This window comes from Streptomyces sp. JLBJ103 (assembly GCF_058215575.1).
This window is the reverse complement of record NZ_CM177089.1, coordinates 5,723,497-5,781,167: the sequence shown is the minus strand read 5'-3', so window position 1 is coordinate 5,781,167 and position 57,671 is coordinate 5,723,497. Positions and strand designations below refer to the sequence as shown.

Here is a 57,671-nt window from a genome sequence, read left to right as displayed (position 1 = left end):
GCTACGCCGGTGTCATGTCCGGCCCCCTCGTCCGCTCGTCGTACCGCGCGGGGCGCCTCTACCAGCAGGCGATCGAGAAGCGTAACGTCGCAGTGGCCTCACAGGCCGTTTGAACCACACAGCACGCATACGGCTCACCCAACACCCCTTGTGTGAGCAGCAACACGCTGTGTGAGTACCGGCACACCCACGCACACCGGCCCGCGCCCTTCCGCAGGTCAGAGGACGGGTACGGGCCATATCCAGGCTTCATCGGTGTTTGACCGCCTGGTCACGCACTGGTAACACCATTGGGTAACGATTGAGCCACGCACTGCTTATCAGTAGTGCATGCGTCGTGATCATCCGCTGCTTCGAGGGGATCCCATGCCGGCTGCGCCCGTACGCCCGTCCGTCACCGACGCACTGCTCGCTCTGGAGGGTCTGCTGCTGCGCGGCGGGCAACGCACCGCCCGCCGCAACGCCTGGACCGCGGTACTGGAAGACCGGCGCCGTGCCAAGGACCGGCACGAGGCCGAGCATGTACTGGAGGCCGTGTCCGCCGGGGCTTCTCAGGCCACGTAAACTTCGCTGTATGGCGAGGAAGGAAACATCCGAGAACCCCGGGCGGCTGAAGCAGATCGCCCTGACCTACAAGATGACCAAGCGGGTCGACTCGAAGGTCGGCCTTGTCGTCGCTGGCGTGGGGATCGTCACCTTCGGTGTCCTCCTCGCGATCGGCTTCTGGATCGGCCACCCGATCTTCCTGGGCATCCTTGGCTTCGTCCTGGCCTTCCTCGCGATGGCGATCGTTTTCGGCCGCCGGGCCGAGCGGGCGGCCTTCGGACAGATGGAGGGCCAGCCCGGCGCCGCGGCCGCCGTCCTGGAGAACGTGGGACGCGGCTGGTCGGTGACGCCCGCCGTGGCCATGAACCGCAGCCAGGACGTCATCCACCGCGCCGTGGGCAAGGCGGGCATCGTGCTGGTCGGCGAGGGCAACCCGAACCGGCTCAAGGGCATGTTGGCGGCCGAGAAGAAGAAGATGGCGCGCGTCGTGGCGGATGTCCCGGTGCACGATGTGATCGTGGGCTCCGGCGAGGGCCAGGTGGAGATCAAGAAGCTCCGCACCAAGCTGATGAAGCTGCCGCGGGTGCTGCCGGGCGGGCAGGTGACCGTGGTCAACGACCGGCTCCGGGCGCTGGGCGACCTGATGAGCAACATGCCGATCCCGAAGGGTCCGATGCCCAAGGGCATGCGCATGCCGAAGGGGCGCTGAGCACATTCCGCGTCACAGAGCGCGATGAACGTCGGTATACGAATGGCGGCCGGGACCCTGTCCCGGCCGCCATTCGTATGCGATCCCCTCGTATGCGATCCGCTCGTATGCGATCCGGACTCGTACGCGATCCGCCATTCACAGGCGGCGCATTCCGCTGCATTGCCCTTCCGCCCGGTTCCGCCGGGGGGCTCCGCTAGACCCGGATCTGCACGGAGCGGGAGAGCCGGTCGTGCAGTCCCCGGGTGTCCCGGTCCCAGACGACGGCGGGGATCACCAGCCCGAGCAGCACACTGCGCAGTACGGCCCGCGGCAGTGTGAGCCGCACCCCGCCCTCACCGATGACCCGCAGCTTCAGCAGCAGCTTGCCGGGGGTGGCACCGACCGTGCCCACGGTCAGCACGCTCAGCACGAGGAAGACCGCAAGCGCCCAGTTCCCGGCCGCCCGTGCGTCACCGCCGGACAGCAGCCCCCAGCCGACCAGCAGGCACAGCCCCCAGTCGATGAAGAGCGCCCCGAAGCGGCGCCCGAGCGGCGCGATGGCGCCCGGTCCGCTCTCGGGCAGCCCCAGCCCCTGGCCCCGGTGACCCATGTCGACGCCCATGTCCTCGGCGGCCGCGCGGGGCCCGGAAAGCCACGATCCGATTGCTTGCCTCTTGTCCACCCGACCACGTTACTGCGACCGCATACGTTTCCCGGGAGCCGGGTGCCGCCCGCGTCCCGCAGGAGGCCCATGATCGCCTGTTGGGCCACGTCATTCCGGCTCTCGGCCGGTTAACCTGGGTGAAACAAATGGGTCATGCCCGGGAAATCCCGTCTGCCTATGGTCGGGCTCAGCACACCACGCTCATGGACCGTGCGACCGAACAAATCCCGTCCCCCCGGGCCGGGCTAGGAGGAGTTGGATGTTCCAGAACGCCGACGACGCTCGGAAGTTCATCTCGGACGAGGACGTGAAGTTCGTCGACGTCCGTTTCTGTGACCTTCCCGGCGTCATGCAGCACTTCACCGTACCGGCGGAGGCGTTCGACCCGCACGAGGAGCTCGCCTTCGACGGCTCGTCGATCCGCGGTTTCCAGGCGATCCACGAGTCGGACATGGCGCTCCGTGCGGATCTGTCCACGGCGCGTGTCGACCCGTTCCGCCGGGACAAGACGCTCAACATCAACTTCTTCATCCACGACCCGATCACCGGCGAGCAGTACAGCCGTGACCCGCGGAACATCGCCAAGAAGGCCGAGGCCTACCTCGCCTCCACCGGTATCGCGGACACCGCGTTCTTCGGTCCCGAGGCCGAGTTCTACGTCTTCGACAGCGTGCGTTTCAACACCACCGCGAACGAGTCCTTCTACCACATCGACTCCGAGGCGGGCGCCTGGAACACCGGCGCGCTGGAGGACAACCGCGGTTACAAGGTCCGCTACAAGGGCGGCTACTTCCCGGTCCCGCCGGTCGACCACTTCGCCGACCTGCGCGCCGAGATCAGCCTCGAGCTGGAGCGCGTGGGCCTGAAGGTCGAGCGCCAGCACCACGAGGTGGGCACCGCCGGTCAGGCCGAGATCAACTACAAGTTCAACACGCTGCTGGCCGCGGCCGACGACCTCCAGCTGTTCAAGTACATCGTCAAGAACGTGGCGTGGAAGAACGGCAAGACCGCGACGTTCATGCCGAAGCCGATCTTCGGTGACAACGGCTCCGGTATGCACGTCCACCAGTCGCTGTGGACCAACGGCGAGCCCCTCTTCTACGACGAGCAGGGCTACGCGGGCCTCTCGGACACCGCCCGCTACTACATCGGCGGCATCCTCAAGCACGCCCCGTCGCTGCTGGCCTTCACCAACCCGACGGTGAACTCCTACCACCGCCTGGTCCCCGGCTTCGAGGCCCCGGTCAACCTGGTGTACTCGCAGCGGAACCGTTCCGCCGCGATGCGTATCCCGATCACCGGCTCGAACCCGAAGGCCAAGCGCGTCGAGTTCCGCGCCCCGGACGCCTCCGGCAACCCGTACCTGGCCTTCTCGGCTCTGCTGCTGGCCGGTCTGGACGGCATCAAGAACAAGATCGAGCCGGCCGAGCCGATCGACAAGGACCTCTACGAGCTGGCCCCCGAGGAGCACGCGGGCGTCCCGCAGGTGCCCACCTCCCTCCCGGCGGTGCTCGACTCCCTCGAGGCCGACCACGAGTTCCTGCTCCAGGGCGGGGTGTTCACCTCGGACCTGATCGAGACCTGGATCGACTTCAAGCGGACGAACGAGATCGCCCCGCTCCAGCTGCGGCCGCACCCGCACGAGTTCGAGCTGTACTTCGACGTCTAAAGAGCATGGTCGGGTGACCTGGGCGGGAACTCTGGAAACCACACCGCGTGTGCACCGGGCCACCCAATGACTGACCTGCCGTCAGCACAGCAGTGGGGCCGCCACTCCGTCCGGAGTGGCGGCCCCACTGGTTTGTCACCGACGGACGTGCAGGGCCGCGACGGTGCCAGTTGGCCGGGGTTCGGTGGGAGGTCAGGCCGCCTGGTACTGAGCGTCGTTCGCTGGGAGGTGTTCCTCTGCCCAGACGATCTTGCCGTCGGTCGTGTATCGGGTGCCCCAGCGGCTGGCCAACTGCGCTACGAGGAAAAGGCCGCGGCCGCCCTCGTCGGTGGTCCGCGCGTGGCGCATGCGTGGTGAGCTGCTACTGACGTCGGAGACTTCACAGATGAGCGCATCCTGCCGGATCAGGCGCAGCCGGATGCGTCCGTTGCCGTAGCGGATGGCGTTGGTGACGAGTTCGCTGACGATCAGCTCGAAGGTGAAGATCAGACTGTCCAGTCCCCAGGCGGTGAGGCGGTCCGCGGTCAGCGAGCGGGCGTCTGCGACGACCGACGGGTCGGAAGTCAGCTCCCAGGTGGCCACTTGGTCCTCGCAGAGGGCGTGGGTGCGGACGAGGAGCAGTGCGACGTCGTCGTCGGGGCCGTCGGCGAGCACGTTGTCCAGGACGGTTCCGCAGAGTTCGTCGAGCCGCGCCTGAGGGGAGGCCAGTGCGGTGCGCAGCCGGGTAAGGCCCAGGTCTATGTCCTGGTCGCGGGTCTCTATGAGGCCGTCGGTGTACAGGGCGAGGACGCTGCCGTCGGCGATGTCGAATTCGGCGGATTCGAAGGGCAGGGCGCCCAGGCCGAGCGGAGGCCCGGCGGGCAGGTCGGGGAAGGTCACCGAGCCGTCCGGGGTGACGACTGCGGCAGGGGGGTGGCCAGCACGGGACATGGTGCACTTGCGTGTGGCCGGGTCGTAGACGACGTACAGGCAGGTGGCGCCGAGCGCGGCGGGGGCCAGTGACGGGTCGGCGGTCTGTTCCTCGTCGATCAGGCGCAGTACCAGGTCGTCGAGGTGGGCCAGCAACTCGTCCGGGGGGAGGTCCATGTCCGCCAGGGTGCGAACGGTGGTGCGAAGCCGTCCCATCGTGGCCGCGGCGTCCATCCCGTGACCCACGACGTCACCGACGACCATGGCCACCCGGGCCCCGGACAGGGGTATCACGTCGCACCAGTCGCCGCCCGCACCATCGGAGGCATGGGCGGGCAGGTAGCGCCAGGCGACATCGAGCGTGCTGCCGCCGGTGAGACTGCGCGGGAGCAGGCTGCGCTGCAGAGCCAGCGCGGTGCTGTGCTGGCGGGTGTAGCGGCGGGCGTTGTCGATGCTCACCGCCGCGCGGGCCACTACTTCTTCCGCAAGGAGCAGGTCGTCCTGCTCGAAGGGGTCGCGCAGCTGCCAGCGGATGAATCTGATGACGCCCAGAACATCGCCGAGGGCGAGGATCGGGACGAGTATCAGGGAGCAGGGACCGAATTCCTGGATTTTCGCGGCTCGGGCCGGGTCAGTTGCGAACCAGCTGTTGGTTGAGGCACCCGGCATGGCTTCCAGACGGGAGCGCCCGTCAAGCATGCACTGCATTTCGGGTGAGCGGGGATGGAACTCGACGGCCTGCCCGGTCGCCGCGACCGACTCGGGAACACCTTCGTGGATCGACTGCTGGCCCGCACGGCGCATCTGCGGCGGATGGAGGTGAGCCCCTGGACGCGGTGTGTCGCCGCGTATCACCGATTCCAGGAGGTCGACGGCGACGAAGTCGGCCAGTCGCGGCACGCTGATATCGGCCAAGGTCTGCGCGGTGTGCATGACGTCCAATGTGCTGCTGGTCTGCGCTCCGACCTCGTTCAGCAAAGCGAGCCGCTCCCGAGCCCGCCAGCGGTCTGTGACGTCGAGGACGATGAAGGACACGCCCAGCACCCGGTTTGTGGCGCTGTGGAGCCGGAAGACGGACAGCGAGTATGCGTGCGGCCGATGTGGGTGTGCCTTCGTCCCGCCTCGCAGCAGGTGATCGACCAGGGGCCGACCGGTATCGAGCACCTCCCGCGTGAGCGACTCGATCCCCTCGACATCCAGCCTCAAGTCCAGGAGGGGCAGCACGTCCCGCAGGCGCTTGCCCAACCGCTGGTCACGGGGGACGCCCCCGAGGCGCTCCAAAGCCTCGTTGACCCAGACAAAGCGCAGATCCCGGTCCAGCACGGCCATACCTGCCGGCGAAAGGGCGAGGATCCGCTCCAGCATCGGTGGGTCCGCATGCCACCACTCGTCGGAGGGCCCCGGGCTGCGGCCGACTGCGCCTGCGCTGTCAGAGGTATCCATGTGGACTGCACCATCGTCCGTGAGAGGCAATACCCGACGGTCCGGCGCGCTGGGCGGCCAGACGCGCCAGAGGCTCGTGATTCAAGGATCGCACCGGCCTCCGAAGTCGTGTGAGTCCGCCCGGTGACCCGGTGCGACGATGACGGACAGCGGGTGGCAGCGGCCGTCGGCGCTCAGGTGGAGCCCCGTGGCCGTCGCCTTGCCGTGCGAGGGCGCATGACAGGCGATCCGCAACGCGCAGGGCATGCAGCGGAGCGGGCCATGGCTGTCAGCTTCCGGAGCATCCGGAGGACACGACCGCGTCGAGGGTCGCAGCGAGTTCGGCGGGTGCGGACAGCATGGGCCAATGCCCGGTGGGCAGATGGAAGCGCCGCCACGGTGACTGGTTGAGGAAGGCCAGCGTCGGCACCCCGGCATCCAGCAGTGCCTTGGCGTCGTGGCAGGCGACCACCACGCGGTCGACCTCAGGACCGAGCTCACCAGGGCGGGCCAGCCGCTGTGCGAAGGTGCAAAAGGGCTGGGGCGTGGCCCGGCTGCGCATGAGCTCGAGCCGGCCCTCGTCCAGCCCTGCGAGGGTGCTGATCATGCCGAGAAGCTCGAAGGGCGGCAAGGGCAGCCGCCATCCGTCTCCGTGCTCGGCAACCTGCTTGTGCAGTTGGTCCACCACGTCGTCCGGCATGACGTCGAGCAGGCAGGTGCCCTCCGCGAAGGGAGCGCTGTCGAGATAGACCAGGCGTTCCAGCCGCGGTCCGAGGCGGCTCGCGGCGCCGGTGACGGGAACCGCCGCGTAGCTGTGTGCGACGAGGGTGACATCGCGCAGGTCCTGCTCCACGACGAACGCGGTGATGTCGTCGATGTGCGTGTCCAGGCCCACCTCCGGGGTGGCGAGGGCGGATCGTTCGCCCAGGCCGGTCAGCGTCACCGGCAGCGCCGCGTGCCCGCGCTCCCGCAGCGCATGGGCGGTGGCCTCCCATGCCCAGGCTCCGAGCCAGGCGCCGGGGACGAGTACGAAGGTAGCCATGCGGTTTCTCCTTGGGTTTAAGGGGCTGCGGCGAGAGTAGAGTCCATACAGGACAGTTTCCGCCCTGAATTGCCGAGTGACCCATGTCATATCCCTTGACCCGCGTACTGGCCCTGCTGGAACTCCTCCAGACACACCCAGGACTGACCGGTGCACAGTTGGCGGACCGCCTCGGGACCGACGTGCGCACGGTGCGGCGCTACGCGTCACGCCTGCGCGAGCTGGGCATCCCGGTGCAATCGGACCGAGGCCGCTTCGGTGGTTACCGGCTAGCCCGCGGCTACCGGATGCCACCGCTGATGCTCACCAACGAAGAAGCCCTCGTGGTCATGCTGGGCCTGCTCGCCGGGGAGCGTCTCGGGATGAGCACCACCGCTCCCGCCGGCGCCGGTGCCCTTGCCAAGATCGAACGAGTGCTCCCGGATCCGCTGCGCGCACCGCTGGCCGCCATGCGGGACACCTTGTCCTTCACCGCCGGTACCGTGCTCGCGCAGGCTCCCGAAGCAGGCGTCCTGTTGACCCTGGCGCAGGCATGCCGCTCCGGTCACACCGTCAGCCTGCGCTACCGCTCCTGGCACCAGGAACACACCGAGCGCGACGTCGACCCGTACGGTGTGGTCTTCCATTCCGGGTGCTGGTACCTCGTCGGTCACGACCACCTCCGTGACAGCCTGCGCACCTTTCGCATCGACCGGATCACGTCCGCCACGCCCAGCGCCGCGACGTTCACCGCCCCCGACGGCTTCGACCCGGTCACCCACCTCACCGCATCCCTGGCCCGGACACCCGCGCCGTGGCAGGTCGAGGTACTGATCGAAGGCCCCATCGATGACATCGCGCGCCGGCTGCCACGCACGATCGCCACCCTCACCGCCACACCCACCGGCGTACTGATGCGCGCGCAGGCCGCACAACTGGACAGCGTGGCTCGCCTGCTCGCCTCCCTGGAATGGCCCTTCACCATCCACAGCCCCGGCCAACTGCGCCAATCGCTCAAAGACCTGGCCCAGCAGCTCACGGCTGCCGCCGAACGACCCGTCGGGGGCACTCCGAAGTAGACATCGGATCCATCGCGACACCCACGGACACGCCCGTGAGCAGGAGCGAACAGGCCGCGGCAAGGCGTGAGATCGTGCGCTGAGCAGGTGTGAGAGGGGGACTCACGCCCAAGTCACGGGGGCGCGGGGGTACGGGGGTACACGACCACGGCAGGGAATTGGGGAGAGTCACGTGCTGGACGAGATGGTGTTCCGGACCGAAGAGGTGACGGCGGCGGACCGGTTCGACGCCTGGGTGGAACGGATGGGCCGCACCCATGCCCCCATGGAGCTGCGCAGTGACCACACCGAGGGCTACCGGGCCTCCCAGCGCGTCCTGGAGCTCGGACCGGTTGTCGTATGGCCGGCCGAGTTCCAGCCGGTGGTCTTCCGCCGTACACGGAAGCTGATCCGGCAGTCCGACCCCGAGATGTACCACCTCTCGCTCCTCCAGCACGGCACCGGGGCGGGGGTGTGGGGACACCAGGAGGCCGCTTACCGGCCACTCGACCTGCATGTGAACTCCTCCTCGTTGGAGTACGAGCTCCACAGCACGGGGAACCCGATCAGGACCGTGGGCGTGGAGATCCCCCAGGCGCTGGTGCCGCTGTCGCAAGACAAGGTGCGCCGGATCATCGCGCGGCCCATATCGGCGCGTGAGGGAGTCGGCGCGCTGCTGTCGGGGTTCCTCACCCAGCTGGCCGCCGACACGTCCGCGTACCGGCCCTCCGACGCGCCCCGGCTGGGCAGGATCGCGAGCGACCTGGTCGCCTCGCTCTTCGCCCATGTACTCGAGGACGGGACGGCGCTGCCTCCGGAGACCCATCAGCGGTCCCTCACCCTGCGCATCCAGGCGTTCATCCGCGCGCATCTGCACGACCCCGGACTCACGCCCGGGTCCATCGCCGCCGCCCACCACATCTCCGTCAGCTATCTGCACCGCCTCTTCCAGGACGAGGAGGACACCGTCGCCGACTGGATCCGCCGTCTGCGCCTGGAGGCGGCCCACCGTGACCTCACCGACCCGGCGCTCGGCGCCACCCCCATCCACGCCATCGCCAGCCGCTGGGGCTTCCCCCGCGCGTCCACCTTCAGCCGGGCCTACCGCGCCGCCTACGGCACCACCCCCAGGGACCACCGCTGCCGGGCATTCACGGGCGGCGGCTTCGGCGGCCGGGACCGGGAGTGAACGGATTGCCAACACGACTGTGGACTCTGTGCTCACGACATCTCCCGGCGTGCGGGGCATCCTGATGGTCGATGCGTCGCGAGAAACGGCCTTCGTCAACGGGCCCCCTTCACCGCCGCGCATGCCGCCGCGGCGGCTCAGCCATCCCTGCGGTCCGCAGGCATCCCCGCCATCCCCTTCAGCGGACCTCCGGTTGGCCGCCGCGGCCTTCCGCGCCGGTTCCGGTCCGGCGGCGAAGTCAGACGTGCTGCGAGGGCCGCTACCCCATGGTCGGGGTAGCGGCCCTCGCCGGCTCGTCCAGGCTCTTTTGTGCGGCGGCAGCCTTCTTGGTCTCCACGTAATGGGCCGGGTCGGTGACCTTCAGGAATCGTCCCTGCGGGGTGCGGCACGCCGGGTACCGGCGAGCCACCCCCTCTTCGACAGCTACCCGGTCAGAGCTTCAGGCGGTGCACACCTCCCTGTACCGTGCCCACGTACAGCCAGCCGTCGGCGGCCGCCAGGCTGGTGGCGTTGAGGTTCTGCAGGCCGGTGGAGATGTTCTGCCAGCTGCGGCCGCCGTCCGTGGAGCGCAGGACGCCTCGGCCCCCGCGCGGCAGAGCCGTCCCCCGGTAGCTGGTGGTGGCCGCGTAGAGGGTGCCGTCCACCCGCAGTATGTCGCTGACCCGCAGCGGCAGCTTGCCGGTGTCAGCGGTGCGGAAGGTCTTCCCGCCGTCCGTCGAGACCTTGATCGCGTCGCCGCCGGTCAGCATCGTCGACCCGGTGAACTCGATGGTGTCCACGCGGCCGTCGGCGATCTTGGTGATGTCGTCGCCGCCGTTGTCGGAGCGGTAGAGGCCGTCGGGGGAGCCGAGCCACAGCCGGTCCGGGTTCTTCGGGTCGCCTGCGACGGCGGTGAAGTGCGTCTGGTCGTTGAGGAGGTTCTTCCAGGTGGTGCCGCCGTCCTCGGTGGAGAACAGGCCCTTGCCCAGGAGATTTGCGTAGGAGACATACACACGGTCGGGGTCGGCGGGGTGCACCGCCATGGCGAACACCGTGCCGCTGCTCTTGCCCTTCTCCTGCCAGGTGGCACCCGCATCGCTGCTGCGTTCCAGGTGGAAGTCGTCCCAGGGGCCGCTGCGCACCCGCCACACGATCCGCGAGTCCTTGGCGGAGGTCTGCAACAGCCGGGTCCCGGCGCCGATCATGCCTTCGCCGCCGGTGGTGCCCCACTCGGCGCCGGAGACCGGAAGCTGCGATCGGTGCGTGCCCTGCCGGCCGGCCGCGAGCAGCTGGTTTCCGCTGCGGGCGAGGGAGTTGACGGTGCCGCCCTGGACGCCGAGGCGCCGGTAGTCCTTGCCGTCCGCCGTGCCCCGGTAGACACCGGCCGCGTCCGCGGAGACGGTCAGCGAACCGTCGGCCCAGCGCTCGAAGTCGGAGGTGGTGGAGGCGCCGTTGGCGGCTGGGATGGTGCTCCATTGGCGGCCGTGGTCGCGGCCGACGCGGATGTCCTTGCCGTAGCCGGCGTACATGTCGCCGCCGGTGAGGGTCAGGCCGGTACCGCCGTATCCGTGGTTGTCCAGCGTGGCCCAGGTCTTGCCACCGTCGAAGGAGCCGACGATGCCGGACCCAGCCTCGTACACGGCTACGACCTGGCTGTCCGCAACGACGGTGACGGAGACCCGGCCGTCGGTGGGCTCGTACACCTTGGCGGCTTTGCCGAGGGTGCCGGAGGACAGGCCGTCGCGCTTCCACAGCGACTTACCCGCCGAGAGGTAGAGGCTGTCGCCGCCGATCGCCACGTCGTAGACGTGGTCGACGGGGATGCCGAGGGGCTCGGCGGTCCAGGTGTCACCGCCGTCCTTGCTGATCAGCACGTCGGTGGTGGTGACGGCGACGAGGATCTTGCCCGCCTCGTCGCTGAGGAAGTCGGTGATGGGTGTGTCGGGCGTGTTGAGTGTCTGCCAGGTGCGGCCGCCGTCCTGGGTGCGCAGGATCGAGCCCTTGCGGGGAATGCCGGATGCGCTGTTGGCGGCGTACCACCAGCGCTGGGCGTTGCTCGGGTCGATGACGGTGAAGGCCTGGCCGGCGACGTCGCCGAGCGGCAGCCTGGTGTGCTGCTTCCAGGTCGCGCCGTTGTCCTTGGTGGACCAGGGGCCGGTCTTGTCGTACTGGGTGAGGACGGCGGCGCGGGGGGCGCTCGGCGCGGTGGTGACGTCGCCGCTCTCGGAGTTGGGACCGACGGGCTGCCAGCGAGAGGTGCGGCTGTTCTTGGGGGTGACCTCGAAGCCGTCGCGGTTGCTGGTCAGTGTCTTGCCGTCGGTGCTCCGGCCAGCGGCGGACACCAGGTGGGCTCCCTCGCCGCGGCCGGTGATCTCTGCCTGGTAGACCTTTGCGGCGCGGAGCCTGGTGGTGACGGTGTAGGTCCTGCCGTGCGGCGGGGTGACGGTCAGGACCGGCGGCTTCGCCAGTGGGGCCGGGGTGATGACGACGGCAGTGGACGTGCCGTCGCTCGGGTCGGGGCCGGCCTGGAGGAACAGCTTCCGTGCGACAAGGAGGTACGGGACGCGCAGTGCGGTGCCGTGCTCGGGGGTGACGGTGACCGTGCCAGTGATCTCGGCCTCGCCGTCCGGGCGGTCCGCCAGGAGAGTCACCGTCGCCGTCGCCCTGGCGCCCGCCGGGATACGCAGGGTGTCCGGGCTGACCCTCGCCTGGCCGCTCGCTTTCAGGCGGACGGTACGGATCCGGGCGCCGGAGTTGGTCACGGTGAGCTTCTTGCTGCCGCCAACCGTGGGCTTGGCGAGGTCGGCGAGGCCGTAGGAGAGGGTGGCCGGGGTGGTGGTGATGCCGGTGTCCGCCGTGTCGGCGGCCGCGGCGACGTCGAGGCGGCCGGAGCCGACCGTGCTCGTCCCGTAGTCCTTGATCCGCTTTGTGGAGCCCACCAGTTCGGAGGTGACCTTCGCCGGGGTGTCGCCGGGGTGCAGCTGGCGCAGCAGGGCGGCGGCGCCCGCGACGTGCGGTGCTGCCATCGACGTACCCGACATGCGGTAATAGCCGGGCGCGTAGAGGGACTTGGGGACGGTGGAGCGGATGTCGTAGCCCGGTGCGACCAGGTCCGGCTTCAGGTCCCACCGCAGGTCGGGGCCGCGCGAGGAGAACGAGGCGATCTTGTCGGTGACGTCCGTGCCGCTGATCGTCACCTCGACCTTGCCCTTCGCCAGGCGGCGTCCGAGCTCGGCGTACTGGGTGGAGTCCATGCCCAGCATGATCATGGTGTCCATGCGCAGCGAGTCGCCGGAGTCCTTGAGGGAGGTCCGCGCGGCAAGCGGGATCGAGCCGTCATGGGAGGGGGCCTGGGGCTGGTCCTGCGACAGCGGGGCCGGTGTGGCGAGCACCGGGCCACCGCCGCCGGACGGCCCCCCGATGAGGGCGACTGCTCCGTGGCGCTCGGCTTCCCGTGCCATCTCGATCTCGGTCATGTACAGGTCCTGCGAGGACTGGGCAACCAGCATGTCGATGCGGACGGCCTTGCCCTTGACGTCGCCGGCCCGCTTCCAGTCCTCCGCGGTGCCCCGCCCGACATCGACGAGATCGGTGGTGAAGGGCTTGCCGGGCGGATTCGCGGAGACCAGTCCACGATACGTCTGGATCTTCTCGCCACCCTCGTAGGCGGCGCTCGGTATGCGCAGCCCGCTGATGGAGGCACCGACCGCGATGACGCCGTCGGCGGCGGCCGGGGTGCCCACGGTGCCCCTGCCTGGCCCCTCGTTGCCGGCGGAGGCGACGACGACAACACCCGCCTTGGTGGCGGCGGTTGCGGCCGCGCCGAGCGGGTCGGTGCCGTCTCCGTGGCCGCCGATGCTCATGTTGATGACATCGGCGCGGTGCGGATTGGCCGGGTCGATCGCGGCCTCGATGCCGGCCACGATGTCGGAGGTGTAGCCCTCGCCCGCGTCGTCCATGACCTTGTACGCCAGGATGCTCGCGCCCGGCGCCACACCGGTGACGCCGCCCTGCTCGGCGGCCTTGCCCGCGATGATGCCGGCGACGTGGGTGCCGTGGCCGTTGTCGTCCATCGGATCGGCATCGCCGTTGGCGAAGTCGTAGCCGCCGACGACCTTGTGGCCCTTGCCGAAGCCGCCGCCGAGGTCGGGATGGCTGTAGTCGACCCCGCTGTCCAGGACGGCGACGGTGGTGCCCTTGCCGTCGGCGCTGTTGCCTGCCTGGTCCTTGCGGCGCCACACCTGCGGAGCGTTGATCAGTGGCACGCTCGCATCGGTGAGGAGACGCATCTTTGCGTCGGGGACCACGGAGGCCACCCCGGGCAGCTGCTTCAGCGCGCCGACCTCGGAGCCCTTCACCGTCACCGCGACCGCGTTGAGCAGCAGATTCAGCCTGCGTGGCGAACCGGCATGCAATCCGGCGCCCTTGGCTCGGTCGAGGAACGACTTCTGTCGGCCGGCAATGGCGGCCCGGTCCTTGCTGATCGCCCGGGCGTCGCCAGAGCGCAGAACGCCCTTCCCGGCTGCGGCGGCTTCCCCGGACAGCGTGACGATGACGCGCTGCTCCGGATCCTGGTGGGGGTCCGCGGTGGCGGACTGGGGTACTGCGGACAGCAGGCCGCCAAGTACGGCGACCACGAGTGCGGCAGTGAGAGATCTCCGACGGGTCATGTCAGACCAAGTAATCGGCATCCCGTGGTCCAGACAACGGTTTGGCCTGGCCCATTGCTGCCCTTGGCACATACGGGCCAGGATCGTGGCCATGCCCCAACTGACCGCCGCCGGGATCGACCCGTTCGACGAGAGCGTCTACCGAGCGATCCTGGTCCGCCACACCGCCGCTCCCGCGGAGCTGGCCGGCGACCTGTTCTGCTCCACCGAGCGGGTTGCCCGCGCCCTGGACCGGCTGCGCGAGAACGGCCTGGTAGGGCGGCTCTCCGGAACTCGCCGCCGCTACGCGGCCATTGAGCCGGGCGCGGCCCTGGAGTCCCTGGTCCGCTCCCGTACCGCCGACCTCGACGGCGTACGGGCCGCCGCCGGCGAGCTCTCCCGCCTGTTCACCACGGCCCAGCAGGGCGGCTCCGAACAGGTTGAAGTCATCACCGGAGGCGAGGCGTTGGGCCGCTGGTTCGTACAGCTGCAACAGGAGGCACGTGAGGAAGTCATCACGCTGGACCGCCCACCGTACGCACTCACCACCTCCAACCCGGTCGAGGCGACGGCCCTCAACCGGGGCGTCCGCTATCGCGCCGTGTACGCTCCCGAGGCCCTGGAATGTCCCGGCGTGCTGGATGACATCCGCGAGCTGGTGGCCCAAGGCGAGCAGGCCCGCGTCCTGCCCGGTCTGCGTATCAAACTGGCCATCGCGGACCGGCACCTCGCCCTCATGCCGCTCTCCCTCGACTTCACGGCCGAGGTACGCGCGGCCGTCATCCGCCCCTCCGCCCTCCTGGACGGGCTGATCGACTACTGGGAACTCTGCTGGCGCACAGCCACCCCGCTGGACGCTCCCGCAGTCGACCCTCTCGACGAGGAGGACCGCCAGATGCTCATACTGCTGGTCAGCGGCCTCAAGGACGAGGCGATAGCCCGCCAGCTGGGCTGGTCGGTGCGGACGATGCGGCGCCGGATCAGCCGCCTCCACGAGGAACTGGGCGCGGCCAACCGCTTCCAGGCGGGGGTGATCGCAGCCCGCCGGGGGTGGATATGAAGCCCCGTCGGAAAGCGCCCCCTCGAAGTGGACTGGAAAGTCGGATCAAGAGCTCATCTCGTGCTGCGCGCGTTACTGCCCTCGATCACCTCGCGACCTTTGTCCGGCATTACCGCCGTGCCAGCCGGATTCTGTGGCCTATCCTGATTCCGATGCCCAAGCTGACCTTGCGCTCTCTGCTCTCGCGCGCCGCCCGCGCCCATGCCCGCGGGGGGTCCCTTCCGGAGCGGCCGTTTGTGATCTGGTGTCAGCGGCACCTGGTGAACCCCGTCAACCGTCGGCTGGCTCCCTACATCCCGGGCGCGGCCATCATTGAAACCATCGGCCGGCACTCCGGTCTGCCGCGCCACACTCCGGTGGGTGGCCGGGTCGAGGTCTCGGCATTCTGGTGGGTCAGCGAGTTCGGCCGGAATTCCCACTACGTACGGAATATCGAGGCCAATCCAAGGGTCCGGGTACAGATCAAGGGGAAATGGCACACCGGGACGGCCGAGATCATCGATGATGACAACGCGCGTGAGCGGCTGAAGAAACTTCCGAAGCTCAACAGCCTTATGGTGCGCTCGGTCGGCACCCAGCTGACGACCATACGGATCAACTTCGACGCATCACAGGGGAACCACACCTGATGGCGTGATTCGAGCGCGCCGTCCTCCCCCGCCGGGCCCCTGGAGACGAGCGCCGGGGCGCGACCATCAGAAGGCATGCAGGAAATAAACACCCCGATCGTGTGACTTACCCCGGACGCCCCTCGTCCGGTGACGGCATCCGGCAGTCTGACCCCTGTCGCACCGGAAACACACCATCAGGGGGGATTTGTGGCGTCACGTACCACTGAGCAGCCCGGTGAGGAACAGAGCGGACAACCGGGGAACGAACAGCCTGGTGAGGAGCTGAGGTTCCGGCCCCCGTCGCTGGTGGCGATGGAGAACAACCCGATCACCACCCGGTCGATGGTCCGCAGACTGCCGCAACTGGTGCGGAGATCACTGGCGTTGGCCTGGAAGGTGGACCGCAGGGCGGTGGTGGCGCTGCTGGTGTGCCAGGCGCTGTCGGGGTTCTTTGAAGCCTTCGGACTGCTGGCCACCACCGGCACCATCACCGCGCTGATCTCCTCCGGGCAGATCGCCGAACGGCTGCGGGAGGCACTGCCATCGATCGCGGTACTGGCCGGGGCGGCCGGGCTGCGGGCGCTGCTGGGGATCGCGGTCAACAACATCTCCAGCAGGCTGTCCCCGCGGATCTCGCGGGAGGCCGAGACACAGATGCTGGACGCGGCGATCAACGCCGAGCTGGCGGCGTACGACAACCCCGGGTTCAACGACAAGTGGGACGCGGCGGACCGGGGCGCCGAGGTCGCACAGGATCTGATCACCGAGTCGCAGCAGCTCATGGCCTGTGTGGCATCGCTGATCGCCGCGGCGGGTGTGGTCACGGTGCTCCATCCGGCGCTGCTGCCACTGCTGTTGCTGGCGGCGCTGCCGCAGGGGATCGCCGGGATGAAGGCGGCCAGGGTCCAGTACGAGACCAGCCGGGCGATGAGCGCGGACCGCCGCACGCTGAGTCTGCTGCGCTGGTTCATGATCGACAAGGACATCGCCGATCAGCTCCGGTCCGGCACCATGGCCGACTTTCTGCTGGCGCGGTACCGGGCCATCGGGGCGCGGGTGGACACCGCGACCGACAAGGCCGTGCACCGGGGCGCGCGGTACGCACTGCTGGGGGCGGTGGCCGGAGGGCTCGCCTCCGGGCTGGTGTGGGTGTCGCTTGCGCTGCTGCTGGGCGCGGGGCAGATGTCGGTGGCCTCGGCGGGGACCGCCGTCTTCGCGCTGCGTACGGTGGCCACGTCGTTGCAGGGCATGGTCGGGTACGGGACCCGGCTGTTCCGTACCGGGCTGTATCTGGACGACTGGGCGGAGTTCATCGAGGAGGCGGGCGGCCACCGGATACGGCGCGGCAGCGGCGTCCCGGCGACACCGCGGGTGATCCGGGCCGAGGGGCTGACCTACGCGTATCCGGAGTCCGACGCCCCGGCGCTGGACGATGTCACCCTCGAGGTACGGCGCGGTGAGGTCCTGGCGCTGGTCGGGGAGAACGGTTCGGGCAAGACCACGCTCAGCAAGCTGCTCACCGGGCTCTATCTGCCCACCAAGGGCGCGGTGACCTGGGACGGCGCCAATGTGGGGGAGCTGGATCCGCAGGCGATGTGGCGGCATACGGCCGTGGTTCCGCAGGACTACGCCCACTGGCCGCTGAGCGCCCGGGACAACATCACGCTGGGTCAACCGCACGGCGGGGACGAGGCGGTGCGGACGGCGGCGGCGCACTCCGGTGCCCATGAGGTGCTGGACGGGCTGCGCAGCGGGCTGGACACCCTGTTGGCCCGGCAGTGGTGGGGCGGGGTGGAGCTGTCCGGTGGGCAGTGGCAGCGCATCGCGCTGGCGCGGGCGTTCCACCGGCCCGCCGGGCTGCTGGTGATGGACGAGCCGACCAGCGCCCTCGACGCCCGTGCCGAACACCGGATCTTCGCGGGGCTGCGGCGGATGGCGGAGGACCGGGCGGTGGTCCTGGTGACCCACCGGCTGGCGAACGTGGCCGTGGCCGACCGGATCGTGGTGCTCGACCACGGGCGGGTGATCCAGGAGGGAACGTTCGAGGAGCTGACCCGATCGCCGGGGCTCTTCCGGGAGTTGTGGGAGCTTCAGAACGATCGCGGGGTTCCGGCGCAGCGTGGCGAGCTGTCCTGACGGGGGGCTCCGAAGTGCCCTGAGGCCCGCCGCGCCGGGCCGGGCTGGGCGCGGCGGTGAATCAGGTGGTGGCTCAGGTGGTGACTGAGGCGGTGGCTCAGGTGGTCACTGAGGCCGTGGCTCAGGTGGTGGCTCAGTGGGGGCGGACGGCCCCGGCGGCGCGGGCGCGGGAGGCGGCTATCTCCGCGTACGCGTCGTCGCGGCCCTCCCAGTGGGAACCCTCCACCGACTTGCCGGGCTCGAGGTCCTTGTAGACCTCGAAGAAGTGGGTGATCTCCATCCGGTCGAATTCGGGCACGTCGTCGATGTCCTGGACATCGGTGTAGCGCGGATCGTGGGCGGGGACGCAGAGGACCTTCTCGTCCGGCCCCTTCTCGTCGCTCATCACGTACATACCGATGGCCCGGCAGAGGATGACACAGCCGGGGAAGGTGGGCTCGCCGACCGTGACCAGGGCATCGAGCGGATCGCCGTCCCGGCCGAGGGTGTGATCGATATAGCCGTAGTCCGCCGGGTACTTCGTGGCGGTGAACAGCATCCGGTCCAGCCGGATCCGGCCTGCCTCGTGGTCCATCTCGTACTTGTTGCGGGACCCTTCCGGGATCTCCACGACCACATCGAACTCGGCGGACTCCATCGCGACCTCCGGTCACCCGTGCGCTCCGGTGTGCTTCCAGTGTGCGCCGTGAGCGCCGGGCGGGCAGCTCGGGGATTCCTCAGACGCCGCGCGCGAGGGCCTCGACCTCGGCCTCGAAGAGCATCCCCGGGTCGAAGCCCATCCCGCTGAACTGGCCCTGCACATCGAGGCTGATCACACCGTGCAGCCGGGTCCAGGCGCGCAGGGCACGGCCCTTCAGCTCGCCGTCGGATTCCGCCCCGTCGGCCCAGGGGCCGACGGCCTCGAGCCGGCGCGCGAGCTCCGCCTCGAGGGGGGACGCGGGCGCACCGGCGACCGTGTCGCCCAGGCCCGCGCAGGCGTCGAGGATCGTGCGCATCAGCCCACGGGCGATCTCGGTGGTCTCCGGCGGCGCCTGGTAACCGGGCACCGGGGTGCCGTAGATGAGCAGATAGCGGTCGGGATGGGCCTTGGCCCAGTCACGGATGGCGTGGGCCAGCGCGCGGAACCGGTCGTCAGGGGCGGCATCGGCGACGGCGGCCGCCGCGGCCTCGGCCAGATCGCGGTAGGCGTCGCTGATCAGCTCGGTGAGCAGCTCGTCCCGGCCCGCGAAATAGCGGTAGAGCGCGGGGCCGGTCATGCCCATCGACTTCGCGATCGCGTTCACCGAGATGCCCGCCGTGCCCGCCTCGGCGAGCTGGGTCAGGGCCACGGCCTTGGCTTCCTCGCGGGTCTGCTTGCGGTAGCGCTCTCGCCGTGCTGTCGCCATGGACGCGCCTTTCACCGTTGGTTGGTACGGGCGGCTCGGAACCGGCCGCCGGGGCCGGTCCGGAACCGGCTCGGAAACCGGCTTCGAACCGGGGTTGACACATCGAGGGTAACAGGTTCATTGTTTTGTTAGAAGTTCTCACGGACGAGAGAAGTCCTCACGGTGGTCGTGAGGCCGTGAGGCCCAGGAAAGACGAGGTTCGCCATGCTCACCGAAGTCGTGCTCCCCGGTCTGGTGGAGCCGGAAGGGCTCCAGCTCCGCACCCGCCCGCTGCCCGAGCCCGGCCCCGGCCAGGCCCTGGTCGAGGTCGAGGCGTCCGGTGTCTCGTTCGCCGAGCAGCAGATGCGCCGGGGCAAGTACTACGACCAGCCGCCCTTCCCCTTCGTGCCCGGCTATGACCTGGTGGGAAGGGTCACCGCCACGGGCGCCGGGGTGGATCCCGCACTGCGCGGCGGCCGGTTCGCGGTGCTGACGAAGACGGGCGGCTGGGCCACGCACACGCTGGTCGACGCCGGGGATCTGGTCGCGGTGCCGGAGGAAGTCGGCGCGGCCGAGGCGGAGACGGTAGTGGTCAACGGGATCACGGCATGGCAGATGCTCCACCGCACGGCCAAGGTCCGCTCCGGGGCGACGATCCTGGTCCTCGGTGCCAACGGCGGCGTGGGGTCCACCCTCGTCCAGCTCGCCCGCCACGCCGGCATCCGGGTCATCGGCACCGCCTCACCGCGCCACCACGGGGCGGTGCGGGCGCTGGGCGCCATCCCGCTGGACTACCGCGACCCCGATCTGCCCGCGCGGGTGCGCGAGTTGGCCCCCGGCGGGGTGGACGCGGTCTTCGACCATGTGGGCGGCGAGGGCATCGTGGACTCCTTCCGCCTGCTGGCCCGCGGCGGCACGCTCGTCTCCTACGGCACGGCCGCCACCCGGGATGTCCCGGGTTCGTCACGGGCGCCGGTGCTCAAGCTGTTCGCCCGGCTGCTGCTGTGGAATCTGCTGCCGAACGGACGGCGGGCGCACTTCTACAACCTGTGGGCGGGGCGGCGGCGGTTGGCCGGCTATCAGGCGCGGGTCCGTGCCGATCTGGGCCAGGTGCTGGAGCTGCTGGCGAGCGGGGACTTCTCCGCCCAGGTGGCGGCGCGGATTCCGCTGACCGAGGCGCCGAAGGCGATGCGGCTGGCCGAGTCCGGCACGGTCACCGGCAAGGTCGTCCTGGTCACGGGAGCCACTGGAGTCACAGAGGAAGCCGCCGGTCACCACGCCGCCGAGGACGGTCCGCGGCTGGTGGCCGCGAGCGCGGGGCGGACCGGCGGCGAGAGCCCGCGATGAGCGTCGCCGGGACGCTGTGCCACCGGCCATCGCGCCCTCGTGGCATGGGAGTCGAGCCGCCCCCGCTCCACGGTCCATGGCTCCCGGGTTCCCTCCCGGACCCAGGTTCCCAGCGCACAGGGCAGTGGCGTGGGACCCGCTGACGTTCGCGGCCAGGATCCGTTCACCGACCCCCGCGACCGCATCCTCCCGGCGGCTGCCGGCCACCGCTCAGGGCCGTACGCCCAGCTTGCGGTTGTCCAGAACGGACACCGTACGGCGCACCGTGGTGACCTCCTCGGGGTCGATGTCCGCGACGAGCAGACCCGGGGCGGCCTCCAACCGCTCCCGCACCGTGCCGTCGGGGCCGATCAGGGCACTGTGGCCGATACCGGTGGGGGCACTCCCGGCCGGGGCGGTACCGGCCTCGGACGCGGCTGGATCGGCCTGTCCCACGGCGGCGACCCATACGGTGGCGTCGAGCGCCCGTGCGCGGGTCAGCAGCTCCCACTGCTCGCGCTTGCCCGGTCCCGCGCCCCACGAGACGGAGAGCAGCGAGACCATCGCACCGGCGTCGGCATGGGCCCGGAAGAGTTCCGGGAAGCGTACGTCGTAGCAGGTGGCGAGGCCGATCCTGACGCCGTCGAGATCGAAGGTGACCACGTGGCTGCCCGGAGCCACGGTGTCGGACTCCCTGAAACCGAAGGCGTCATACAGATGGATCTTGTCGTAGGCGGCCTCCACTCCGGGGCCGGTGGCCAGCAGGGTGTTGGTGACGCGCCCGTCGGGTGCGGGGGTGAACATGCCCGCGACCACCACAAGTCCGCTGTCCCGCGCGATCTGCCGGACCTCCGTCGCCCAGGGACCGTCCAGCGGTTCGGCGAGTGGACCGAGCCGGGTGCCGAAGCAGGCCATGGTCGCCTCCGGGAACGCGACCAGCCGGGCCCCGGCCTCCGCAGCCCGCTGTGTCTCCCGGCGCAGCAGGTCAAGGTTCAGCGCCGGGTCCGGACCGGTGGTGATCTGGCTCAGTGCGATGCGGAGGGGCATGGCGGATGCTGCCTCATTTCCTGGTCGGGAGATCGCAGTCTAGGCGGGGTGCGCCGTCGGGGCCGGGGCCATGGCCATGGTTCCCCATGGGCGCTTGCCATGGCAGACGACGGTGAGCTACCGCTGACCACCGCCTGCGACCGCACCGACCGGGAAACCGCGCGAAAGCCGCCTGCCGCACGACCCCATCGGAGCGTGCGGTGGGCGGCCTTCTCCATTCGGTCTCGGTTGTCCGGCCTCAAGGCCGGTGTCCCGATGACACTTTCGTTGAAACGGTCAGGTCTCCCCCCGGCCCTTCCGCATGACCATTCCTGCGGCCACCAGCCCGAACAGGCAGGTGATGGCGCCGACCACGACGTTGTTCCAGATCATCCCGGCGTCGGGGCCCCTCGCGACCACCCAGGGAGAGATGATCATCCATACACCGATCGCGGCCATGGTCCAGCACAGGCTGTACATCCTCCTCGGGGCCGTGGTGAGGCCGATCCCCAGCAACGCGATGGCGAGACCGAGGATGAGGTTGTGGACCATGAGGTTGGGGCTGGTGCTCGAGAAGTGCACCACCCAGGGAGAGATGGCGAAGTACAGACCGGCGAGAAGCACCGGTCCGTCGAGGAAGACAACATCACGGGCGTCCATCATGCGGGCGTAGCGCTCCCGCATTTCGGTCACGTCAGGGTGGCCCGTGATATCCCCTCTGGTGTGTGAGACGTCGGCCATACGACTCGCCTCCTTCGATCCATGCAAGTCTGACCGCGCAGTGCGGTAAAACACCGCACCACCATTGTGCGCCTCGCCTTGGTTTATAGGTAGATGTCTGGTTGGCTCCGATGCTCCTTGGTTCCGCCACCAGCCGTCTCCGCAGGGCGCCGCGCGGCAGGCAGGGGAGGGCGATGCGCGTCCCCAGCCCCTGACCCGGCGCCTGACCTGGGCCTGGCGCGTGCCCCAGGCGTGGCGCCTGCCCCGGCACCCCCGGCACCGGCTCCGCCCAGCGCCCGGAGCGCCACTCCGCCCCCGCAGACCGGACCGCAGAACCCGCCAGCACCCCCACACCCACGAAGACGACCACCCCGGCGCCCGTACCCCTGAGCACTCGGGGGCCGGAGGGGGCTCCATACCCATGAGGGGTATCTGCGCGCGCTGTCGCCGCGAAGACGCATGGGGCTGCCCGGACCCGTGCTGCGGGACATCCACCGCATCAGTGCGGGCAACCCCTTCTACGCGTCAACTCCTGACCTCGGGCCAGGGAACGCCCTTCCCGTCCGGGCCACATGGCCCCACGGGCCGAGCGAGCCGGACGGGTTGTCTGCTTCAATAGAGGCATGGTCAGCCTCCAGCACGCCGCGACGGGTCATCCCGACCTCGAGCCGTTCTGGCCATCCCGGCAGGCGCACCATTTCGACCGCGAGTGTTGCCGCGCATCCCGTGCGCGGGCCCGCTCGCTCGGCCGCTGAGCCTTCCGCCGCCGCTGCCCCTTTCAGCGACACCTCGGCCAGGCCGCCCAGCCCGCGCGCACGACGTCCATCGGCGTCCATCGACGCCTCTCGACGGCCTCTCGAGCGCGAAAGAGCTGACTCCCATGACAAACATCCGTAGTCTGTCGTCCTCCCCAGCCCCCGCCGCCCCGCCCGGCGCCCCGGCGGCCTCCGCCCACCGTCAACGGTTGCGAGCCGTTGCGCCGGACGAGGCGCCGCCGGTCGCGGAGTTGTTGCACCCGGGTGCGACCTGGTTGCCCGCGCCTCCGCACACTCTGCCCGCACTGCCCGGCCATCCGCCGATGGTGGGCTATCTGGTGCTGGTCCCCGCCGACCGGCAGGATCCCGCGGCCTCCGCGGCCGCCCCGTCACCGTCCACCGAGGCCGTGGCGGCGGGCGGCGGCGACGGGCTGGTGCGGATCGACCCCGACCGGCGGACCGCGCAGCTCGCGGGCCGGTCGCTGGAGCTGACCTATCTCGAGTTCGAGCTGCTGGCCCATCTGGTCGCCCATCCGCACCGGGTGCACACCCGCGATCAGCTGGTGACCACGGTGTGGGGGTACGGACATATCGGCGACGGCCGGACCGTCGATGTCCATGTGGCCCGGCTGCGCCGCAAGTTGGGCGCCGAGCACCGGGGGACGATCGTGACGGTGCGGCGGGTGGGCTACAAGTACGTACCCCCCGCGCCCCCAGCACCCACCGACTGACGCACCTCGGAATCCGCGGCGCGCATCGCCGCCCCGGACAGGTCCACGGACCTGTCCGGGGCGGCGATGCCACAAGCGATTGCCGTGAGCGGATGTCAGCGGCCCGCCGACACCGGCGGCTGCGGGGCCGCGGCCGACCCGGCCGGGTTCGGCACCGGCTCCTCACCGTGTCCGAGCCGCGGCAACCACCGCAAAGCACGCGGCAGATACCAGGCGCGCTCGCCGAGCAGCGCCAGCACCGAGGGCAGCAGCACCATCCGCACCAGCGTGGCGTCCACCAGCACCGCCACCGCGAGACCGACGCCCATCTGCTGCATGTCCTGCATCTGGAGCAGGGCGAAGACCGCGAACACCGCGACCATGATGGCTGCCGCCCCGGTGACCGAGCCCGCCGTGGTCCGGATGCCCTCGCGGATCGCGTCGCGGGTGGTCAGACCCCGGACATGAGCCTCACGGATCCGCGAGACCACGAAGACGTGGTAGTCCATTGACAGCCCGAAGAGGATCACCAGGACGAACAGCGGCATCCACGACTCGATCGCGCCCGCCGGTTCCATCCCCAGCAGTTCGGCGCCCCAGCCGTGCTGGAAGACGGCGGTCATCGTGCCGTACGCGGCGCCCACCGACAGCAGGTTGAGCAGGATCGAGGCGAGAGCGATCGGCACCGACCGGAAGCACACCAGCATCAGCAGGAAGGTCACGGCCGCGATGAAGAGGAAGACGGGGGCGATATCGCTCTTCAACTGGTCGTTGTAGTCCAGGTCCGCGGCCAGTTGACCGCCCACGTACGCCTGCTCGGAGACCGGGCCGAGGATGCGCGGCACCAGATCGTCGCGCAGGGTGTCCAGGGCGCGCTCGGAGGCGGCGTTCTTGCCGTCGCCGGACAGCGGCACCTCGATCCGGGCCACACCCTCCTTCCGGTGCAGTTCCACATCGACGGGCTTCCGGAACCGGTCCGACGCTGCGATCTCCTTCTTTAGATCGGCGACGGCCGCGCCGAAGCGGGACGAGCCGACGTCATCAGCGCGCACGACCACCTCGGCCGGGTCCGGGCCGCCGGGGAACGCTCCGGTGATCTCCTCGAAGGCCACGGTCAGCTCGGCGTCGGAACCGAACTGCTTCTCCATGCCGAGCTGTTCGGTCTTCATCCCCAGCGCGGGGGCGCACAGGACCAGCAGCAGCGCACCGGAGACGACGGCGAACACCTTCGGCCTGGCCAGCACCGGGCGCATCAACCGGACGGAGAGACCGCCGCTGGTGTGCACCCCCTTCTTCCGGCGGCGGTTCAGCAGCGGCACCCGTCCGGCCTCGATACGGTCGCCCAGCCAGGACATCATCGCGGGCAGCACCGTCACCGAACCCAGCATCGCCATCAGCACGACCAGGATGGTGGCGACGGCGAAACCCTTGAAGAGCAGCAGCCCGGACAGGAACATGCCCGACATCGCCAGCATGACCGTGATCCCGGAGACCAGCACCGCCCGGCCGCTGGTGGCCGCCGCGATCCGCAGCGCCGTGGCCGCGTCCCGGCCCGCAGCCCGCTCATCGCGCTCCCGCCGCAGATAGAACAGGCAGTAGTCGACGCCGACGGCCAGCCCCACCAGGAACATCACCGAGTTGGTGGACTCGAACAGCGGCAGCCGATGGCTGATCAACGCCAGCAGTCCGAAGGTGCCGACACAGGCCGTCACCCCGAGCAGCACCGGCAGCAGCGCCGCCACCAGCGCGCCGAAGACCACCAGCAGAATGCCGAGAGCCAGCGGCACCGCCGTGAGCTCCGCCTTCTTGAGGTCGTGGTTAAGCATCCCGTTCAGCATGTGGTCGAAGCTGGCGTCGCCGAACTCATGGATGGTGATGCCTTGGTGGGCGGCCTCGGTGGCCCGGACCGCGTCGAGCACCGGCTCCACCCGTTCCCCGGCGGTGTCCGGATCGCCCTTGATCTCAAAGCTGATCAGCGCCTCACGTCCGTTCTCCGAACGCACCGGTGGCTGGATCCGCACCGTCTCCCCGGTCTTCTCCAGATGTGCGGTGAGATCATGGACTGCGGCGCGCCAGCCGTCCGGCCGCTCGCCGCGCACCATCACCATCTCCCCGGCGGGGGTCTGGAGTCCCGCATCCTCAAGGATCTTCTCGGCGCGTGCGGAATCGCCCGTACCACCCTCGGACTCCGTCATCTCCCTGGCCCCGGACATCCCGCCGACCACGGCGACGACCACGACGAACAGCAGCCATCCAATGATCGCGGTTTTGCGGTGGCGGGTGCTCCACCCGCCCAGCCGCACGGCCAGGCCCTGCCTCGATGCGCTCATGGCGTCTCTCCCGTAGAGGTACGGACTGATTCGGTCACGTCCTCGACGCTAGAAATCCGCGCGCTCGCGCCCCAGCCGGGCAGCCACCCGCTCGCGGAGCCGAAAGGCGAGGCCGGGGGGTGGGGCCGGCTACACCCCCCGGACGGGGCCGTACCCCCGTGACCACGAGGTGAGCGCACCGGCAGACTGAACATGCCCCACCATGAGGGGCGTTCGCATCGACCACCACAGGCCATCGACCACCACCGGCCATCCACCACCAGCCACCGGCCATCGGCCAGCACCCGGGGGGACAAAGAATGAAGGTACGCAGCGGGTTCACGGCCTGCGCACGGGGGCTGGCGCTGTTGTTCATCACAGCGCTCGGATCGATCCCGCTGTTCACGCTGATGGTGCTGTCCGTCTGCTTCATCCCGCTGGGACTGGGTGTGCTCACCACCCCCGCGATGGTGAAGCTGGTGCGTATGCACGCCGATCAGCGGCGGCTGCTGGCCGCCCGGTGGTCGGACATCGCGATCCCGGTGCCCTACCGTCCACTGCCCGAGGACCGGCGCGCCGGTATCGCCGGCCACGTGGAGCTGTGCACCTTCCTGCTGAAGGACCCGGCGACCTGGCGCGATCTGCTGTGGCTGTTCTACGACATGATCGGCGGTCTGCTCCTGGCCGCGCTGGCCTTCGCGTTCATCCCCTACGGGGTGGAGGGGTGGGTCATGGCCGCGGGCGTGTGGGAGCCGGTGGTGAACGCGGGCGGCACCTACTGGTACGCGTTCATCCCCGTCGACTCCCAGTCGACCGCCCTCCTCGCGGGACTGCTCGGCGCGGTCTTCTTCGCCACCGGCCTGATGATCTCGCCCCTCATCCTGCGCACCGGATTCCTGGCCTCCCGGGGGCTCCTGGCCCCCACCCCGCAGATGGCGATGGCCGCGCGGGTGCGGCGGCTGACCGAGACCCGGCATGACGCGGTCGACACCTCCGCCGCCGAACTGCGCCGTATCGAACGCGATCTGCACGACGGCGCCCAGGCCCGGCTGGTGGCCATGGGCATGAGTCTGGGCACCATCGAGGCGCTGATCGAGAAGGACCCGGCCAAGGCCAAGGAGTTGCTCGCCGCGGCCCGGACCGACTCGGCGGAGGCCCTGACCGAACTGCGCTACCTGGTCCGCGGTATCCATCCGCCCGTGCTGGCCGAACGCGGTCTGGGCGACGCGGTACGGGCGCTGGGCTTGCGCATGACGATCCCCGTCGAGGTGGACGTGGAGCTGCCGGGCCGAGCCGACGAACCGGTGGAGTCGGCGGCGTACTTCGCGGTCAGCGAGGTGCTCACCAACGCGGCCAAGCACTCCGGCGCCACCCGGATGTGGGTCGATATGCAGCACGACGGCGGCGCCCTGCGGATCGTGGTGACCGACGATGGCCGCGGCGGCGCCCGGATCGCGCCGGGCGGTGGTCTGAGCGGGGTCGAACGGCGGCTGGGCACCTTCGACGGGATTTTCGCGGTCAGCAGCCCGCCCGGCGGACCGACCATGGTGACGATGGAGATCCCCTGCGTCCTCGGCGCGCCCCGGTCCACGGTCTGATCACCTCCGCCCCGGCAGAAGCCCCCGGCCAGACCTCTCGGACAAACCTCCCGGGCAAAACCCCCGGGGCAAAACCCCCGGGCAAAAAGGTGATGCCGTATCAGCCCGCCTTTGCTTGGCTGGGTGCGTGGACGAGAGAGAACTCCTGGAGCGCTCCGGCGGACCGGTGACCCGAACCCGGCTGGCCGCGGAGCTGCGGACGCTCGGTCTGGCCGAGGGCGACACGGTCATGTTTCACACCCGGATGTCCGCCCTCGGCTATGTGGCGGGCGGGCCGCCCACCGTCATCGGCGCGCTGCTGGACGTCGTGGGCGAGGGCGGCACCCTGATGGCGTCCTGTGGCTGGAACGACGCTCCGCCGTACGACCTTGCAGAGTGGCCGGAGGAGTGGCAGCGGGCCGTCCGCGCCGAACACCCCGCCTACGACCCGGAGCTGAGCGAGGCGGACCACAACAACGGCAGGCTGCCGGAGGCGCTGCGGCACTGGCCGGGGGCGGTCCGCAGCCGCCATCCCGACGCGAGCTTCGTGGCGGTCGGGGCGGCTGCCGGGGAGCTGATGGCCGACCACCCGTGGGACGAACCGCACGGCCCCGGCAGCCCGCTGGCGCGCCTGGCCGAGCGGGGCGGACGAGTGCTGCTGCTCGGCGCCCCGCTGGACACGATCACGCTGCTGCACCACGCCGAGGCGCTGGCGGAGGCGCCCGGCAAACGGTACGTCAGCTATGAGCAGCCGATCCTGGTCGACGGGCGGCGGGAGTGGCGGCGCTTCCACGACATCGACACCGAGGAGGAGGCGTTCGACTACTCCTCGGTGGTGCCCGAGGGCGCATGGCCGTTCACGGTGATCGCGCGGGACATGCTGGCCGCGGGGTTCGGTGTCCGGGGCACGGTCGGCGCGGCCGAGAGCCATCTGTTCGAGGCGCCTGAGGTGGTGCGCTTCGGCGTCGGCTGGATCGAGGAGAAGCTCGGCGGGCGGCCCCGCCCGTAGGGCCCGCCTTCAAAGGGGACCGCCACCTGACGACGAGATCCGGCCACTCGCTAACATCTTCCCGACGTCACGTCCTCCGGCATCATCCGCGCTGCCGCGCCTTCGCGCGCCCGCGCACGGCCGGAGGGGCCCGCGTCTCGACTCGGCGCTGATGCCGTGGAACGGCCGGCCGGGATCGCACTGTGCAACGGGGAGAGTGAGGACATCATGCGAACGTGGACTCGTGCTGTGCCGGCGACGCTGGGCGCGGTGGCGCTTGCCGTGGCCCTGACGGGTTGCAACGGCTCGGACTCCAAGGGGAAGTCCGACGGAAAGAAGAAGGGCAAGTTGTCCAGCTCCGCGCCGGCGAAGAAGGAGCAGCAGACCTTCCGCCTCGGTGAGGCCAGCCCGCCGCAGAAGAGCGATATGAAGGAATACGCCGGCGCCACCTTCACGGTCACCCCCACCAAGGTGGTGACCGGCACCAAGGCCGAAATGGACGCCTCCGGCCTGAAGAAGGACAAGGAGGACGGTCCGCAGATTCCGGTCCATGTCTGGTCCACGCTCACCCACAAGAGCGGCAAGCCCATGCAGATCGACGACATGGACGACGACCTGGTCGTGCGGACCAACGTCGAGAAGCGCACCCGCGCCCTCATCGTGCTCCTGGGCGAGGCGAAGTGGAAGGACTGCCCGGCCCCCGACGACACCAAGAAGCTCACGCCGGGGCAGTCGGAGAAGATCTGCACCACCTTCCTCATCCCGGAGGGCCAGAAGGCCGCCGCGGTGGAGCTGACGCAGGGCTTCTACAACGAGCCCCTGGAGTGGCCCGTCAAGGGCTGATCCATCGCCCACCGGGCGGGCCGGACCCTTAAAGGTGTCCGGCCCGCCCGGTGCGTTGTGCCCGGCCGCCGCGCGGACCCGGGGTCGGCCCCCGGGAGCGGTACATTCAACGCGTTCGCCCGGTCCGCCCTTTCCCTGATCCGGGGCCCTGATCCGGGGCCCAATGACTTCATGGAGCCGTCACGTGCGCGTTGTGATCGCCGAGGACCTGTTTCTGCTCAGGGACGGGTTGGTGCGGATGCTGGAGGCGTACGACTTCGAGATCGCGGCCGCCGTCGACAGCGGCCCCGGGCTCACCCGGGCCTTCGAGGAGCTGAAGCCCGATGTGGCGGTGGTGGACGTACGGCTGCCGCCGTCCTTCACCGACGAGGGGTTGCAGTGTGCCCTGGCCGCGCGCCGGGCGCGGCCTGGCCTTCCGGTGCTGGTGCTCTCCCAGCATGTGGAGCAGCTGTACGCACGCGAGTTGCTGGCCGACGGCAGCGGTGGCATCGGCTATCTGCTCAAGGACCGGGTGTTCGACGCGGACCAGTTCGTCGACGCGGTGCGGCGGGTGGCCGACGGCGGCACCGCGATGGACCCTCAGGTGATCTCGCAGCTGCTGGACCGGCGTTCCCAGGACCGGCCGATCGCCCGGCTCACCCCGCGCGAGCGCGAGGTGATGGAGCTGATGGCGCAGGGGCGGTCCAACGCGGCGATCGCGGCACAGCTGATGGTCACCGAACGGGCGGTGGCCAAGCACACCTCGAACATCTTCGGCAAGCTGGGGCTGCCGCCCTCCGACGACGACAACCGCCGGGTGCTGGCCGTCCTGGCCTATCTCGACCACGGCTGAGCACGCGACGGGCCCGGTGGCACGGCGGGACTTCCGCGCCTCGCGCGCCCCATTGCTCCCACCCCGCAACGCTGGTTAAGTGCCGTGCGGAGATGGACCGTTGGCCGTTGTCCGTTGGGGGGCGCATGAGCGACCTGAGCAGACGCACGCTGATCGGAACCGCCGGAGCACTCGGAGCCGGAACCGCGCTGGGGAGCTCCCTCCCCGCCGCCGCGGAGAGTCGGACCGGGGCGCGGCACAGCCCACAGGATCCCGCCGTGACCGCTTTTGACACCGGACCCGCGTACGCCGCGCTGCGGCGGCTGCTCCCGGACCACGCGGAGCAGTTCCGGCTGAAGGCACTGGCGCCTGACGACGGTGAGGACCGGTTCGAGGTCACCGGCTCCGCGGGTCGGCTGACCGTGGCCGGGACCGGTCCCGCGGTGCTGCTCACCGGCGTCCACTGGTATCTGAAGTACACCTGCCACGCCCAGCTCACCTGGTCCGGCGACCAGCTGAACCTGCCGCGGACGCTGCCCGCGCCGCACGGCCCGGTCCGGCGGTCCACCGCGCTCCCGCACCGCTTCGCGTTCAACGACACCCACGACGGCTACACCGCGCCGTTCGCCGACTGGGACCGCTGGGAGCACCTGATCGATATCGCGGCCCTGCACGGCTGCAACGAACTTCTGGTCACCGCGGGCCAGGAGGTCGTCTACCACCGGCTGCTGAAGGACTTCGGCTACTCCGACGCCGAGGCCCGCGCCTGGCTCCCCGCCCCCTCCCACCAGCCCTGGTGGCTGCTCCAGAACATGAGCGGCTACGGCGGGCCCGTCTCCCCCGAACTGCTGGCCAAGCGGGCCGAGCTGGGGCGCCGGATCGCCGACCGCCTGCGCGAACTGGGGATGCGGCCGGTGCTCCCGGGCTACTTCGGCACCGTCCCCGACGGCTTCGCCGACCGCAACGCGGGGGCGCGTACGGTGCCGCAGGGCGACTGGGCGGGGCTCAAGCGCCCCGACTGGCTCGATCCGCGCACCGAGTCCTTCCGGAAGGTGGCCGCCGCCTTCTACCGGCATCAGTACGATCTCTTCGGACCGGTCGACCTGTTCAAGATGGATCTGCTGCACGAGGGCGGCGACCCCGGCGACGTCCCGGTGCCCGATGCCGCCCGCGCGGTGGAGAAGGCGCTCCAGGCCGCCCGGCCCGGCGCCACCTGGGTCATCCTCGGCTGGCAGGAGAATCCCCGGCGTGATCTGCTGGACGCGGTCGACCACGACCGGATGCTCGTGGTGGACGGTCTGTCGGACCTGGACACGGTGACCGACCGGGAGAAGGACTGGGGCTCGGTGCCCTACGCGTTCGGCACCATCCCGAACTTCGGCGGCCGCACCACCATCGGCGCCAAGACCCATATGTGGGCGAAGCGGTTCACCGAGTGGCGCGACAAGGCGGGCAGCACCCTGGTCGGCACGGCCTATATGGCCGAGGCGGCCGAGCGTGACCCGGCGGCCTTCGAGCTGTTCAGCGAGCTGGCGTGGCGGGCCGAACCGGTGGACCGCACCGCCTGGTTCCGGGATTACGCGGACATCCGGCTCGGCGGTCGTGACGACCGGGGCCGCGAGGCGTACGCCGCGCTGCGCGACACCGCGTACGAGATCAGCAGCAAGGACGGCCGGCCGCATGACTCCGTCTTCGCCGCCCGGCCCAGCCTCACCGCACGCTCCGGCACCAACTACGCCACCCACACCCCCGCCTTCGACCCGGCGGCCTTCGACCCGGCCCTGGCGGCGCTGCTGGCGGTGCGGCCCGCGCTGCGCGACAGTGACGCCTACCGCCACGATCTGACCGATATCGCCCGGCAGGCGCTGGCCAACCGGTCCTGGCAGCTGATCCCCCAGCTCCAGGAGGCGTATCAGCGCAAGGACCTCACCACCTTCCGCGCGCTGTCCCGGCTGTGGCTGAAACTGATGCGGCTGAGCGATGACATGACCGGCGCGCACCGCCGCTTCCTCCTCGGCCCCTGGCTGGCGGACGCCACCCGCATGGCCACCGGCGAGACGGAGTCCGCCCAGCTCGAGCGCGCCGCCCGGACCCTGATCACCACCTGGGCGGACAAGGTCACCGCCGACGGCGGCAAACTGGCCAACTACGCCAACCGCGACTGGAACGGGCTCATCGCCGATTTCCACCTCCCTCAGTGGCGCGGCTATCTCGACGAGCTGGAGGACGCGCTCGCCGAAGGGCGGCCCCCGCGCACCTTCGACTGGTACGCCATCGAGGAGCCCTGGACCCGGGAGCGCACCGGCTATCCGGTGCGGCCGACCACCGACGCCCACCGCACCGCACAGCGGGTCCACGAAACCCTGGCCAAGGCCCCGTACCAGGGCACGCTGACCGTCACCGCGGAACCGGCCGCCATGCCGCCCGGAGGCACCGCCGCGATCACCGCGGCGCTGCGCAACGTCAACGGGCTGCGCGCCACCGGCCGCGTGGACTTCGAGCTGACCGTGACCGGTACGGAGCCCGAGCCCCAGGGGCCCACCTCGCTGGAGTCGGTCCGGGCGGGCGGCACCGGTGAGGTCCACTGGCGCGCCACCGCCCCCGCCGAACCGCTGGAGCACCCGCTCAAGGCCCTGCCGTACGAACTGGGCGTGACCTACGGGCCGCGCGGTGAGGACCGGGTACGGGCGTTGCGCACCGGCACCCTGTGGATCGCCGGTCCGCTCGCCGACGGCTGGCGGACGGTCACCAACAACGGTGCGGTCTTCGGGCAGTTGGCGCGGGCGTTCGCCATCGACGGCGCGGGGCAGGACCTGTGGAAGGCCACCGCCGAGTTCGGCGCGCTCTATCGCGAAGCGGCCCTGACCGTGGGCAAGTCGGCCACCGTCACGGTGGACGCCCAAGCGGTCACCGGCCCGTGGGCACGCGCCGGGATCGCCGTCCGCAACGCGCTGGCCACCGCGGGCTCACCCGGCTTCGTCAACCTGTCCGTCACCCCGGCCAACGGTGTGGTGCTGTCGTACGACGCCAACGGCGACGGCACGCTGGACACCTACCAGCGGATCACCGGCGTCAAGGCGCCCGTTGTGCTGCGGCTGACCCGCGCCTCCGCCACCGCTTTCACCGGCGAGATGTCCACCGACGACGGCGCGAGCTGGCGAAAGGTGGCGACGGTGACCGTGCCGGGCGCGGCGGCGGCGCAGGACGCCGGGATGTTCATGAGCGCGGCGGGCGGCGGCAGCGGGGCCCGCGGCACTGTGGAGTTCAGCGGCTGGAAGGTTTCCTGAAGGCCCCGGCGGCCCCGCAGCAGGTGACCGTCGCGGGGCCCCCGAGGTGACCAACCCGCCCCGCCACTCGTTCTACGGAACGTGGAACAGCAGCAGGCGACAGCCACCCTCGACGACGACACCACCGGCCCGATCGACGTCGAGCAGGCCGAGGCCGCCATCGTCGAGCACTACCCGCGGCTGGTGCGGCTGGGATATCTCATCCTGCCGCCCGGTATGGGCCGCACCCGCCGGGTGCTGGCCGCGCACGCCCTCGCGCAGCGCGCGCTGCCGCGCAACCGGACCGGTGGCGGGCCCGAGCCGCACCCCGATCTCGAACTGCCCTGGCAGCGCGGGACGAAGGGCGCGGCGGCCGACGCGGGCTACGCCTACGTCCGGCTGCGGGTGCTGCGCACCGCGCTGCGGGCCGCCGAGCCGCGCCGCTGGTGGCAGCTTCCGCCGCTGCTGCCGCAGGTGTTCGGGCTGCGGCTGTTCCCGCGCTCGGGCGGAGCGGATGAACTCGCCCTGGACCAGGCGCTGTCCGAGCTGTCCGGCCCCGGCCGCGCCGCGTATGTGCTGCGGGAGCTGGAGCGTCTTGAGGACCGCGAGGTGCGCAAGCTGCTCCAGTCCGCCGGGGTCGACGACGCGCGCGGCGCGCTCGCCGAGGCGGACGGTGTGCCGGAGCCCGCGGGCAGCCGGGACGGATCGCCGCTGGAGTCGGCCGAGTTCGACCCGTGTTCGCTCCAGGCGCGGCCGACCGACCTGATGCGCCGCCGTCAGCATCTGCGGGCGCTGCTGGTGGCCGTGGTGGCGCTGCTGGTGTGCGGCACCCTGCTGGGGATGCCGGGCGAGGGCTGGGGGCCCAGTGGTGCCGCGGCGCCCTCGTACGCCCGTAACCCCGCCTCCGAACGCGCCCTGGATCCCCACCGGTTGACCCGTACGGCACCGGAGGCGTGGCGCACCGCGAGCCGGGTGGACTTCTCGGCGTGGCCCGCGCGCGGCGAGCGGACGCATGACACCGCGCTGCTGCGCCGCGCGCTGGCCGTCTGGGCGCGGCCCGGCCGCGCGGTGCGGATCTCGACCACGGCGGGTACGCAGTCCGGGCCGCCGTCCGGGCCGCCGCAGCTGCTGTACGCGGGCGAGGTGGACCAGGCCGCGGTGGTGCTGCTCTACGACGGGCTGCGGATCGCGCGGTACGCGGAGGCGGACGGCGCCGAGGGCGGTGCGGTGGCGCTGGACCTGGCCCGGCTCGACGCCGCGGACGCGGCCACCGCCACGGCGCTGGTGCTGACCCGCGCGGACGGCAATGTGCGCTATCTGACGGCGCCGTGGGTGCGCCGCGCCTCGGTCCGGGACCTGCTGCACCCGGCCCAGCGGCCGCGTCCGCTGCACCGCGCCCCGGACGGGGTGACCGATCCGGTGCGGACGATGCCGCAGCTGCGGCCGTGCCGTGGCTGGCCCGCGCTCCAGCTGGGCGGGCGGCTGGTGGTCGACCTCGGTGAGCTGTCCCCGGCCCGGCTGACGTACGGCGCGCCGGGGCGGCGGGCGCCGCACGATGTGGCGGGCCGCGCGGCGCGGGCGAGCTGGGCGCACACGGCCTGCCGGCTGCCGCTGATGCAGGCGCGCGGGGTGCGCAGTGTGAACACCTGGCGGTTCGCGGCCCAGTCGCTGCCGGAGGCGGGCGGCCGAGCGGCGTGGCTGTGCACCCGGGCGGAGACCTGGCGGGGCCGGGGCAGCCGGGTGCTGGCCCAGTTCCAGCCGTGGGGTGTGCGGCGGGGCGCGGCGGGCGCCGTGGCCGCGAGCGCCGACAACTCCCCGGCGTGCGGCCCGCGCGAGCCGCGGGTGCTCGCCGGGGTGCTGTGGAAGTCGCAGGCCGGACGGTGGTATCTGCTGGCGGCGGGCAGCCGTCAGGTGACGGGGATCGCGGCGAACGGCGGGGTCCGGGGCCGGGGGTGGGGCCGGACGCTGACGCTGCCCGCCAAGGCCGGGGCGCACGCGGACCTCAAGGCCCGACTGGTGGGCGGCGACCGGCTCGGCGCCCTGCGCTGAGCCTCCCGGCGGTGAAGACCACGACCGTCCGGCCGGGGGGTGAAGGTGCCCGATGACCCCTCGGACGAGGCCGTCCTGACCGTGGGGTCGGCGCCGTGCGCCCGCACCGGACGCCGGGCGTACGGAGTGCCCGCGAGGACCGCCACCCGCTGTGGCCCGCCACTGGGCCTCCGCGGTGGGGGCCTTGGCGGAAAGCGGCGGCGTGGCCGCTGCCGCGGGGGCGGCCGCCGTGCACAACGCCAGGGCGGCGAGGGCGGCGGTGCGGCGAAGGGTGCGGTTCACGGGGTGGGGGGACATCTTCGTGGTCCGGGACGCGGACGATTCCTTGCTGCAAGACCTTTCGCAAGCGATTGCAGCGGTGTTACGTTCAAGCACGTCTCCGGTCCGGCCGGCCGGGGGCCCGCTGCGCGGGCCCCACGCGCCCGGCCGGTCGGGCCGGTCATCTCACGCCCTCGGCAGGCCCCTCGGCATGCCCCGGTGGTCATCCGCCGCGACGGACCTGCGCGGTGGAGCCGCGCACCACCAGATCGGGCTGGAAGACGAACTCGGTGCACTGCACCGGGTTTCCGGCGATCTCCTCCAGCAGCGCGCCCACCGCCGCGGTGGCCATCGCCTGCACCGGCTGGCGGACCGTGGTCAGCGGCGGGTCGGTGAAGGGGATCAGCGGGGAGTCGTCGAAGCCGACCACCGAGACGTCCCCCGGCACCGTCAACCCCCGCCGGGACGCCTCCCGGATCACCCCCAGCGCCATCAGGTCACTGCCGCACACAAACCCGGTGCAGCCCTGGTCCAGCAGCGCGGCCGCGGCCACCTGCCCGCCCTCGACGCTGAACAGGGTGTGCCGCACCAACTCCCCCGCCTCCGCGGGCGTGACGCCGAAGATCTCGCCCATGGCCGTCGTGAACCCCTCGACCTTGCGCCGCGCCGGAACGTACCGCGCGGGCCCGACCGCGAGCCCGATCCGCTCATGGCCGAGCGCGGCGAGATGGGTCACGGCCATCCGCGCCGCCGACCGGTCGTCGGGGGACACGAACGGCGCCCGGATGCCCTCGTGGTAGCCGTTGATGAGCACGAACGGCACCCGGCGCTCGGCCAGCCGCAGATAGGTGGCCGGATCGGCGGTGGTGTCGGAGTGCTGTCCGGACAGGAAGACGACGCCGACCACATCGCGCTCCTCCAGCTGCTCCACCAGCTCGTCCTCGGTGGCACCGCCGGGCAGCTGGGTGCACAGCACCGGGGTGTAGCCGTGTCCGGCCAGCACCTGTTCGATGACCTGGGCGAAGGCGGGGAAGACCGGGTTGATGAGCTCCGGGATCACCAGGCCCACCAGTCCGGCGCTGCGCCGCCGCAGCCGTACCGGCCGCTCGTAGCCGAGGACGTCGAGGGCGGCGAGCACTCGCTGCCGGGTGGTGTCCGCGACCCCCGTCCTGCCGTTGAGTACCCGGCTGACGGTGGCCTCGCTGACCCGTGCCTGGACGGCGATGTCGGCGAGCCGCGGCGGCAGGGGTGCGCTCACACCGCCCACCAGACGGCCGTGTCGGCGGGCAGCGTGAACTCCCCGTCGGAATCCCCCTCGCCGCTGGGCGGCTGTGCACCGCTGGACAGCAGCGCCCGGCCCGGGGCGGGCAGGGTGACCGGCTCCCCGGTGGTGTTGACCGTGCAGGCGAAGTCCGGTCCGTCGCCGTGCGCCCGGCGGCGGAAGGCCAGCACCCCGTCGGGCGCCGTCAGCCACTCCACCGACTCCCCCGCGCCGAGCGCCGGATGGGTACGGCGGACGGCCAGCGCCTCGCGGTACAGCTCCAGCGTCGTACCCGGCCGGCCGGTCTGGGCCTCGACGCTGAGCGCGGCCCAGCTGTCGGGCTGGGGCAGCCAGCTGGGGCCGCCCGCGCGGGGGCCGAAGCCGTACGGGGCCTCGCTGCCCGACCACGGGATCGGCACCCGGCAGCCGTCCCGCAGCCCGTCCTGGCCACCGCCCGCGGCGCGCCGGAAGAACGCGGGGTCCTGCCGGACCTCGTCGGGCAGTTCGGTGACCTCCGGAAGCCCCAGCTCCTCGCCCTGGTAGAGATAGGCGGAGCCGGGCAGGGCCAGCATCAGCAGGGTCGCGGCGCGGGCCCGGCGCAGCCCGCGCCCGGGGTCGCCGTCGGCGTAGCGGGTGGTGTGCCGGACCACGTCGTGGTTGGAGAGCACCCAGGTGGTGGGGGCGCCGACCGGGCGCATCGCGTCCAGGGATGCGTCGATGACCTCGCGCAGCCGTGCCGCGTCCCAGTCGGCGGCCAGGAAGTGGAAGTTGAACGCCTGGTGCAGTTCGTCGGGGCGGACGTACAGCGCGGTGCGCTCGGTGGTGGGCGTCCACGCCTCGGCGACCCCGATGCGCTCACCGGGGTATTCGTCCAGGACGGTGCGCCAGCTGCGGTAGATGTGGTGCACCCCGTCCTGGTCGAAGAACGGCAGGACGTCGTTGCCCAGCAGCTTCAGCTGTTCGGCCCGGCCGAGGTCGGGCAGTCCCGCCGCCTTGACCAGACCGTGGGCGACATCGATGCGGAAGCCGTCGACGCCGAGGTCGAGCCAGAAGCGCAGCACCGAGCGGAACTCGTCCTGGACGGCGGGGTGTTCCCAGTTGAAGTCGGGCTGCTCGGGGGCGAAGAGGTGCAGATACCACTCCCCCGGGGTGCCGTCCGCATCGGTGGTACGGGTCCAGGCGGGCCCGCCGAAGATCGACTCCCAGTCGTTGGGCGGCAGTTCCCCGTCCGCGCCCCGGCCGGGGCGGAAGTGGAACCGTTCGCGCTGCGGTGAGGCGGGACCCTCCTCAAGCGCCCGGCGGAACCAGAGGTGCTGGTCGGAGCAGTGGTTGGGGACCAGGTCGACGATGATGCGCAGGCCCAGGGCGTGGGCGTCGCGGATCAGCCCGTCGGCGTCGTGCAGGGTGCCGAACATGGGGTCGATGGCCCGGTAGTCGGCGACGTCGTATCCGCCGTCGGCCTGTGGGGAGGCGTAGAAGGGGCTGAGCCAGACGGCGTCCACGCCCAGCTCCTTCAGATAGGGCAGCCGGGCGCGGATGCCGTCGAGGTCGCCCATGCCGTCGCCGTTGCCGTCGGCGAAGGACCGCGGATAGACCTGGTAGATCACCGCGTCCCGCCACCAGGCCGGGACATTCCCGCCTCCGGGTGAAAGCGCCCGGAGGCGAACCGAGCCCGAAGAGTCGGCCGAGGGGTCGGCGAGGTACTGCGTCATGGTGTCCTTGGATTCATCGGAAAGCGTCGGTTCGATCACGGGTGGCGCGGGGTCAGGACTTGGTGGCACCGGCGGTCAGACCGGCCACCAGATGGCGCTGGGCCCACGAGAACACCAGGGCGGCCGGGATGGCGATCATGACGGCGGCCGCGGTCATCGAGCCCCAGTCCGAGGTGTACTGGTTGACGAAGGTCTGGAGGCCCGCGGCGAGGGTGAGGTTCTTCTCGCCCGTCATGAAGGCGGAGGCGTAGGCGACTTCGGCCCAGGCGGTGATGAAGGTGTAGAAGGCGGTCACCGCGAGGCCGGGCTTGGCCAGCGGGACGACCAGCCGCCAGAAGGTGCCGAAGGGGTTGAGACCGTCGACCCGGCCCGATTCGTCGATCTCCACCGGGATGGTGTCGAAGAAGCCCTTCATCATCCAGGCGCAGAACGGCACGGCCACGGTGAGGTAGGTGACGATCAGCGAGATCGGCTGGTTGAGCCAGCCCAGCGTCGACATGATGTTGTACAGCGGCACGATGAGGATGGCCACCGGGAACATCTGGGTGATCAGCAGCAGCCACATCAGCGAGCGCATACCGGGGAACCGGAAGCGGCTGACGGCGTAGCCGGTGGTGGCCGCGATGAAGACGCCCAGGATCGTGGTGAAGACCACGATGAACAGCGAGTTGCCGAACCAGGTGAGGAACTCGGTGTCGTTCAGGACGTGTGCGTAGTTGGCGAGCGTCGGGTTCTTCACCACATCGGTGCTGAACGCCTCGCTCTTCGGCTTGAACGAGGTCACCAGCAGCCACAGCGGCGGGAAGACCGCCACGGCGGAGGCGAGACCCAAGGTGGTGTGCAGCCCGACGGAGGCGAGCGGGCTGCGGCGGCGGTCGCGCATGGCTACCAGACCTCTCCCTGCTTGCGGAGCGAACGGCGGTAGACCACCGCGAAGAGCATGAGGATGATCAGGATCAGCACGCCCCAGGCGGAGGCGCCCGCGAAGTCGCGGGGGCTGTTGACGAACGAGAGCCGGTAGGCGTAGGTCACCAGGATCTCGGTGCTGTCCCCCGGTCCGCCGCGGGTGAGCAGGTAGATCACCGCGAACATGTTGAACGTCCAGATGGTGGAGAGCAGGATCACGGTGGAACTGACCGAGCGCAGTCCGGGCAGGGTGATGTGGCGGAACCGCTGCCAGGGGCTCGCGCCGTCCATCTCGGCGGCCTCGTAGAGCTCACCGGGGATGGACTGGAGTCCGCCGAGCAGGGCGACCAGCATGAACGGCACCCCGAGCCAGATGTTCACGGCGATCACCGAGACCTTGGCCAGGGTGGGGTCGTTCAGCCAGGGCACCGCGTCGATACCGCCGCCCTCCAGCACCTTGTTGAGGATGCCGTTCTTCTCGTTGTAGAGCAGCCGCCAAGCGAAGACGGAGACGAAGGCGGGCACCGCCCAGGGCAGGATCAGCAGCGACCGGTAGACGGTGCGGCCCGCGAACCGGCGGTTGAGCAGGACGGCGAGGCCGAGGCCGAGCGCGAAGGTGACGGCGACGCAGGAGAGGGTCCAGGTGGCCGTCCAGCTCAGCCGGTCCCAGAAGACCGGGTCCTCCAGGATGGCTTGGAAGTTGTCGAGGCCGACCGTCCGGTAGGTGGCGGGGATGTGGTTGACCCCGATGGTGCGCTCGACATTGGCCTCATTGGCGTCGGTCAGCGACAGATAGACGCCGCGGACCAGCGGGTAGCCGATGATCAGCCCGATGACGATCACGACGGGCGCGACCATGGCCCAGGCGTACCAGTGCCTGGTCAGCGCGGCGCGGATCCGGCCGGGCGGTTTGTCCCCGGTCCGGCGGACCCGGCCGCGGGTGCTCTTGGCGCCCGCGGCCGGATGCGCCGACCGGCTGGTGTCGACAGCCATCGTTCGCTGGTCCTTACTTCCAGTCGCCCTTGAGGAGCTTGCGGTAGGCGTCGCCGACGGAGTCCGCGGCCTTCTCGGGCGAGGTCTTGCCGGTCAGGACGCCCGGGAACTGCACCAGGATCGCCTGGAAGAGGCTGTTGCCCTCGGGGATCCAGGGGCGCTCGACGGCCTTGTCCACGGCGGCCTTGAAGAACTTCACATTGGCGTTCGCCGCGACCTTCTTGTTCCGGTAGACGGAGGTGCGGGTGGGCAGCAGGCTGAGTTCCTCGGTGGTCTTGGCCTGCACCTCGGCCGAGCTCATGTACTTGGCGAAGGCGTAGGAGGCGTTCAGGTTCTTGGAGCCCGCGTAGACGGTGAGGTTCTGGCCGCCCTGCGGGGCGCCCTGGCCACCGCTTCCGGCCGGGACCGGGACCACACCGAGGTTGGACTTGTCCTTGAACGCCTTGCCCGCGAGGGTGTCCTCGATCGCCCACGGCCCGTTGATCGTCATCGCGACGTCGCCGTTCTTGATGGCGTTCTGCATGTTGTCCCAGCCGTCGGTGGCGTCGGTCTCCGCCGCTCCCGAGCTGACCAGGTCCCGGGCGGCGGCGAACGCCTTGACCCCCGGCTTGTCGTCGACGGTGACCTTCTTGGCCTTGGTGTCGAGCAGATCGCCGCCCTCGCCGTAGATGAAGGGCAGGTACCAGTAGGCGTCGTCGCCGCGCAGATACAGACCGGTCTTGCCGGTCTTCTTCTTGATCTTCTTGGCGGCGGCCTTGAGCTCGGTCCAGCTCTTGGGCGGCTCGACACCGGCGTCCGCCAGCATCTTCTTGTTGTAGAAGAGGCCGAGGGTGTCGATGACCTGCGGCACCGCGTAGGTCTTGCCCTTGAACTTCGTACCGGCGGCGGCCTTGGGCAGATAGTCGGACTCGTGGTCGAGGGCGGCGGTGCCGTCCAGCGGGGCGAGATAGCCGATGTTCGCCAGGTCATGGGTCCAGGCGACCTCGGTGCGCAGGACGTCGGGGGCGCCGGAGCCGCCGGAGCCCGCGGCATTCTTGAACTTGGCCAGGGCCTCGCCGAACGGGACGTTGACGTAGTTGACCTTGACGCCGGGGTGCTCCTTCTGGAAGCCGAGGGCGAGCTTCTTGTAGGTGCCCTTCTCGGCGTCGTTCGAGGTGTCCCAGTAGGTCACGGTGCCGGAGAGCTTGCCGCCCGGCTTTCCGCCGCCGTTGTCACCGTCGTCGCCACCGCATGCGGTCGCCGCGAGCGCCATGGCCGCGACGAGCGCAGTGGCCGCTATGCCACGTCGCATCTGCATTCCTCCAAGACCGGCCGCGTCGTCGCGGCCCCGGGTTGCCGAGGAACGTAACAGGGCTGCAAGAATCCCGAAAGACCTTGCGGGAATTTTCTGCAAGGCATCCGGATTCGTTACGTCCGCGTGTCCCGCCCGTGCGCCGCCCTCACCCGGTGAGCGCGGTGAACACGCGCCGGAGCGCACTCTTGGGCCCCCGCCACCCTCTGCAATCTCTTCCGCAAGCCATTGCAGAACTGTTAGTTTCGCCGGTATGACCCAGGAGCTCACGACCTCCCTCCAGGCCGACAGCGCGCGACCGTCCGGGGGGCCCGGCTGGTGGCGCGACGCCGTCATCTACCAGGTGTATGTGCGGTCCTTCGCCGACAGCGACGGCGACGGCATCGGCGATCTGCGCGGAGCCCGCGAGCGGCTGCCGCATCTCGCCCGACTGGGCGCGGACGCCGTCTGGCTGACCCCCTTCTACGCCTCCCCGCAGGCCGACGGCGGCTACGACGTGGCGGACTACCGCGCCGTCGACCCCCTCTTCGGCACCCTCGCCGACGCCGACGACCTGGTGCGCACCGCCCATGAGCTGGGGCTGCGAGTGATCGTGGACGTGGTGCCCAACCACACCTCCGACCAGCACCCCTGGTTCCGGGACGCGCTCGCCGACCGGCCCGGCGGGGCGGCCCGCGCGCGCTACCACTTCCGCCCCGGCCGGGGCGCGGACGGCCAACTGCCGCCCAACGACTGGGAGTCGGTCTTCGGCGGCCCCGCCTGGACCCGTACCACCGATGCGGACGGCACCCCGGGCGAGTGGTACCTCCACCTCTTCGCCCCCGAGCAGCCCGACCTCAACTGGGACTGTGCCGAGGTGCGCATGGAGTTCGACTCGGTGCTGCGCTTCTGGCTGGATCTGGGGGTGGACGGCTTCCGTATCGATGTCGCCCACGGCATGGTCAAGGCGGCCGGGATGCCCGACATCGGTCGTACCGAACAAGCCAAGCTGATCGGCTCCCAGGTGCTGCCGTTCTTCGACCAGGACGGGGTGCACGAGATCCACCGCTCCTGGCGGCGACTGCTGGACTCCTACCCCGGTGAGCGGGTCGGGGTCGCGGAGGCATGGGCGCCCAGTCCCGAGCGGCTGGCGCTGTACGTCCGCCCCGACGAGCTGCACCAGGCGTTCAACTTCCAGTTCCTGAAGTGCCCCTGGGACGCGGAGGCGATGCGCACGGTGATCGACGAGTCGCTGGCCGCGACCGCGTCCGTGGGCGCCCCCACCACCTGGGTGCTCTCCAACCACGACGTGGTCCGGCACACCACCCGCTACGCCGACGGCAGCCCGGCCCGGGGCGTGCGCCGGGCCCGCGCGGCGGCCCTGCTCACCCTGGCGCTGCCCGGTTCGGTCTATCTCTACCAGGGCGAGGAGCTGGGCCTTCCCGAGGTCGTCGAGCTGCCGGACGAGTGCCGGCAGGACCCGGCGTTCTTCCGGACCTCCGCCGACGGACAGGACGGCCAGGACGGTCAGGACGGCTTCCGCGACGGCTGCCGGGTGCCGCTGCCCTGGTCCCGCTCGGGCAGCAGCTACGGCTTCGGCCCCGGCGGCAGCTGGCTGCCGCAGCCCGCCGAGTGGGCCGGGCTCTCGGTCGAGGCGCAGACCGGTGACCCGGGTTCTACGCTGGAGCTGTACCGCTCGGCACTCGCGCTCCGCCGAGAGCTGCCGGGCCTCGGCGACGGACGGATGACCTGGCTCCCCGCCCCGGCAGGGGTGCTCGCGCTGTCGCGCCCGGGGTTGGTGTGCACCCTGAACACCCTCGGGGAGGAGGTCGACATTCCACTTCCGGGGCGCGCGCTGCTGTCCTCCGCGCCGCTTGCGTACCGTGCCGCTACGGTGCGCATTCCTCCTGACTGCTGCGCGTGGTGGGCAATCTGACATGCGACCGGTACAGTCCAATCCCATGACCGCACGGCTCGCTGACATCGCAGCCCAGGCGGGGGTCAGCGAAGCCACCGTCAGCCGCGTCCTCAATGGCAGGCCGGGGGTGGCCACGGCCACCCGCGAGTCCGTCCTCGCCGCCCTGGACGTCCTCGGCTACGAGCGCCCGGTGCGACTGCGCCGGCGCAGCGCCGGTCTGGTGGGACTGATCACGCCCGAGCTGGAGAACCCGATATTCCCCGCGCTCGCCCAGGTGATCGGGCAGGCGCTGACCCGTCAGGGCTACACCCCGGTGCTGGCCACCCAGACCCCCGGCGGCTCGACGGAGGACGAGCTCACCGAGATGCTGGTGGACCGCGGGGTGGCCGGGATCATCTTCGTCTCCGGGCTGCACGCGGACACCTCGGCCGATATGCATCGCTATGACCAGCTGCGCGGCCAGGGTGTTCCGTTCGTGCTGGTGGACGGCTACGCACCGGCGGTGCGGGCGCCGTTCATCTCCCCCGACGACCGGGCGGCGATGCTGCTGGCCGTCACCCATCTGGTCTCGCTCGGCCACACCCGGATCGGGCTGGCGCTGGGGCCCAAGCGGTTCGTCCCCGTGCTGCGCAAGATCGAGGGTTTCCAGCAGGCCATGCGGGACCGGCTGGGGGTCGGGGCGGAGGAGTCCGCGCAGCTGATCCAGCATTCGCTGTTCACCCTGGAGGGCGGTCAGGCGGCGGCGTCCGCGCTGATCGACCGGGGCTGTACGGCGGTGGTGTGCGCGAGCGACATGATGGCGCTGGGGGCCATACGGGCCGCCCGGCAGCGGGGTCTGGGGGTCCCTCAGGACATCTCGGTGGTCGGCTTCGACGACTCCCCGCTGATCGCCTTCACCGATCCGCCGCTGACCACCATCCGCAAACCGGTGCAGTCGATGGGGCAGGCGGCGGTGCGGGCGCTGCTGGAGGAGATCGGCGGCACCCCGGCCCCGCCCAGCGAGTTCGTCTTCCTGCCCGAGCTGGTCGTCCGCGGCTCGACCGCCTCGGCCCACGGCCACCCGGCGCGGACCGGCGCCGCAGAGCGGACGACATAGCCGGACGTATCGCGTCGTACGCCGTATGAGGTACCCCCCGGACCGGTACATATGCGACCAGGAACCGTTTCGGGGATGAACTGCCGATGGGCCGCGTCTGGCAGACTGTTGCCCTATGGGTGAAGCGACTGTGAGGACCGCGGAGGGCCGGACGGCCACCCCGTCACCCATCGCGGCGACCGGGGCGTGCCCGGCGGGGCACACCACGCTGATGTCCCGGTTGCGCACCCCCGGCAGACCGCGTCTCTGGTTCGAGATCGTCCTGATCGCCGTCAGCTACTGGACGTACTCCCTCATCCGCAACGCGGTCCCGGAGCAGAAGTCCGAGGCGCTGCGCAACGCGGGCTGGGTCTGGCAGTGGGAGCACCGGCTCGGCATGGCCTTCGAGCACGGCGTCAACCACGCGATCGACTCGGTCAGCTGGCTGATCGTGGGCATGAACTACTACTACGCCACGCTGCACTTCATCGTGACGATCTGTGTGCTGGTGTGGCTCTACCACTGGCACCCGGGCCGCTATGCCGCCATCCGGCTGGTGCTGTTCGCCACCACGGGCGTGGCGCTGCTCGGCTACTACTTCTTCCCGCTGGCCCCGCCCCGGCTGATGAGCGGCGGCCACTTCATCGACACCGTGGTGGTGCACCACACCTGGGGGTCGATGGCCTCGGGGAACCTGGCCACGATGTCGAACCAGTACGCGGCGATGCCCTCGATGCACATCGGCTGGTCGCTGTGGTGCGGGATCGCCATCGCCACGCTGGCCCGGCCGGTGTGGGTGAAGGCGCTGGGGCTGCTCTATCCGACGGCCACCCTGCTGGTGATCGTGGCGACGGCCAACCACTTCTGGATGGACGCGGTCGGCGGTGTCATCTGTCTGTCCGTCGGCTTCTGGCTGTCCTACGTCTGGTACGGCACCACACCCGCCCGGCTGCCCAAGCAGGTGAGCGGACGGCGGGTGGCGGCCGCCGAGCGCGAGGGCGAGCTGCGAACGGCCTGACGGCCCCGGGCCCGCTGCCGCACCGTGTGATCGCCACTGCCTGCACGGTTTGATCGTCTCTTTCCGGCCCGCCATTCTGGTGCCGTTTTCCACCGAGTTCAGGGGCTCGATGTGGCGTGCGCGGCCGACGTGCCCTCCGCCGCGGACCGAGCACGATGAGCGTGACGAAAGGGACCACCGGCACCGTGCACACCGCCGACGCCGCCGCTTCAGCCGCCATGCCCGGCACCGCTCCCGAAACCGCCTCCGCGACCGCCCCCGCGACCGCCTCCGGGGCGGCTCGCCCCCTCCCCCGGCCGCGCACCGCGCCACCGCGCTTCCCGCTGGTGGCCACCGATCTCGACGGAACGCTGCTGCGCAGCGATCTGACGGTCTCGGCGCGCACCCGTGACGCGCTCGCCCTGACGCGGCGCCGCGGGTCGACGCATCTGGTGGTCACCGGGCGCCCGGCCACGTCCTGCCGGGAGTTCCTGGTCGCGATCGGCTACCGGGGGCTCGCGGTGTGCGGACAGGGCGCGCAGTTGTACGACGCCTCCGCCGACCGGCTGCTGGTCTCCGCGGCGCTGGACCGGGAGCGGGCCCGCTCGGTGGTGGAGCGTACGGAGGAGGCACTGGGCGCGGGGCCGCTGGAGCTGGCGGTGGTCACCGCGGCCCCCGAGAACCGCTTTGTGGTGACCCCGAGGTTCGCCGACCGCATACGCCCCGGGTGGGGAGTGGTCGAGGGCCGGGAGGAGCTGTGGTCCGGGCCGATCGAGAAGGTGCTGATGCGCCATCGGGAGCTGCCGGACGGGCTGGTCGCGGCGACGGCGGAGCGGATGGGCGGGGGCGAGGTGGCGGTCACCCACTCCGAGAAGGGGATGATCGAGGTGCTGCCCGCGGGCACCGACAAGGCCGTGGGGCTGCAACTGGCCGCGGACCGGATGGGGTTCACCCCCGCGGACACCATCGCCTTCGGCGATATGCCCAATGACATCCCGATGCTGAGGTGGGCCGGTTACGGGGTCGCGATGGGCAATGCCCATCCGGATCTGGTCGCGGTGGCCGATGAGCGGGCACCCGGCCATGACGAGGACGGGGTCGCGGTGGTGCTGGAACGGCTGTTCCCCCGTTCTTGAGCGGCTCCTATTGACGAGAGGTCTAGTTCTAAACAGAATATCTAAGGTGCAGCCCGCATCCGATTCCGCAGAACCCCACTACGTCGACGAGCGCTCCGGGGCCACGTACCCCCTGGACGATCCGCGCTGGCGCGGTGACGACGGCGCTCCGCTCACCGTCTCCCCGCTGCCCGGTATCACCCGCGAGCAGGTGGACACCGGGGACCGTTCGCTGTGGCGCTACCGGGCGGCCCTCCCGGTGCGCTTCGACGCCCCGGTGTCCCTCGGAGAAGGGTGCACCCCGCTGGTGGAGAAGGACTGGGGCGGGGATCGGGTCCACTTCAAGCTGGAGTGGTTCAGCCCCACCGGCAGTTTCAAGGACCGCGGCACCAGCGTGATGATGTCGCTGCTGCACCAGCGCGGGGTCCGGGAAGTCATCGAGGACAGCTCCGGCAACGGCGGTTCCTCGGTGTCGGCGTACTGCGCCGCGGCCGGGATCCGGGCCAGGATCCTCGTCCCCGAGGGCACCTCCCCGGCGAAGGTCCTCCAGAGCCGGGCCTACGGCGCCGAGGTCCAGGTGGTGCCGGGCGACCGGGACGCCACCGCGGCCGAGGCGCTGCGCCAGTCGGAGCACACCTCCTACGCCGGCCACAACTGGCATCCGTTCTTCCTCCAGGGCGTCAAAACACTCGCCTACGAGCTGTGGGAGGACCTGGGCTGCACCGCTCCCGACACCGTGGTGACGGTGGCCGGGGCAGGCAGCACCGTCCTCGGCTGCGACCTCGGCTTCTCCGAACTGCTGGCGGCGGGCCAGATCAGCCGCCGCCCGAGGCTGCTGGTCGCCCAGCCCGCCCACTGCGCCCCGCTCCAGGCGAGCTTCGCGGCGGGCACCGAGACACCCGTTCCGTTCGAGTACGCCCCGACCATCGCCGAGGGCACGTCCATCCAGGAGCCGGTCCGCCATACGGAGGTGCTGCGCGCGATCCGCCGCTCGGAGGGCGATATGGCCGCCATCCCCGAGGAGGACATCGCCGCGGCCGTGCGCCGGCTGGCCGCGATGGGCCTGTACGCCGAGCCCACCAGCGCGACCGCGGCCGCGGCCATCGATGTCTTCCGGGCGCGGGGCGCGATCCGCCCCGGGGAGACCACCGCCGTGGTGCTCACCGGCTCGGGGCTGAAGGCGGCCACCACGATGGCGGCGCTCTTCGCCCCGGAGGACGCGGGCGGTGCACCGCGATGACCGCACACCAACCGCCCCCGGAGCGACGGCCGGAGGGGACCGCCGAGGACGAACTGCTGCTGCGCGAGGCCGAGAAGATCGTGACCGCCATAGGCCGGATGTTCCCCGGGCTGTGCGAGGTGGTCCTGCACGATCTGCGCCGGCCGGACCAGGCCATCCGCGCGATCGAGAGCAATCTCTCCGGCCGCTCGGTCGGCGATCCCGCCACCGAACTGGGCCTCGCCCGGATCGAGGACCCCGACTTCCCCGGCATCGTCCAGAACTACGCCAACACCTTCCCCGACGGCCGCCCGGCCAAGAGCACCTCGATCGGCATCAAGAACAGCGCGGGCAGCTATGTGGCCGCGATCTGTCTCAACCTCGATGTCTCCCTGTTCGCCAGCGTGGCCCGCAGCCTCACCCATCTGGTGCGCACCGAGGAACAGGAACAGCCCCTCACCGAGACCCTCCGCGCCCGTACCGCCGCCGAGCTGCGCACCGTCGTCGAGGAGTTCGCCGCCGCCCGCGGCCAGACCCCGCGCAGCCTGGGCACCCCCGCCAAGAAGGAGCTGGTCCGCTCCCTGCGGGCACGCGGCTTCCTGGAGATGAAGCACTCCGTCCAGGTGGTCACCGAACTGCTCGGGGTCTCCCGGGCCACCGTCTACAACTACTTGCGGGGCTGATGGAGCGCCCGTGCGCGGTCGGTGTCGACGGGGCCCGCCGCGGGGATGTCCAGGAAGTGCTCCAGCTGCCACGCCTGGGTGGCACGGGCCTGACGGCTGGTGGTCTCGGCCCACGGCGGATAGACCCGGAAAGCCCGCTTCCCGCCGGTGCCGTCCGTCGAGACGATCCCCCGCTTACGGAGCACCTCACACGAGAACACGAACTGCCCGAAGCGGTCGCCCTCACGTGAGCTGATCACAAAGAGGTCCACCGCGTCCCCCGCGGCGAACGGCCGGATCGGCCCCTGCTCGGAGCGCTGCCACACCGTGACGAACTGACCCGTTTTTGTGGGGGTCGTCTTGGCCACCCGGAAGCGGACGGCCAGACCGTCCACCTCGAAGGCGCAGGCCGCGTACTCGGCGCTCTCCGGCTCCGGCACCGGCTCCGTGCAGGCGAAGCCACAGACGTCGTACACCAGGGCCTTCGCCGAGAGAAGGTCGCCGTGCACCGGCCCGCACCATGCCGCTTCTGTTCCCATGCACGCCAGAATGTCATCCGCCACCGACAGCCCTGTCCCCCGGGCTTCGCCGCGGTCTGTGATTGGATCGGCCGCCACACGGGGAACGGGGAAACGGGGAGGGATCATGAAGGGGTTTCCGCGCACGCGCCGCGGTCTCGCGGTCGCGGGCGCCTTGGCGGTATTGCTGGCCGCCGCCGGGGTCGGCACCTGGGCCACGGACACCTGGCCGTTCGAGGCCAAGGACCGGTACTGCTGGGGCGCTTGGGAGGAGGACAGCGGTCCGGAGTTCCTGGGCGAGGAGGCGTTCGCCGACGGCGAGGGCAGCCGTACCGCCACCGAGACCGCGCTCGGCCCGCGGCGGACCACCGGCCGGTGCACCGTGGCGATCCACGCCACTGACGACGACGACTACGACGGCTCCCACGACTCCGAGGACACCAGGATCGTCGTCACGTACGGACCCGCGCCCCGGGGCGCCGCACGGCGCATGGAGTGGATCAACGACTACCTCGGCGGCCGCGCGGTGCCGCTGCCCGACGGGCTGCCGGGTGCCACGGACGGCGGCCACGGACTGCTGGTCCTGCCCAAGCGCTGCGACACCCGCGACGGACGGCCGACCGCGGTGACGCTCGACGCCACCGCCAGCAGCTCCTCGGACGGCCACGCCTACCCGGGCACAGCGGGACTCGGCGGCTCCCGCTCCGTGGCCGAGCTGATGGTCTCCATCGCCAACCGGGCGATGGAGAAGACGGGTTGTGCCCCCGCGAAGCCCCTGCGCATCACCTCGCCGGTGCTCACCCTGGCCGAGGAACGGAGCACCCTCTTCACCCGCGCCTGCCGGATCAGGGGCCTGGAGTTCGACCGCGAGACCGCGGAGGACCTCGCGTACCAGGTCGGTACGGTCGGCCGCGACCTCCAGTCCTGTTCGGTGCAGACCGAGCGCGGCGAGGGCCGGATCTTCGACGCCCTGATGGTCTCCGACCCACGGCTCTCCGCCCTGTTCGACGGGACGACGGGCAGCAAGGCGGCCGCGCGCGGCTGGCGCGGCACCGGGGTCTTCGCCGACGGCTACAAGGTGGTGCGGGCCGACTGCGCGGGACGGCCCATGACCCTGCTGATGCTCAGCCCGTCCCAGCGCGAGAACACGCCGTACTTCACCGCTTTCACCGACGCCGTGACCAAGCGCGTCGGTTGTGCGCCCGTCGCACCGGGAGGTTCCGACCGATGACCGACACCGAGCACCCGGACGACGACGGGCAGACCGGCAACAAGCGGAACAACGAGGAGCCGGAGAACGGGGCCGCGGCCGAGCGGAAGGACACCGAGGCCGAGCCCGCTGCCGATCGCCCCTCGTGGCTGCCCGAGCGGCGGCAGCCCTGGTGGCACTGGCGGCGGCTGACCCGCGGCCGGTGGCGGCCCGCGCTGGCCGCCGCCGTGGCCGGGGCGCTGCTCGGCGGCACGGGGGTGGCCTGGCAGACGGGGGCGGGCCCGTTCACGGATGAGTCCCGCGCCTGCTGGGGCGCCCTCGGCAACGACGACGTGGCGGAGCTGTTCCACGGCCACACGGACATCGACGCGTCCGAGACCGCCATCACCACGGACCACATCGGAAGGGACGGTCCGTCCGGCAGTTGCGTCCTCAAGTCCCCCCGCGGCGCCCGGACGACGATCCGGCTGCGTCAGCTCGACGACCGCTTCGGCGGCGCGTCGGACCAGTGGGCCGACGCGTTCCTGTCCGCGCGGATGACCCCGATGGGCGGTGGGCTGCTGGGCATGGCCTCCGACACCCGCGCCTGGCTCGCGGTCCCGGAGGGCTGCGTCGGCAGCCCGCGGAACGGCGACCTGTCCCTGTTCGACGACGGCCCGACCGTCATCGACATCGACACCGGCTGGACGGTCTACCAGGACCGGGTGAACGCTGGGGAGCGCAACCGGCTCGTCCGTACCGTGGTCCGGCTGGTCAACCACTACATGGCCGACGAAGGGTGCGAGGGCACCCTCGCCGACCCGGTGGACCGCATGCCGGACCCGCCCCGCTTCCTGAGCGAGAAGTCCGGCGCGATCTGCGGCATCAAGGGGCTGAGCCTCCCCAAGGGCCGCCATGAGGACACCTCCTACGAACGCCCCCTGGTGACCCGGGGCGAGGGCCCGGTGCGCACCTGCGACCGGCATGTGCTCTTCGACCACCCCTCGCTGCGGCTGATGACGGTCCAGGACCCACGGCTGTCGGTGTTGTACGAGCGGCTCGCCTTCGAGGGCGGCAAGCCGATCAGGACCCCCGGTGACCGGGACGGATCCGGCTTCCTCCGCGATGACTTCGGGCTGTTCCAGGCCAAATGCCAGACCGGAAAGGTCACCTTCCTGGTACGCGCGAACGACGGAGAGCACCCCGGCGACATCCGCAAGCTGCTCCCCCGCTACGCGGGGGCCGAAGCGGACCGCATCGGCTGCGGTCCGCTTCGGATCAAGCTGCCCGCGTGAATCCGGGCCGCCGCCCGCTGGTCACCACGGCGGGCGGCGCGCTCGGTCAGCAGCCCGGCCGGTGCCCGGTTCAGCCCTCGTAGTCGTAGAAGAGACGTTCCACGACGGACCGCGCACGGCGGGTGGTACGGCGGTAGTCCTCGAGCATCTCTCCGACATGCCCTGGGCCGTAGCCCAAGTACCGTGCCACGGCGGCCAGTTCGCGGGATTCGCTGGGGAAGGTGTCGCCCGAGCGCCCGCGGACCAGCATCACGCCGTTGCGGACCCGGGTCGCCAGGACCCATGCCTCGTCGAGGGTCTGGGCGTCCTCGGTGCCGATCAGACCGGCGGCGTGGGCGGCGGCCAGGGCCTCGCGGGTACGGGTGGTGCGCAGCCCCGGCTCGGCCCAGCCGTGGCGCATCTGGAGCAGCTGGACGGTCCATTCGACATCGCTGAGACCGCCGCGGCCCAGTTTGGTGTGGGTGGTGGGATCGGCGCCGCGGGGCAGCCGCTCGGACTCCATCCGGGCCTTGAGCCGCCGGATCTCACGCACCGCGTCCTCGCCCAGGCCCTCGGCCGGATACCGCAGCGGGTCGATCAGCTCGATGAAGCGCTCCCCCAACTCCCGGTCGCCCGCGACCGGTTCGGCGCGCAGCAGCGCCTGGCTCTCCCAGACCAGCGACCAGCGGCGGTAGTAGGCGGCGTACGAGGCCAGGGTGCGTACCAGCGGGCCGGACTTGCCCTCGGGGCGCAGATCGGCGTCGATGAGCAGCGGCGGGTCGACGGTGGGGAGCTGGAGCAGCCGCCGCATCTCGTTGGCCACGGCGAACGCCGCGCGGGAGGCTTCCTGTTCATCGGTGCCCTCCCTCGGCTCGTGCACGAACAGCACATCCGCGTCCGACCCGTAGCTGAGCTCATGGCCGCCGAAGCGGCCCATGCCGATGACGGCGAAGCGGGTGGGGAGTTCATCGCCCCAGGTGTCGCGGACGGCGGCGCGCAGGGCGGCCGCGATGGTGGCCGCGTTGAGGTCGGACAGGGCGTCGCCGACCATGTCGGCCAGCGCCCCCGTGTCGGTGAGCGGCTCGTCCACGACGGCCGCCCCGGTGGGCCGGGCGGGCACATGCGGCTCGGAGTCCCGCAGCGCGCTGGGGACGTCGGGGCCGCGGCGCGGAGCGGCGGGCGCCGCGGGGGCGGCCGCGGCACGGGGCACGGTGCCGACGGAGCCCTCGTCGCCCGGCGGTGGCCAGCTCACCGTCGGCCGCACCGCGCCGTTCGCCAGCCGCGCGCTGTCGATGATGTCGGCAGCGGCGGTACGGAACAGCTCCCTCCGGCGCACCCCGCGCGCCGCCGCGACCGCCTGCTCGGCCCCGTCGGCGCGGCCCACCGCGGCCAGCACCTCCTGCTCCAGATGGCGCCGCCCGCGCGGCCGCAGCCCCTCCGGATCGCCGAGCAGGGCGACCGCCTCGGGCGCGCGCAGCAGCAGATCGGGGGCCAGCCGCCCGGCGGAGAGCACCCGGGCCAGGTTCTCCGCGGCGGCGCCCTCGTCCCGCAGTAGCCGCAGATACCAGGGGGTCTTGCCCAGCGCGTCGGAGACCTTGCGGAAGCCCAGCAGTCCCGCGTCCGGGTCCGCGGAGTCGGCGAACCAGCCCAGCAGCACCGGCAGCAGGGTGCGCTGGATCGCCGCCTTCCGGGTCACCCCGGAGGCCAGCGCCTCCAGATGCCGCAGCGCCGAGACCGGGTCGGCGTAGCCCAGGGCCTCCAGCCGCTGCCCGGCCGCCTGCGAGCTGAGCCGGGTCTCACCGGGCTCCAGCTGGGCGACGGCGTCCAGCAGCGGCCGGTAGAACAGCTTCTCGTGCAGCCGCCGCACCTCGCGCGCGTACCGCCGCCACGCGGTGCCCAGTTCGCTGACCGGCTCGGTGCGGAACCCCAGTGAACGGCCCAGCCGCCGCAGATCGGCCTCGTTCTCGGGCACCAGATGGGTGCGGCGCAGCCGGTACAGCTGGATGCGGTGCTCCATGGAGCGCAGAAAGCGGTACGCGGCGTCCAGCGCGGCGGCGTCGGAGCGGCCCACATAGCCGCCCGCGGCCAGCGCCGCGAGCGCGTCCAGGGTGGTGCCGCTGCGCAGCGACTCATCGGACCGGCCGTGCACCAGCTGGAGCAGCTGGACGGCGAACTCCACATCGCGCAGTCCGCCGGGGCCGAGCTTCAGCTCGCGGTCGATCTCGGCGACGGGGATGTTCTCCACCACGCGGCGGCGCATCTGCTGCACATCGGAGACGAAGTTCTCCCGCTCGACGGCCTGCCAGACCATCGGCGCGAGCGCGTCCACATACGCCTGGCCGAGCACGGCGTCGCCCGCGACCGGCCGGGCCTTCAGCAGCGCCTGGAACTCCCAGGTCTTGGCCCACCGCTGGTAGTACGCGACATGGCTGGACAGGGTGCGCACCAGCGGACCGTTGCGGCCCTCGGGGCGCAGATTGGCGTCCACCGGCCAGATGGTGCCCTCGACGGTCACGTCCGAGCAGATCCGCATCAGCCGGGAAGCCAGCCGGGTGGCGGCCTGCACGGCTTTCCCTTCCGCCCCATCCCGACCGCCGGCCTCATCGACGGCCTCCGCCACGAAGATCACATCCACGTCCGAGACGTAGTTGAGCTCCCGGCCCCCGCACTTGCCCATGCCGATCACGGCCAGCCGGCAGGCGGCGGCGTCCTCGGGCTGCTCCTCGGCCGCGATCTCCAGCGCGGCCCGCAGGGTGGCGGTGGCCAGATCGGCCAGTTCGGCGGCGGCCTGGGTGACATCGGTGGTGCCGCACACATCACGCGCCGCGATGGCCAGCAGCGCCCGGCGGTAGGCGATCCGCAGCGCGTCCGGCCGCGGCAGCTCCGCGCCCGGTCCGCTCCAGATGCCCTCGGCCAGGGCCTGCTCGAACTCGGGGGTGGTCGGATGCAGATCGGCGGGCTCGTACATGACCAGCGCGTTCCAGTCCCGCGGATGGCGGGCGAGGTGGTCGCCCAGCGCCTCGGAGGCGCCCAGCACCCCGAGCAGCCGGTCGCGCAGCGGCTTGGCGGTGACCAGGGTGTCCAGCAGCGCCCGCCGCGACGCGGCCCGCTGTGCGCCACTCTCCCCCTCCCCCGCCTCCTCGGGCAGCGCCTCGGCCAGCCGCACCAGCCCGCGTAGCGCCAGATCGGGATCGGCGGTCGCGCCGAGCGCCTCCAGCAGCACCGGGTCGCTGCGGACCGCGGACAGCTCGGGCACGTCCAGCAGCCGCTGGGCGGAGGAGGCGTCGGTGAAGCCGTGTCGGAGCAGCCGGGTGAAGTTGCTGCTCCTGCGTCCCTGCGGTACGGACATTCCGCACGCCTCCCGTCCGCCGTCGTGATCAACGCTCGGTGCCGAGCCTAAGCGACCGCGAGGGCGAAGCGGCAGGTCCCGGCCGGGACGGAAAACCCGTTGCCGCGGTGATCGACGGACCGCAGCCGCCCGTGGGATCCCCGGCCGGGCGGTTTTCTCATGCCATCGCCCAGGAGAGCCGACCGTCGCTGTTCACACCGCGACGAAGCGGTCGCGCGGCTCGCCGCGCAGCCGCCCCGGGGGCAGCTTGCGGCCGTAGGCGACCAGCAGCAGATCCTGGGCGGCGCCGGTCAGCGGGGTGCCGGTGCCGTAGGTCCAGCCGAGGTCGTCGGCGCGCAGCTGGACGCCGTCGAGGTCGGTTCGGAAGAACTTCAGCGTCCTGGGCTCGACCGTCCCCAGCAGTATGCGGACACGGTCCTCGGGCACCCGCCGGTCGAGGTCCAGCGCGACCGAGATGTCCAGGCCGTGGATGACGTCATGGCCGAGCGCGGCGGCGAACCCGCCGACCGGGGGCGTCCAGGGGTGGTGGGCGTTGTCCCGCAGCCAGGTGGCGAGTTCGGCGGTCGTCGCGGCCGCCGCGTCCTTGCGGGCGGTCCGGTCGGTCATCCGGTGCAGACGGCCCCCGGCCTTGAGCAGTTCCAGCGCCACCTTGGGCAGCGAGTAGCGAAACCCCAGCGAGATATGGGCCGCGATCTCCCGCACCCGCCAGCCCCCGCACAGACTCGGCGCGTCCCACTGCCCGGTGGACAGCCCGTCCAACAGCGCGGCCAGCTCGGTGCGTTCGGCCGCGATGGCGGCCCGTATCTGCGTGCTGTCCATGGATCAAGGATCCTGGCCACCACAGGTGTCTGTCCAAGAGCCGGTGGTTCTCACGGCCAGAAGGATCCGTTATGCGCCCCGAACCCACCGAGGGCCCACGATCAACGATCGTGGGCCCTCGGTCGTACGGCGTGACGCTGTGACGCTCCCCGGCAACGGGGTCACAGCACCGGCAGGTTCTTCCGCAGCTCGAACGGCGTGACCTCCGACCGGTACTCCTCCCACTCCTGCTTCTTGTTGCGCAGGAAGAAGTCGAAGACATGCTCGCCCAGGGTCTCGGCGACCAGCTCGCTGCGCTCCATCAGGGTGATGGCCTCGCCGAGGTTCTGCGGGAGGGGTTCGATGCCGAGGGAGCGGCGCTCGGCGTCGGAGAGGGCCCAGACGTCGTCGTCGGCACCGGCCGGGAGTTCGTAACCGCCCTCGATGCCCTTCAGCCCCGCGGCGAGCAGGACGGCGTAGGCGAGGTAGGGGTTGGCGCCGGAGTCCAGGGAGCGGACCTCGACGCGGGTGGAGCCGGTCTTGCCGGGCTTGTAGAGGGGGACCCGGACCAGCGCGGAGCGGTTGTTGTGGCCCCAGCAGATGTACGAGGGGGCCTCGCCGCCGGCGCCCGCGGTGCGCTGGGAGCCGCCCCAGATGCGCTTGTAGGAGTTGACCCACTGGTTGGTCACCGCGGAGATCTCCCCCGCGTGGCGGAGCAGACCGGCGATGAAGGACCGGCCGACCTTGGAGAGCTGGAACTCGGAGCCCGACTCGTAGAAGGCGTTCCGGTCGCCCTCGAAGAGGGAGAGATGGGTGTGCATACCGGAGCCGGGGAACTCCGAGAACGGCTTCGGCATGAAGGTGGCCTGGACTCCCTGCTCCAGCGCCACCTGCTTCATGACCAGACGGAACGTCATGATGTTGTCGGCGGTGGAGAGCGCGTCGGCGTAGCGCAGGTCGATCTCCTGCTGGCCGGGGGCGCCCTCGTGGTGGGAGAACTCGACCGAGATGCCCATCGATTCGAGCATGGTGATGGCCTGACGGCGGAAGTCCATGCCGATGTTCTGCGGGGTGTGGTCGAAGTAGCCGGAGGAGTCGGCGGGCACCGGGCGGCTGCCGTCCACCGGCTTCTGGTTGAGCAGGAAGAACTCGATCTCGGGGTGGGTGTAGAAGGTGAAGCCGAGGTCGGAGGTCTTGGCGAGGATGCGCTTGAGGACATAGCGCGGGTCGGCGAACGACGGGGAGCCGTCCGGCATCAGGATGTCGCAGAACATCCGGGCCGTCCCGGGGGCCTCGGCGCGCCAGGGCAGGATCTGGAAGGTGCCGGGATCCGGCTTGGCGATCATGTCGGACTCGTAGACGCGGGCGAACCCCTCGATCGCGGAGCCATCGAAGCCGATGCCCTCGTCGAAGGCGCCCTCGAGCTCGGCGGGTGCGACGGCGACGGACTTGAGGAAGCCGAGCACGTCGGTGAACCACAGCCGCACGAACCGGATGTCGCGCTCTTCGAGCGTCCGGAGCACGAACTCCTGCTGCTTATCCATGGTCCCCATTCCTTGCAGGTCAAGCGGCTCTTTCGGCGGGCGCGGGGCACCTGTCGCGGCCCCAGTATCACGCGGCGGGATTTCGGTGAGGTTTCCTCCACTCGCCCGGCCCCGCACCACGTGTGTGCATCGTACTTTCCAGCGTGCCGCGACGGACCCGACCGTTCCGCGCCCCGGTGGCGCCTTCAGGGATGCGATACCCCTTGGGGGTAAGGTGTCGATTGTCACGATCATCGGATATCGGAAAATCGGGACAACGGGGATG

At 71.0% G+C, this 57,671-nt stretch carries 43 protein-coding genes (1 of these 43 running past the window's edge); 25 read left to right on the top strand and 18 right to left on the bottom strand.

Going from position 1 to position 57,671, the window contains the following annotated elements; all coding sequences use genetic code 11:
* From lipA to AC4BEG_RS25525, 3 genes are all read left to right on the top strand, one after another.
* Positions 1 to 113, top strand: the 3' portion of a protein-coding gene (gene lipA / locus AC4BEG_RS25535; RefSeq protein WP_490702085.1) for a lipoyl synthase. 838 nt of this gene lie to the left of the window's left edge; 113 of the gene's 951 nt are visible here — the last part of the coding sequence; its start codon lies off the left edge, out of view; it ends in the stop codon at positions 111 to 113.
* 253 nt (positions 114 to 366) lie between these two features.
* Entirely contained in the window at positions 367 to 564 is a 198-nt protein-coding gene (locus AC4BEG_RS25530) for an SCO2195 family GlnR-regulated protein (protein WP_201873919.1), read from the top strand.
* Between the two features lie 10 nt (positions 565 to 574).
* Positions 575 to 1,255 (top strand): DUF4191 domain-containing protein, encoded by a 681-nt coding sequence (locus tag AC4BEG_RS25525; RefSeq protein ID WP_490702084.1) that lies wholly within the window; start codon positions 575 to 577, stop codon positions 1,253 to 1,255.
* Between the two features lie 196 nt (positions 1,256 to 1,451).
* On the opposite strand, the gene AC4BEG_RS25520 is transcribed toward AC4BEG_RS25525, so the two are convergent.
* Entirely contained in the window at positions 1,452 to 1,919 is a 468-nt protein-coding gene (locus AC4BEG_RS25520; protein ID WP_490702083.1) for an RDD family protein, read from the bottom strand.
* A 241-nt stretch (positions 1,920 to 2,160) separates the two neighbouring features.
* Here AC4BEG_RS25520 and glnA (AC4BEG_RS25515) point away from each other — a divergent pair, with 241 nt between their 5' ends.
* Positions 2,161 to 3,570, top strand: coding sequence for a type I glutamate--ammonia ligase (gene glnA / locus AC4BEG_RS25515; RefSeq protein WP_490702082.1), 1,410 nt, complete (start codon positions 2,161 to 2,163; stop codon positions 3,568 to 3,570).
* A 192-nt stretch (positions 3,571 to 3,762) separates the two neighbouring features.
* Here the strand turns inward: glnA (AC4BEG_RS25515) and AC4BEG_RS25510 are convergent, their stop codons facing one another.
* Both AC4BEG_RS25510 and AC4BEG_RS25505 read right to left on the bottom strand, forming a co-directional pair.
* Positions 3,763 to 5,922 carry a SpoIIE family protein phosphatase gene (locus AC4BEG_RS25510; RefSeq protein WP_490702081.1) on the bottom strand — a complete coding sequence of 720 codons (2,160 nt, stop codon included), beginning with the start codon at positions 5,920 to 5,922 and terminating at the stop codon, positions 3,763 to 3,765.
* Between the two features lie 268 nt (positions 5,923 to 6,190).
* Complete coding sequence (locus AC4BEG_RS25505) at positions 6,191 to 6,943, bottom strand: alpha/beta fold hydrolase (protein ID WP_490702080.1); 753 nt, start codon at positions 6,941 to 6,943, stop codon at positions 6,191 to 6,193.
* Positions 6,944 to 7,026: 83 nt separating this feature from the next.
* On the opposite strand from AC4BEG_RS25505, the gene AC4BEG_RS25500 reads away from it, so the two are divergent.
* Positions 7,027 to 8,001 carry a helix-turn-helix transcriptional regulator gene (locus tag AC4BEG_RS25500; protein ID WP_490702079.1) on the top strand — a complete coding sequence of 325 codons (975 nt, stop codon included), beginning with the start codon at positions 7,027 to 7,029 and terminating at the stop codon, positions 7,999 to 8,001.
* 172 nt (positions 8,002 to 8,173) lie between these two features.
* Positions 8,174 to 9,169 carry a helix-turn-helix domain-containing protein gene (locus AC4BEG_RS25495; RefSeq protein ID WP_490702078.1) on the top strand — a complete coding sequence of 332 codons (996 nt, stop codon included), beginning with the start codon at positions 8,174 to 8,176 and terminating at the stop codon, positions 9,167 to 9,169.
* 431 nt (positions 9,170 to 9,600) lie between these two features.
* On the opposite strand, the gene AC4BEG_RS25490 is transcribed toward AC4BEG_RS25495, so the two are convergent.
* Positions 9,601 to 13,785 (bottom strand): S8 family serine peptidase, encoded by a 4,185-nt coding sequence (locus AC4BEG_RS25490; RefSeq protein WP_490702077.1) that lies wholly within the window; start codon positions 13,783 to 13,785, stop codon positions 9,601 to 9,603.
* Between the two features lie 124 nt (positions 13,786 to 13,909).
* On the opposite strand from AC4BEG_RS25490, the gene AC4BEG_RS25485 reads away from it, so the two are divergent.
* From AC4BEG_RS25485 to AC4BEG_RS25475, 3 genes are all read left to right on the top strand, one after another.
* Positions 13,910 to 14,857 carry a helix-turn-helix transcriptional regulator gene (locus tag AC4BEG_RS25485; RefSeq protein WP_490702076.1) on the top strand — a complete coding sequence of 316 codons (948 nt, stop codon included), beginning with the start codon at positions 13,910 to 13,912 and terminating at the stop codon, positions 14,855 to 14,857.
* Between the two features lie 152 nt (positions 14,858 to 15,009).
* On the top strand, positions 15,010 to 15,486 hold the full coding sequence (locus AC4BEG_RS25480) for a nitroreductase/quinone reductase family protein (protein ID WP_490702075.1): 477 nt from the start codon (positions 15,010 to 15,012) through the stop codon (positions 15,484 to 15,486).
* 189 nt (positions 15,487 to 15,675) lie between these two features.
* Positions 15,676 to 17,604, top strand: a complete 1,929-nt coding sequence (locus tag AC4BEG_RS25475; protein ID WP_490702074.1) for an ABC transporter ATP-binding protein — start codon at positions 15,676 to 15,678, stop codon at positions 17,602 to 17,604.
* Positions 17,605 to 17,737: 133 nt separating this feature from the next.
* Here AC4BEG_RS25475 and AC4BEG_RS25470 read toward each other — a convergent pair whose 3' ends face one another.
* Positions 17,738 to 18,241, bottom strand: coding sequence for an inorganic diphosphatase (locus tag AC4BEG_RS25470; RefSeq protein WP_490702073.1), 504 nt, complete (start codon positions 18,239 to 18,241; stop codon positions 17,738 to 17,740).
* A gap of 79 nt (positions 18,242 to 18,320) precedes the next feature.
* Positions 18,321 to 18,989 (bottom strand): TetR/AcrR family transcriptional regulator, encoded by a 669-nt coding sequence (locus tag AC4BEG_RS25465; protein WP_490702072.1) that lies wholly within the window; start codon positions 18,987 to 18,989, stop codon positions 18,321 to 18,323.
* 204 nt (positions 18,990 to 19,193) lie between these two features.
* Here AC4BEG_RS25465 and AC4BEG_RS25460 point away from each other — a divergent pair, with 204 nt between their 5' ends.
* Complete coding sequence (locus tag AC4BEG_RS25460) at positions 19,194 to 20,315, top strand: medium chain dehydrogenase/reductase family protein (protein ID WP_490702071.1); 1,122 nt, start codon at positions 19,194 to 19,196, stop codon at positions 20,313 to 20,315.
* 210 nt (positions 20,316 to 20,525) lie between these two features.
* Here AC4BEG_RS25460 and AC4BEG_RS25455 read toward each other — a convergent pair whose 3' ends face one another.
* Together AC4BEG_RS25455 and AC4BEG_RS25450 are read right to left on the bottom strand one after the other, a co-directional pair.
* Entirely contained in the window at positions 20,526 to 21,341 is an 816-nt protein-coding gene (locus AC4BEG_RS25455; RefSeq protein ID WP_490702070.1) for a carbon-nitrogen hydrolase family protein, read from the bottom strand.
* A 276-nt stretch (positions 21,342 to 21,617) separates the two neighbouring features.
* Positions 21,618 to 22,061 carry an SPW repeat protein gene (locus AC4BEG_RS25450; RefSeq protein WP_490702069.1) on the bottom strand — a complete coding sequence of 148 codons (444 nt, stop codon included), beginning with the start codon at positions 22,059 to 22,061 and terminating at the stop codon, positions 21,618 to 21,620.
* Positions 22,062 to 22,920: 859 nt separating this feature from the next.
* Here AC4BEG_RS25450 and AC4BEG_RS25445 point away from each other — a divergent pair.
* A complete protein-coding gene (locus tag AC4BEG_RS25445) occupies positions 22,921 to 23,526 on the top strand; it encodes a winged helix-turn-helix domain-containing protein (protein WP_490702068.1) in 606 nt (201 codons plus the stop codon).
* A 95-nt stretch (positions 23,527 to 23,621) separates the two neighbouring features.
* On the opposite strand, the gene AC4BEG_RS25440 is transcribed toward AC4BEG_RS25445, so the two are convergent.
* Positions 23,622 to 25,835 carry an MMPL family transporter gene (locus tag AC4BEG_RS25440; protein ID WP_490702067.1) on the bottom strand — a complete coding sequence of 738 codons (2,214 nt, stop codon included), beginning with the start codon at positions 25,833 to 25,835 and terminating at the stop codon, positions 23,622 to 23,624.
* A 299-nt stretch (positions 25,836 to 26,134) separates the two neighbouring features.
* Here AC4BEG_RS25440 and AC4BEG_RS25435 point away from each other — a divergent pair, with 299 nt between their 5' ends.
* The 6 genes from AC4BEG_RS25435 to AC4BEG_RS25410 all read left to right on the top strand — a co-directional run bounded on the left by AC4BEG_RS25435 (position 26,135) and on the right by AC4BEG_RS25410 (position 35,348).
* Positions 26,135 to 27,412, top strand: a complete 1,278-nt coding sequence (locus AC4BEG_RS25435; RefSeq protein ID WP_490702066.1) for a sensor histidine kinase — start codon at positions 26,135 to 26,137, stop codon at positions 27,410 to 27,412.
* Positions 27,413 to 27,539: 127 nt separating this feature from the next.
* On the top strand, positions 27,540 to 28,400 hold the full coding sequence (gene aac(3) / locus AC4BEG_RS25430; protein WP_490702065.1) for an aminoglycoside 3-N-acetyltransferase: 861 nt from the start codon (positions 27,540 to 27,542) through the stop codon (positions 28,398 to 28,400).
* Positions 28,401 to 28,628: 228 nt separating this feature from the next.
* Complete coding sequence (locus AC4BEG_RS25425; protein ID WP_490702064.1) at positions 28,629 to 29,222, top strand: hypothetical protein; 594 nt, start codon at positions 28,629 to 28,631, stop codon at positions 29,220 to 29,222.
* Positions 29,223 to 29,406: 184 nt separating this feature from the next.
* The gene (locus AC4BEG_RS25420) at positions 29,407 to 30,054 is read left to right on the top strand and encodes a LuxR C-terminal-related transcriptional regulator (RefSeq protein ID WP_490702063.1); all 648 of its coding nucleotides are present in this window, start codon (positions 29,407 to 29,409) and stop codon (positions 30,052 to 30,054) included.
* Positions 30,055 to 30,179: 125 nt separating this feature from the next.
* On the top strand, positions 30,180 to 33,320 hold the full coding sequence (locus tag AC4BEG_RS25415) for an alpha-N-acetylglucosaminidase (protein WP_490702062.1): 3,141 nt from the start codon (positions 30,180 to 30,182) through the stop codon (positions 33,318 to 33,320).
* Positions 33,321 to 33,401: 81 nt separating this feature from the next.
* On the top strand, positions 33,402 to 35,348 hold the full coding sequence (locus AC4BEG_RS25410) for a hypothetical protein (protein WP_490702061.1): 1,947 nt from the start codon (positions 33,402 to 33,404) through the stop codon (positions 35,346 to 35,348).
* A gap of 481 nt (positions 35,349 to 35,829) precedes the next feature.
* Here AC4BEG_RS25410 and AC4BEG_RS25405 read toward each other — a convergent pair whose 3' ends face one another.
* Genes AC4BEG_RS25405 through AC4BEG_RS25385 form a run of 5 tightly spaced genes read right to left on the bottom strand, consistent with a single transcriptional unit; the run spans position 35,830 to position 41,769 of the window.
* Entirely contained in the window at positions 35,830 to 36,876 is a 1,047-nt protein-coding gene (locus AC4BEG_RS25405; RefSeq protein WP_490707184.1) for a LacI family DNA-binding transcriptional regulator, read from the bottom strand.
* Positions 36,861 to 38,579 (bottom strand): glycoside hydrolase family 13 protein, encoded by a 1,719-nt coding sequence (locus AC4BEG_RS25400; protein WP_490702060.1) that lies wholly within the window; start codon positions 38,577 to 38,579, stop codon positions 36,861 to 36,863. The genes AC4BEG_RS25405 and AC4BEG_RS25400 overlap by 16 nt, the downstream gene beginning before the upstream one ends.
* 52 nt (positions 38,580 to 38,631) lie before the next feature.
* Positions 38,632 to 39,462: a sugar ABC transporter permease gene (locus AC4BEG_RS25395; protein WP_490702059.1), complete on the bottom strand. Its 831-nt coding sequence runs from the start codon at positions 39,460 to 39,462 to the stop codon at positions 38,632 to 38,634.
* Positions 39,463 to 39,464: 2 nt separating this feature from the next.
* Positions 39,465 to 40,478, bottom strand: coding sequence for a carbohydrate ABC transporter permease (locus AC4BEG_RS25390; RefSeq protein WP_490702058.1), 1,014 nt, complete (start codon positions 40,476 to 40,478; stop codon positions 39,465 to 39,467).
* A gap of 13 nt (positions 40,479 to 40,491) precedes the next feature.
* A complete protein-coding gene (locus tag AC4BEG_RS25385; protein ID WP_490702057.1) occupies positions 40,492 to 41,769 on the bottom strand; it encodes an extracellular solute-binding protein in 1,278 nt (425 codons plus the stop codon).
* A gap of 253 nt (positions 41,770 to 42,022) precedes the next feature.
* Here AC4BEG_RS25385 and AC4BEG_RS25380 point away from each other — a divergent pair, with 253 nt between their 5' ends.
* The 6 genes from AC4BEG_RS25380 to AC4BEG_RS25355 all read left to right on the top strand — a co-directional run bounded on the left by AC4BEG_RS25380 (position 42,023) and on the right by AC4BEG_RS25355 (position 48,755).
* A complete protein-coding gene (locus tag AC4BEG_RS25380) occupies positions 42,023 to 43,684 on the top strand; it encodes a glycoside hydrolase family 13 protein (RefSeq protein WP_490702056.1) in 1,662 nt (553 codons plus the stop codon).
* Between the two features lie 25 nt (positions 43,685 to 43,709).
* Positions 43,710 to 44,762 carry a LacI family DNA-binding transcriptional regulator gene (locus AC4BEG_RS25375; protein WP_490702055.1) on the top strand — a complete coding sequence of 351 codons (1,053 nt, stop codon included), beginning with the start codon at positions 43,710 to 43,712 and terminating at the stop codon, positions 44,760 to 44,762.
* 115 nt (positions 44,763 to 44,877) lie between these two features.
* Positions 44,878 to 45,759, top strand: a complete 882-nt coding sequence (locus AC4BEG_RS25370; protein WP_490702054.1) for a phosphatase PAP2 family protein — start codon at positions 44,878 to 44,880, stop codon at positions 45,757 to 45,759.
* A gap of 155 nt (positions 45,760 to 45,914) precedes the next feature.
* Positions 45,915 to 46,874: an HAD family hydrolase gene (locus AC4BEG_RS25365; protein ID WP_490702053.1), complete on the top strand. Its 960-nt coding sequence runs from the start codon at positions 45,915 to 45,917 to the stop codon at positions 46,872 to 46,874.
* A gap of 37 nt (positions 46,875 to 46,911) precedes the next feature.
* On the top strand, positions 46,912 to 48,093 hold the full coding sequence (locus AC4BEG_RS25360; RefSeq protein WP_490707183.1) for a threonine synthase: 1,182 nt from the start codon (positions 46,912 to 46,914) through the stop codon (positions 48,091 to 48,093).
* Positions 48,090 to 48,755: a helix-turn-helix transcriptional regulator gene (locus AC4BEG_RS25355; RefSeq protein ID WP_490702052.1), complete on the top strand. Its 666-nt coding sequence runs from the start codon at positions 48,090 to 48,092 to the stop codon at positions 48,753 to 48,755. Before AC4BEG_RS25360 ends, AC4BEG_RS25355 begins: the two co-directional genes overlap by 4 nt.
* Here AC4BEG_RS25355 and AC4BEG_RS25350 read toward each other — a convergent pair.
* On the bottom strand, positions 48,740 to 49,273 hold the full coding sequence (locus AC4BEG_RS25350; protein WP_490702051.1) for a MepB family protein: 534 nt from the start codon (positions 49,271 to 49,273) through the stop codon (positions 48,740 to 48,742). The genes AC4BEG_RS25355 and AC4BEG_RS25350 overlap by 16 nt on opposite strands.
* Before the next feature lie 106 nt (positions 49,274 to 49,379).
* Between AC4BEG_RS25350 and AC4BEG_RS25345 the strand changes: the two genes are divergently transcribed.
* Both AC4BEG_RS25345 and AC4BEG_RS25340 read left to right on the top strand, forming a co-directional pair.
* The gene (locus tag AC4BEG_RS25345; RefSeq protein ID WP_490702050.1) at positions 49,380 to 50,483 is read left to right on the top strand and encodes a hypothetical protein; all 1,104 of its coding nucleotides are present in this window, start codon (positions 49,380 to 49,382) and stop codon (positions 50,481 to 50,483) included.
* Positions 50,480 to 51,736, top strand: coding sequence for a hypothetical protein (locus AC4BEG_RS25340; protein WP_490702049.1), 1,257 nt, complete (start codon positions 50,480 to 50,482; stop codon positions 51,734 to 51,736). The genes AC4BEG_RS25345 and AC4BEG_RS25340 overlap by 4 nt, the downstream gene beginning before the upstream one ends.
* A 70-nt stretch (positions 51,737 to 51,806) precedes the next feature.
* On the opposite strand, the gene AC4BEG_RS25335 is transcribed toward AC4BEG_RS25340, so the two are convergent.
* The 3 genes from AC4BEG_RS25335 to glnA (AC4BEG_RS25325) form a co-directional block, all read right to left on the bottom strand.
* Positions 51,807 to 55,064: a bifunctional [glutamine synthetase] adenylyltransferase/[glutamine synthetase]-adenylyl-L-tyrosine phosphorylase gene (locus tag AC4BEG_RS25335; RefSeq protein ID WP_490702048.1), complete on the bottom strand. Its 3,258-nt coding sequence runs from the start codon at positions 55,062 to 55,064 to the stop codon at positions 51,807 to 51,809.
* Positions 55,065 to 55,256: 192 nt separating this feature from the next.
* On the bottom strand, positions 55,257 to 55,883 hold the full coding sequence (locus AC4BEG_RS25330; RefSeq protein ID WP_490702047.1) for a maleylpyruvate isomerase family mycothiol-dependent enzyme: 627 nt from the start codon (positions 55,881 to 55,883) through the stop codon (positions 55,257 to 55,259).
* 161 nt (positions 55,884 to 56,044) lie between these two features.
* Positions 56,045 to 57,406: a type I glutamate--ammonia ligase gene (gene glnA / locus AC4BEG_RS25325; protein WP_490702046.1), complete on the bottom strand. Its 1,362-nt coding sequence runs from the start codon at positions 57,404 to 57,406 to the stop codon at positions 56,045 to 56,047.
* Positions 57,407 to 57,671: the final 265 nt, after the last annotated feature.

Bases quoted from the DNA above. Each gene is read 5' to 3' on its own strand.
- AC4BEG_RS25350 (WP_490702051.1), bottom strand. From the start codon at position 49,273: ATGGGAACAGAAGCGGCATGGTGCGGGCCGGTGCACGGCGACCTTCTC.
- AC4BEG_RS25385 (WP_490702057.1), bottom strand. From the start codon at position 41,769: ATGCGACGTGGCATAGCGGCCACTGCGCTCGTCGCGGCCATGGCGCTC.
- AC4BEG_RS25480 (WP_490702075.1), top strand. From the start codon at position 15,010: ATGCCCAAGCTGACCTTGCGCTCTCTGCTCTCGCGCGCCGCCCGCGCC.
- glnA (WP_490702046.1), bottom strand. From the start codon at position 57,406: ATGGATAAGCAGCAGGAGTTCGTGCTCCGGACGCTCGAAGAGCGCGAC.
- AC4BEG_RS25465 (WP_490702072.1), bottom strand. From the start codon at position 18,989: ATGGCGACAGCACGGCGAGAGCGCTACCGCAAGCAGACCCGCGAGGAA.
- AC4BEG_RS25375 (WP_490702055.1), top strand. From the start codon at position 43,710: ATGACCGCACGGCTCGCTGACATCGCAGCCCAGGCGGGGGTCAGCGAA.
- AC4BEG_RS25440 (WP_490702067.1), bottom strand. From the start codon at position 25,835: ATGAGCGCATCGAGGCAGGGCCTGGCCGTGCGGCTGGGCGGGTGGAGC.
- AC4BEG_RS25450 (WP_490702069.1), bottom strand. From the start codon at position 22,061: ATGGCCGACGTCTCACACACCAGAGGGGATATCACGGGCCACCCTGAC.
- AC4BEG_RS25335 (WP_490702048.1), bottom strand. From the start codon at position 55,064: ATGTCCGTACCGCAGGGACGCAGGAGCAGCAACTTCACCCGGCTGCTC.
- AC4BEG_RS25355 (WP_490702052.1), top strand. From the start codon at position 48,090: ATGACCGCACACCAACCGCCCCCGGAGCGACGGCCGGAGGGGACCGCC.
- AC4BEG_RS25370 (WP_490702054.1), top strand. From the start codon at position 44,878: ATGGGTGAAGCGACTGTGAGGACCGCGGAGGGCCGGACGGCCACCCCG.
- AC4BEG_RS25500 (WP_490702079.1), top strand. From the start codon at position 7,027: ATGTCATATCCCTTGACCCGCGTACTGGCCCTGCTGGAACTCCTCCAG.
- AC4BEG_RS25460 (WP_490702071.1), top strand. From the start codon at position 19,194: ATGCTCACCGAAGTCGTGCTCCCCGGTCTGGTGGAGCCGGAAGGGCTC.
- AC4BEG_RS25530 (WP_201873919.1), top strand. From the start codon at position 367: ATGCCGGCTGCGCCCGTACGCCCGTCCGTCACCGACGCACTGCTCGCT.
- AC4BEG_RS25390 (WP_490702058.1), bottom strand. From the start codon at position 40,478: ATGGCTGTCGACACCAGCCGGTCGGCGCATCCGGCCGCGGGCGCCAAG.
- AC4BEG_RS25505 (WP_490702080.1), bottom strand. From the start codon at position 6,943: ATGGCTACCTTCGTACTCGTCCCCGGCGCCTGGCTCGGAGCCTGGGCA.
- AC4BEG_RS25435 (WP_490702066.1), top strand. From the start codon at position 26,135: ATGAAGGTACGCAGCGGGTTCACGGCCTGCGCACGGGGGCTGGCGCTG.
- AC4BEG_RS25455 (WP_490702070.1), bottom strand. From the start codon at position 21,341: ATGCCCCTCCGCATCGCACTGAGCCAGATCACCACCGGTCCGGACCCG.
- AC4BEG_RS25380 (WP_490702056.1), top strand. From the start codon at position 42,023: ATGACCCAGGAGCTCACGACCTCCCTCCAGGCCGACAGCGCGCGACCG.
- AC4BEG_RS25510 (WP_490702081.1), bottom strand. From the start codon at position 5,922: ATGGATACCTCTGACAGCGCAGGCGCAGTCGGCCGCAGCCCGGGGCCC.
- AC4BEG_RS25445 (WP_490702068.1), top strand. From the start codon at position 22,921: ATGACAAACATCCGTAGTCTGTCGTCCTCCCCAGCCCCCGCCGCCCCG.
- AC4BEG_RS25340 (WP_490702049.1), top strand. From the start codon at position 50,480: ATGACCGACACCGAGCACCCGGACGACGACGGGCAGACCGGCAACAAG.
- AC4BEG_RS25485 (WP_490702076.1), top strand. From the start codon at position 13,910: ATGCCCCAACTGACCGCCGCCGGGATCGACCCGTTCGACGAGAGCGTC.
- AC4BEG_RS25400 (WP_490702060.1), bottom strand. From the start codon at position 38,579: ATGACGCAGTACCTCGCCGACCCCTCGGCCGACTCTTCGGGCTCGGTT.
- AC4BEG_RS25345 (WP_490702050.1), top strand. From the start codon at position 49,380: ATGAAGGGGTTTCCGCGCACGCGCCGCGGTCTCGCGGTCGCGGGCGCC.
- AC4BEG_RS25415 (WP_490702062.1), top strand. From the start codon at position 30,180: ATGAGCGACCTGAGCAGACGCACGCTGATCGGAACCGCCGGAGCACTC.
- AC4BEG_RS25525 (WP_490702084.1), top strand. From the start codon at position 575: ATGGCGAGGAAGGAAACATCCGAGAACCCCGGGCGGCTGAAGCAGATC.
- AC4BEG_RS25365 (WP_490702053.1), top strand. From the start codon at position 45,915: ATGAGCGTGACGAAAGGGACCACCGGCACCGTGCACACCGCCGACGCC.
- AC4BEG_RS25470 (WP_490702073.1), bottom strand. From the start codon at position 18,241: ATGGAGTCCGCCGAGTTCGATGTGGTCGTGGAGATCCCGGAAGGGTCC.
- AC4BEG_RS25330 (WP_490702047.1), bottom strand. From the start codon at position 55,883: ATGGACAGCACGCAGATACGGGCCGCCATCGCGGCCGAACGCACCGAG.
- AC4BEG_RS25395 (WP_490702059.1), bottom strand. From the start codon at position 39,462: ATGCGCGACCGCCGCCGCAGCCCGCTCGCCTCCGTCGGGCTGCACACC.
- glnA (WP_490702082.1), top strand. From the start codon at position 2,161: ATGTTCCAGAACGCCGACGACGCTCGGAAGTTCATCTCGGACGAGGAC.